Source organism: Marinifilum sp. D714, assembly GCF_030851345.1.
GTDB lineage: Bacteria > Bacteroidota > Bacteroidia > Bacteroidales > Marinifilaceae > Marinifilum.
In genome coordinates, this window is sequence record NZ_JALPNU010000020.1 from 1 (window position 1) to 57,671 (window position 57,671).

At 35.3% G+C, this 57,671-nt stretch carries 41 protein-coding genes; 24 read left to right on the plus strand and 17 right to left on the minus strand.

Annotated features, from left to right (window positions below; genetic code table 11):
* Both M0051_RS15305 and M0051_RS15310 read left to right on the plus strand, forming a co-directional pair.
* The coding region (locus M0051_RS15305) for a gliding motility-associated C-terminal domain-containing protein (RefSeq protein ID WP_306742375.1) at window positions 1–2,100 on the plus strand (2,100 nt) is incomplete at its 5' end.
* Window positions 2,100–3,137 carry a type IX secretion system membrane protein PorP/SprF gene (locus tag M0051_RS15310; protein ID WP_306742376.1) on the plus strand — a complete coding sequence of 346 codons (1,038 nt, stop codon included), beginning with the start codon at window positions 2,100–2,102 and terminating at the stop codon, window positions 3,135–3,137. The genes M0051_RS15305 and M0051_RS15310, both read left to right, overlap by 1 nt.
* Here the strand turns inward: M0051_RS15310 and M0051_RS15315 are convergent.
* Window positions 3,134–5,509, minus strand: coding sequence for a cache domain-containing protein (locus M0051_RS15315; RefSeq protein ID WP_306742377.1), 2,376 nt, complete (start codon window positions 5,507–5,509; stop codon window positions 3,134–3,136). The genes M0051_RS15310 and M0051_RS15315 overlap by 4 nt on opposite strands.
* Window positions 5,510–5,584: 75 nt before the next feature.
* Complete coding sequence (locus M0051_RS15320) at window positions 5,585–6,145, minus strand: hypothetical protein (protein WP_306742378.1); 561 nt, start codon at window positions 6,143–6,145, stop codon at window positions 5,585–5,587.
* Between the two features lie 241 nt (window positions 6,146–6,386).
* On the opposite strand from M0051_RS15320, the gene M0051_RS15325 reads away from it, so the two are divergent.
* A complete protein-coding gene (locus tag M0051_RS15325; protein WP_306742379.1) occupies window positions 6,387–9,386 on the plus strand; it encodes a histidine kinase in 3,000 nt (999 codons plus the stop codon).
* 7 nt (window positions 9,387–9,393) lie between these two features.
* Here M0051_RS15325 and M0051_RS15330 read toward each other — a convergent pair whose 3' ends face one another.
* Window positions 9,394–10,209: an aminotransferase class IV gene (locus M0051_RS15330; RefSeq protein ID WP_306742381.1), complete on the minus strand. Its 816-nt coding sequence runs from the start codon at window positions 10,207–10,209 to the stop codon at window positions 9,394–9,396.
* 156 nt (window positions 10,210–10,365) lie between these two features.
* Between M0051_RS15330 and M0051_RS15335 the strand changes: the two genes are divergently transcribed.
* Complete coding sequence (locus M0051_RS15335; RefSeq protein WP_306742382.1) at window positions 10,366–10,659, plus strand: hypothetical protein; 294 nt, start codon at window positions 10,366–10,368, stop codon at window positions 10,657–10,659.
* A gap of 56 nt (window positions 10,660–10,715) precedes the next feature.
* On the opposite strand, the gene M0051_RS15340 is transcribed toward M0051_RS15335, so the two are convergent.
* From M0051_RS15340 to M0051_RS15350, 3 genes are all read right to left on the minus strand, one after another.
* Complete coding sequence (locus M0051_RS15340) at window positions 10,716–11,057, minus strand: avidin/streptavidin family protein (protein WP_306742383.1); 342 nt, start codon at window positions 11,055–11,057, stop codon at window positions 10,716–10,718.
* An 81-nt stretch (window positions 11,058–11,138) separates the two neighbouring features.
* On the minus strand, window positions 11,139–12,131 hold the full coding sequence (locus tag M0051_RS15345) for an isoaspartyl peptidase/L-asparaginase family protein (RefSeq protein WP_306742384.1): 993 nt from the start codon (window positions 12,129–12,131) through the stop codon (window positions 11,139–11,141).
* Between the two features lie 94 nt (window positions 12,132–12,225).
* Entirely contained in the window at window positions 12,226–15,213 is a 2,988-nt protein-coding gene (locus tag M0051_RS15350) for a tetratricopeptide repeat protein (protein WP_306742385.1), read from the minus strand.
* A 303-nt stretch (window positions 15,214–15,516) separates the two neighbouring features.
* Between M0051_RS15350 and argS the strand changes: the two genes are divergently transcribed.
* The 5 genes from argS to M0051_RS15375 all read left to right on the plus strand — a co-directional run bounded on the left by argS (window position 15,517) and on the right by M0051_RS15375 (window position 22,338).
* Entirely contained in the window at window positions 15,517–17,373 is a 1,857-nt protein-coding gene (gene argS / locus M0051_RS15355) for an arginine--tRNA ligase (protein ID WP_306742386.1), read from the plus strand.
* A 456-nt stretch (window positions 17,374–17,829) separates the two neighbouring features.
* Window positions 17,830–19,161, plus strand: coding sequence for a signal recognition particle protein (ffh, locus tag M0051_RS15360; protein WP_306742387.1), 1,332 nt, complete (start codon window positions 17,830–17,832; stop codon window positions 19,159–19,161).
* Between the two features lie 66 nt (window positions 19,162–19,227).
* On the plus strand, window positions 19,228–20,109 hold the full coding sequence (gene folD, locus M0051_RS15365) for a bifunctional methylenetetrahydrofolate dehydrogenase/methenyltetrahydrofolate cyclohydrolase FolD (protein ID WP_306742388.1): 882 nt from the start codon (window positions 19,228–19,230) through the stop codon (window positions 20,107–20,109).
* A 985-nt stretch (window positions 20,110–21,094) separates the two neighbouring features.
* Entirely contained in the window at window positions 21,095–21,457 is a 363-nt protein-coding gene (locus tag M0051_RS15370) for a hypothetical protein (protein ID WP_306742389.1), read from the plus strand.
* 260 nt (window positions 21,458–21,717) lie between these two features.
* Entirely contained in the window at window positions 21,718–22,338 is a 621-nt protein-coding gene (locus M0051_RS15375) for a CPBP family intramembrane glutamic endopeptidase (protein WP_306742390.1), read from the plus strand.
* Window positions 22,339–22,361: 23 nt separating this feature from the next.
* Here the strand turns inward: M0051_RS15375 and M0051_RS15380 are convergent, their stop codons facing one another.
* A complete protein-coding gene (locus M0051_RS15380) occupies window positions 22,362–23,246 on the minus strand; it encodes a DMT family transporter (RefSeq protein ID WP_306742392.1) in 885 nt (294 codons plus the stop codon).
* Between the two features lie 75 nt (window positions 23,247–23,321).
* Window positions 23,322–23,687, minus strand: a complete 366-nt coding sequence (locus M0051_RS15385) for a cupin domain-containing protein (protein ID WP_306742393.1) — start codon at window positions 23,685–23,687, stop codon at window positions 23,322–23,324.
* Window positions 23,688–23,753: 66 nt separating this feature from the next.
* Between M0051_RS15385 and M0051_RS15390 the strand changes: the two genes are divergently transcribed.
* Window positions 23,754–24,179 carry a BLUF domain-containing protein gene (locus M0051_RS15390; protein ID WP_306742394.1) on the plus strand — a complete coding sequence of 142 codons (426 nt, stop codon included), beginning with the start codon at window positions 23,754–23,756 and terminating at the stop codon, window positions 24,177–24,179.
* Between the two features lie 3 nt (window positions 24,180–24,182).
* On the opposite strand, the gene M0051_RS15395 is transcribed toward M0051_RS15390, so the two are convergent.
* On the minus strand, window positions 24,183–24,713 hold the full coding sequence (locus M0051_RS15395) for a CIA30 family protein (RefSeq protein WP_306742395.1): 531 nt from the start codon (window positions 24,711–24,713) through the stop codon (window positions 24,183–24,185).
* Between the two features lie 59 nt (window positions 24,714–24,772).
* Entirely contained in the window at window positions 24,773–25,462 is a 690-nt protein-coding gene (locus M0051_RS15400; protein WP_306742396.1) for a hypothetical protein, read from the minus strand.
* Window positions 25,463–25,963: 501 nt separating this feature from the next.
* On the opposite strand from M0051_RS15400, the gene hypD reads away from it, so the two are divergent.
* The 4 genes from hypD to M0051_RS15420 all read left to right on the plus strand — a co-directional run bounded on the left by hypD (window position 25,964) and on the right by M0051_RS15420 (window position 32,367).
* On the plus strand, window positions 25,964–28,405 hold the full coding sequence (hypD, locus tag M0051_RS15405; protein WP_306742397.1) for a trans-4-hydroxy-L-proline dehydratase: 2,442 nt from the start codon (window positions 25,964–25,966) through the stop codon (window positions 28,403–28,405).
* A complete protein-coding gene (locus M0051_RS15410) occupies window positions 28,405–29,313 on the plus strand; it encodes a glycyl-radical enzyme activating protein (RefSeq protein ID WP_306742398.1) in 909 nt (302 codons plus the stop codon). Before hypD ends, M0051_RS15410 begins: the two co-directional genes overlap by 1 nt.
* 198 nt (window positions 29,314–29,511) lie before the next feature.
* A complete protein-coding gene (locus M0051_RS15415; RefSeq protein ID WP_306742399.1) occupies window positions 29,512–31,542 on the plus strand; it encodes a thioredoxin domain-containing protein in 2,031 nt (676 codons plus the stop codon).
* Window positions 31,543–31,560: 18 nt separating this feature from the next.
* Complete coding sequence (locus M0051_RS15420) at window positions 31,561–32,367, plus strand: M48 family metallopeptidase (protein WP_306742401.1); 807 nt, start codon at window positions 31,561–31,563, stop codon at window positions 32,365–32,367.
* A 131-nt stretch (window positions 32,368–32,498) separates the two neighbouring features.
* Here the strand turns inward: M0051_RS15420 and M0051_RS15425 are convergent, their stop codons facing one another.
* Both M0051_RS15425 and M0051_RS15430 read right to left on the minus strand, forming a co-directional pair.
* Window positions 32,499–33,179, minus strand: a complete 681-nt coding sequence (locus M0051_RS15425) for a rhomboid family intramembrane serine protease (RefSeq protein ID WP_306742402.1) — start codon at window positions 33,177–33,179, stop codon at window positions 32,499–32,501.
* 5 nt (window positions 33,180–33,184) lie between these two features.
* Window positions 33,185–33,910 (minus strand): cell division ATP-binding protein FtsE, encoded by a 726-nt coding sequence (locus tag M0051_RS15430; RefSeq protein WP_306742404.1) that lies wholly within the window; start codon window positions 33,908–33,910, stop codon window positions 33,185–33,187.
* Between the two features lie 370 nt (window positions 33,911–34,280).
* On the opposite strand from M0051_RS15430, the gene M0051_RS15435 reads away from it, so the two are divergent.
* From M0051_RS15435 to M0051_RS15455, 5 genes are all read left to right on the plus strand, one after another.
* Window positions 34,281–37,469 carry a tetratricopeptide repeat protein gene (locus tag M0051_RS15435; protein ID WP_306742406.1) on the plus strand — a complete coding sequence of 1,063 codons (3,189 nt, stop codon included), beginning with the start codon at window positions 34,281–34,283 and terminating at the stop codon, window positions 37,467–37,469.
* A gap of 19 nt (window positions 37,470–37,488) precedes the next feature.
* On the plus strand, window positions 37,489–39,213 hold the full coding sequence (locus M0051_RS15440) for a hypothetical protein (protein ID WP_306742407.1): 1,725 nt from the start codon (window positions 37,489–37,491) through the stop codon (window positions 39,211–39,213).
* A 125-nt stretch (window positions 39,214–39,338) separates the two neighbouring features.
* Window positions 39,339–39,839 (plus strand): hypothetical protein, encoded by a 501-nt coding sequence (locus M0051_RS15445; protein WP_306742408.1) that lies wholly within the window; start codon window positions 39,339–39,341, stop codon window positions 39,837–39,839.
* 363 nt (window positions 39,840–40,202) lie between these two features.
* Window positions 40,203–42,164 (plus strand): DNA topoisomerase (ATP-hydrolyzing) subunit B, encoded by a 1,962-nt coding sequence (gene gyrB / locus M0051_RS15450; RefSeq protein WP_306742409.1) that lies wholly within the window; start codon window positions 40,203–40,205, stop codon window positions 42,162–42,164.
* Between the two features lie 88 nt (window positions 42,165–42,252).
* Complete coding sequence (locus M0051_RS15455) at window positions 42,253–42,819, plus strand: TIGR00730 family Rossman fold protein (RefSeq protein WP_306742410.1); 567 nt, start codon at window positions 42,253–42,255, stop codon at window positions 42,817–42,819.
* Here the strand turns inward: M0051_RS15455 and M0051_RS15460 are convergent.
* Together M0051_RS15460 and dapF are read right to left on the minus strand one after the other, a co-directional pair.
* Entirely contained in the window at window positions 42,816–45,623 is a 2,808-nt protein-coding gene (locus tag M0051_RS15460; protein ID WP_306742412.1) for a cache domain-containing protein, read from the minus strand. The genes M0051_RS15455 and M0051_RS15460 overlap by 4 nt on opposite strands.
* 18 nt (window positions 45,624–45,641) lie before the next feature.
* Window positions 45,642–46,427 carry a diaminopimelate epimerase gene (gene dapF, locus M0051_RS15465; protein ID WP_306742413.1) on the minus strand — a complete coding sequence of 262 codons (786 nt, stop codon included), beginning with the start codon at window positions 46,425–46,427 and terminating at the stop codon, window positions 45,642–45,644.
* A 275-nt stretch (window positions 46,428–46,702) separates the two neighbouring features.
* Between dapF and M0051_RS15470 the strand changes: the two genes are divergently transcribed.
* Together M0051_RS15470 and M0051_RS15475 are read left to right on the plus strand one after the other, a co-directional pair.
* Complete coding sequence (locus tag M0051_RS15470) at window positions 46,703–48,151, plus strand: S1C family serine protease (RefSeq protein WP_306742414.1); 1,449 nt, start codon at window positions 46,703–46,705, stop codon at window positions 48,149–48,151.
* A gap of 105 nt (window positions 48,152–48,256) precedes the next feature.
* Window positions 48,257–49,117 carry an RNA polymerase sigma factor RpoD/SigA gene (locus tag M0051_RS15475; protein ID WP_054719691.1) on the plus strand — a complete coding sequence of 287 codons (861 nt, stop codon included), beginning with the start codon at window positions 48,257–48,259 and terminating at the stop codon, window positions 49,115–49,117.
* A gap of 56 nt (window positions 49,118–49,173) precedes the next feature.
* Here the strand turns inward: M0051_RS15475 and uvrB are convergent, their stop codons facing one another.
* The 3 genes from uvrB to M0051_RS15490 form a co-directional block, all read right to left on the minus strand.
* Window positions 49,174–51,189, minus strand: coding sequence for an excinuclease ABC subunit UvrB (gene uvrB, locus M0051_RS15480; RefSeq protein WP_306742415.1), 2,016 nt, complete (start codon window positions 51,187–51,189; stop codon window positions 49,174–49,176).
* 367 nt (window positions 51,190–51,556) lie between these two features.
* Complete coding sequence (locus M0051_RS15485) at window positions 51,557–52,570, minus strand: hypothetical protein (RefSeq protein ID WP_306742416.1); 1,014 nt, start codon at window positions 52,568–52,570, stop codon at window positions 51,557–51,559.
* 17 nt (window positions 52,571–52,587) lie between these two features.
* Window positions 52,588–53,172, minus strand: a complete 585-nt coding sequence (locus M0051_RS15490) for an HAD family phosphatase (protein WP_306742417.1) — start codon at window positions 53,170–53,172, stop codon at window positions 52,588–52,590.
* 321 nt (window positions 53,173–53,493) lie between these two features.
* Between M0051_RS15490 and M0051_RS15495 the strand changes: the two genes are divergently transcribed.
* From M0051_RS15495 to M0051_RS15505, 3 genes are all read left to right on the plus strand, one after another.
* Window positions 53,494–53,856 carry a hypothetical protein gene (locus M0051_RS15495; RefSeq protein WP_306742418.1) on the plus strand — a complete coding sequence of 121 codons (363 nt, stop codon included), beginning with the start codon at window positions 53,494–53,496 and terminating at the stop codon, window positions 53,854–53,856.
* Window positions 53,857–54,114: 258 nt separating this feature from the next.
* The gene (hcp, locus tag M0051_RS15500; RefSeq protein WP_306742419.1) at window positions 54,115–55,761 is read left to right on the plus strand and encodes a hydroxylamine reductase; all 1,647 of its coding nucleotides are present in this window, start codon (window positions 54,115–54,117) and stop codon (window positions 55,759–55,761) included.
* 171 nt (window positions 55,762–55,932) lie between these two features.
* A complete protein-coding gene (locus M0051_RS15505) occupies window positions 55,933–57,444 on the plus strand; it encodes a PepSY-associated TM helix domain-containing protein (protein ID WP_306742420.1) in 1,512 nt (503 codons plus the stop codon).
* The last annotated feature ends 227 nt before the right edge of the window (window positions 57,445–57,671 follow it).

Below are 57,671 nucleotides of genomic sequence, written 5' to 3' on the forward strand. Positions count from 1 at the left end.
AATGGGGCAACGACTCAAACCATAACTGTAAATACAAGTGGAAACTATTCAGTAGTTGTTACCGACGCCAATGGTTGTTCAGCAACGGATGATGTGAATGTTACTGTTCATCCAAATCCGGTTGTAAACCTTGGTTTAGATCAAGAAAGCTGTGCTGGTGGAACAATTACCTTGGATGCCAGGAATCCTGGGGCAACTTACCTGTGGTCAAACGGTGAAACCACACAAGACATTACAGTATCAACTTCAGGAAACTATTCAGTAGTTGTAACAGATGCAAATGGTTGTTCTGCAACAGATGATGTAAATGTAACGATTCATCCAAATCCGGTTGTAAACCTTGGTTTAGATCAAGAAACCTGTGCTGGTGGAACAATTACCTTGGATGCCGGGAATCCTGGGGCAACTTACCTGTGGTCAAATGGAGCAACCACTCAAACCATAACTGTAAATACAAGTGGAAATTATTCAGTAGTAGTAACCGACGCCAATGGTTGTTCAGCAACGGATGATGTGAATGTAAATATTTTGCCATCTTTTGAATTTGATTTGACTTACACGACCAATTTAGTTTGTCATGGTGATTCAACTTATATAGAAGGTCCTGATGTTGCTGGCTATAAATATCAATGGAGTAAAGATGGAATTGATATTGCAGGAGCAAACGAATATTCAATTACCATTGGAGAATCTGGCAGATACAACTTGCAAATAGTAAACTTAGAAGGGTGTATTGCTGAAGATGGGATAGATGTAGAGATTATTCAATTGCCAAACTCACCATTGCCAAATCGAGTAGATATGTGTTATGGGGAATCTGTAAAATTAGATATTGGTGAAGGAGTTGACTTTTTATGGAGTGATGGTGTTACGACACAGACTAGACAAGTGTCTGAAGCAGGAATTTACCATGTGAAAGTTCAGGATATAAATGGTTGTATTGGAAACGATTCTGTTGAAGTTGTAGTGCATGATTTACCAATTGTTGATCTAGGACCTGATTTGTATATCTGTGAAGGAGAGGAATTAATTTTGGAAGCTCCAGAGGGATATTATACGGAATGGATTCCTGGAGGAGAAACAAGGGCAATTTATGTGTATGAGGAAGGTAACTTTATTCTTCGAACAGCTGATGAGTTTGGTTGCACCGGAGAAGATGATATCAATATTTTCGTGCATAAAAATCCGGATGTTTACTTGGGTAGAGATACTGTGATTGCTGAGGGAACATCTATTATTCTTGATGCAGGAAGCGGATATGTAGAATATGAGTGGAGCAACCAGGAAGATTCACAATATTTAAAAGTAGAAAAGGATGGAGAATATGCAGTAAACGTTGTAGATATTAATGGCTGTAGGGGTAATGGAAAAGTTAAAGTAGCTGTTAATCCAAGACCATCGATTAATTTAGGCGGAAGTGCTGGTATTTGTGAAGGAACTGCATTGATGTTGGATGCAGGAAATTGGGAAAGGTACTTATGGAGTACTGGAGATACAACAAGAACTATTACTGTAAACAAAACTGGTGATTATACCGTACAAGTTTGGGATATGTATGGAATAATGGGAACTGATATAATTAGTGTTGAAGTATATCCAGTACCAGAGGTTAGTATTGCTTCTGATACTTTAAGCATGTATAAAGGTCAGACTTTGACCTTAGATGTAGGATCTGGTTATTCTGCTTATTATTGGAATACCGGATCTGATTGGAGAAGTATAGAAGTTGATGATGCAGGAGATTATAGCGTACAGGTTGAGAATGAATTTGGTTGTATTGCTCAAGCTTCAATTGCAGTTAAATTATTGGAGCCTAAAATGGTTGTACCAAATGTATTTACACCCAATGGTAAAGGTCCAAATGAAATATTTTATCCGGTTTTCAAAGGAATCGTAACTGATTTTGAAATGTATATTTATACACGTTGGGGGGAGCAAGTGTTTAAACTTGAAAAGGATATGGTTGCCAATAATGAGTTGAAACATGAAGGGTGGAATGGAACTTATAAAGGTAAGGATTCCGAGATTGGAGTTTACGTTTGGATCATCTTTTATGAAGGGAAAGAAAGAGGACACGGAACAGTAACACTGTTTAGATAATGATCGGAAAAGAACTGAAAATATTAACACTATTAATTAGCATGATGAGTGCTCTCAATATTTATTCACAGGATGTTGAGTTCTCGCAGTTCTATGCAAATAAGGTTTATTTAAATCCAGCATTTGCAGGTTCTGATTTTGATGCTCGTGTTGCTATGAATTATAGGAATCAATGGCCTGAAATCAGTTCTGCATATGTGACTTATAGTGTTTCTTACGATCAGTATGTAAATCCACTAGGTGGTGGTGTAGGATTACAGGTGATGCAAGATGAACAGGGAGATGGAACGATTAGTACAACCACAATAAGTGGAATGTATGCTTATACTCTAAGAATATCAAGGAGTTTGGCTATTAAAGCAGGCTTTCAAACCTCTTTTATTCAAAGAAAATTGAATGATTCGAACTTTACCTTTCCTGATCAAACGGATGAATTTTATATTAATGGTTTAATTAGTCCGTTTACAGGGGAAAGTGCAATTGATCATCTTAGCCGCAATTATATTGATTTTTCATCAGGTTTAATAGCATCTTATAAAAATTGGTTTATTGGTTTTGCTGCTCACCATTTAACTGAGCCTGATGAAGCTTATAAGGAGGAGAGTGATTATTCTAAATTGCCAAGAAAATATACTTTTCATTGTGGAGTTAATGTACCTGTTTTTAGAAGAGGTTTGCATCAGACTGATATTGGGTTAGCACCTAATTTTCTTTATCAGCAGCAGGGAACAAATAAGCAATTAAATTATGGACTATATTTGTCGAAAGGATCTTTTATTGTAGGCATGTGGTATCGCGATAACCTTGAATTAGAATATGATGCGGTTATTCTGCAATTGGGCGTAATGAGAGATTGGTGGCAAGTGGCTTATAGTTACGATAAAACTATTTCAAAATTGATTCATACAAATACAGGTGCTCACGAGATCTCATTTTTAATGAGATTTAAAAATAGTAGAAGAAATAAAACCAGTTGTAGGGAAATTGCATTAAGAAGAAGAAGACAAGTTGGAAGAATTAAATGTCCTCATTTCTAAATCATTTCGTTTATCAAGCTTAGTAAATTTTTCTTGATAATTGGTTTTGCAATATAACCATCAAATCCAGAGTCCATTATTTGTTCTTTCTCGTTTGCCAGTGCATAAGCAGTTTGAGCGACAATTTTAATTTCAGGATTATCCTTTTTAATCAATTTTAAAGTATCATATCCATTTAATTCTGGCATTTGAAGATCTAATAAGACCAAATCAAAATGTGAAGAACCACATTTTTTGATAGCAGTAAGTCCATTATCTGCCGATGACATGCTTACTCCAGTAGATTGAAGCATTTGCTTTATCAATGTGATGTTTACATTGTAATCATCAACAATGAGTATTTTTTTACCTGTTAAATCTTTATTAACACCATTTCTACTCATTTTCTTAATAGGTGAAGAGCTCGATTTATCATCAACTATGTACGGGATGCTAACAAAGAAACTACTCCCTACATCCTCAGTTGATTCTACCCACATGTCACCATTTAGCAATTCTGATAACTTTTTAGAAATGGATAGTCCTAAACCAGTTCCTCCGTATCTTCTGGCATGAGAATCATCTGCTTGACGAAATCTGCTGAATATTATTTTTTGTTTCTCTGAAGAGATTCCAATTCCTGTATCTTCAACTGTAAAAATAAGTTTGCTTTCATTTAATTGATATGAGACATGAATACTTCCCTTTTCGGTAAATTTTAAGGCATTTTCCACCAAGTTTGTGATGATTTGCTTCAGTCTTAAAGGATCTGTGTAGATAACAGATTCTGAATCCTCCAGGCCTTTAGTAAATTTTAGTTCAATATGATCTCTACTCTTACTGGTTTTTATCTTTTCAAAAGTGTGATAAAGTTCGTCGAACAGTTGATTAAGACAGTAATAAGTTTTGGAAATTTTAAGTTTACCAGACTCAATTTTTGAGAAGTCAATAATATCATTAATAAGATTTAATAGTGAATTTCCACTGTTTCTAATATGGATAAAAAACTGTTGTCGGGTTTCAAAAGGCAAATCATCTTCTTGCAATAATTCAGAAAAACCAATGATTGCGTTCATTGGAGTACGAATTTCGTGTGACATATTCGCCAAAAAGGATGATTTTAGTCGATCAGATTCTTCTGCTTTTTCTCTTGCAATTTGAAGTTCATTTTCTTTTTGGGTTCTGATATCAATCATACGATTGATGGTTGTTCCCATATCTTGAAATTCAGAAAAATGAAGTTCGTCAATATCTACCTTATACAGTTGGGTGGATGCCTTTCTAAAGAAATTGTTGATTGAGGTGAAATTCTGTTTCATTTTAACAGAAATGGTCTTCGATGTAATATAGATAATCACAATTGCAATTACAATTAACAATACAATCTGTAGAATGTACTTTCGGACATTACCTCTTAACTCGTTTCTGGCAATTTCAATATTTTTATCCAGTTCACTTGTGTTTACACCTGCACCAATGATCCAATCCCATTCTTTAATGAACTTTACGTATGAAATTTTTTCAGAATCTTCTGTGTTAGGTAGTTTGTAATTTACAAAAACCGATTTATCCAGCTTGGCCGCATTGATTAATCGTTTTACATTTTCGCGACGTATCTTGTTGCTGTAGTCCTTGAAATTTTTTCCAATACTGGCTGAATCGGCATGTAGTAAACATGTACCATCTTTTTTATAAACAAAGAAGTAGTTGTCTTGATTCATGTTTATCTGACTTATGCGAATAAGTGTTTCCTTCTGAATTTCAGGTTGAAGATCATCTAAGTAAGCAAAGCTTCCAAAATACCAATTGTATGGAGCAAACTTCTTAATATAAGAGATTTTAGTATACGCATTGTACTTATTTTTCACCTCTTTACTGTTCACATATTTTGTAAAACCACTATCCTTGTATTTTATCAATTCTACTTCATTCTTAACGATGTAATTACCATTGATATCTTTGAAATTGATTAAGCTTTTGTTTTCATTTTCTTTCGATAGTGGATATAGAATACCTTTGCCACTTAAATTATTGATAAAAATATAACCTCTGTCATTGGTAAATCGCAATGGAGAAATGGCTTCTTTAATGCGTTTTTTTATTTCAACATCACTTAGTTTTCCTTTGTTTTGATTGTAAATGTAAATGGCGATGGAATGTGCTTGATCCACAAAATTCTGAAGTCTATTTTTTAATCTTGATTCAGATCTTGTGTTTTGGTAATTAATGAAATCGATACATTCATTAGACTTGCTTACTAAAATATCTTTCTGTTCTTCAATGTAATCCTTTTTAAGATTCTCTGATTCAGTATTGAATTCATTAAACTTGGTATATATCCAAATTCCACCAAATCCGACCAGAAATGTAATAGTCAGAACTAAGAACAGCATAAAATAGGCTCTACTTATACTTGTTTTATTTTTGATAGTTTTGCTAGGGGTTGAATTCATATTGCTATTACGAAATCAAATTTGGAATTGGCTAAGTATCTGATTAAAAATAGGATTAAAAAATTGAAATCCAAGATCAATTTCATTCTTTATATTGTCATCTACAGGTAATCCGTCAAAATCATTATTGTCTTTTATTTTGTTGAGAATTCCAGTATTGTACCTCTTTACTTTTTGATTGATTACAAAATGGGGAATTGTATGATATTCTGCTTTTAACCTGAATTGATTTTCCTTAATTAGTCCATTTATCATTAAGAAATTGTATAAGTCGAGGAAATGAATCGATGATTTTGCAAGGAATACACGCAATTCAAAATTAATTGAAAGAGGAATTTCATAGTAGAATGAAAAATTGTCACTTTTATTTTGACGATATTCAATGATAACTCTGTTTTTATTGACGTTTACATGGTCAAACTCAAAATTCCATTCCAATTCAGGAATGTGTTTAAACTCTTTTTTTATGGCGTAAAGAGTTATTAATCTTGGATATGCTGTGTATGTAAAGTTTTGATTATGTGCAAACAATTCAAAGGCTTTCTTGATATTTACTTTTTCTAAGTTCAAAAGCATATTTAATCTTGTTTAAGTTATCAGATTGGCAAAGTTAGTTTATTGTTTAAATCTATTATTCTAGTTTATCCTGTTTTGTAATAGAATTAAGAATTCTTTTTACGATGTTTTTGTTGATATGTTTGTTTAAATATTGATATATAATGATTTTGGTTGGAAATTTTAAGGGATCGCGATGTGCCAATGTAACTTGACACATTTGACACCTTAATTTTCCTTGTATAATTATTATAATTGTATTATGAACCTAGTTATCAAAACACAACTAACTATTTTATTTCTTTTTTTAGCTGCTTTTAAAGGAATTGCCGCTTATAGTTCAACAGGTGATTTTACTCAACTGGATGGATTACCATGTAATAGTGTAAATCATATTTTTGAGGATTCCAGAGGGATGATTTGGCTAGCAACAGATGCTGGACTATGTGAGTTTAATGGCTTTGAGGTAAAATATAGAAAAGAATTAAATCGCTTGCAAGGTGAAAAGGTAACCAGTATTACGGAGAATAAAAATGGAAACTTAATAATAGCCGCGACAGGGGTTGGAGTATGTGAATTTGATGGAGAACATTTGGAGGTCATTTCTACGCAGGAAAATAACGAATTATATGATATTCGTTCGGTTAATGTGTTGGATAATAAACTAATTGTAGGAACTTCAGATGGCATTTACTTATCTAATGTTCTAGATACACTTGGTGAATTTTCTTTAGTAAAAGGGACGAAAGAATTAAATGTTTTAGAGGCTGTATCAAATAATAATGCAGTGGTCATTTTTCCTAAATTAGAGCAAAAGGCTTATAAATTTGAATCAGGTAGTTTTTCAAAAATAGTTAATGGAAAACTTCAGATTCTGGAATTTGGAAAACGGTTTTATGGAGAACTTGAAGTAGGGCAACAAGTATCACTAATTGTGGATAGTCAAAGAATTCGATGTGATGTATTAAATGTTTTGTCTAATCAGAACGAAAGAGTTGTTTTGCTGCGTTACTTTAAAAATGGATTGCAGTTTAGAAAGTTAATTTCTATAAGAAATAATATTTGTGTAGATCTTCTTGCGGAGAACGATTTGGATGATATTTTTGTTCAATGTGTGTTTAAGCATAGTTTAATGGGGGATATTTGGTTAGGGACTAAAAATCATGGCCTAATCAGTTTGAAGCAATCAATATTTAAGTTATATGATGTATCATCTTTAATACCATCTTGTAATGAAATTATAGATTTGCTTTCGTATTCAGATGGTTCAGTAGTTGTAGCAGGAAGAAATGGTATTGCAAAAATTAAGAATGAAAAAGTAATAATATCCATAAACCAGAAAGAGTTTCTCAAATTACTTCCAAATTCGAAGAAGAAAAAAGAGCTTATTATTAATGATATTGAACTAAAAGGCAATATGATTTGGGTTGCCACTAATTGTGGTTTTTATACTTGGAATTGTAAGTCTTTTTTGCTGACCTATAAAAATATATCTGTTGCTAGGAACTTCATAATTACATCAAATGGAAATTTGTTTTGTTATAACGGATCTCAGTTTTTCACTTGTGGGATAAATGATGATTCTGTAGATACAAAGTGGAATTTATCAAAAGGAGAGGAAGTTGAAATAACCAAAATAATTGAGTTTAATTCCTACATCTGGGTAGCAACAGAAACTCATGGAATTTATCGATTTGGAGAGAATAAAGTCAAAAAATTTGGTCGAAATAATATTGGAATTCATAATGTTGTTAATGATATGCTTGTTTTACCAGATTCATGTGTAATTGCAGGTGGTAATAACGGCATTGTCTACAAGTTGAAAATTGAAGGAGATGAATTAGTCATTATAGATTCTCTTGACCAGGGTGATGGGTTGGAAGGTATTTCTGTTCATGGATTTCAATATCATAAAGATGGTTCTATTTGGTGTGGAACCAATTTAGGAGTACATAGGTTTGAATACAAAACGTGGCACCCAGATTCTGTTGTGAAATATAGATTTTGGAATGCAAATAAAAAAGTAGAGTTTAGGGGAAAAGAATCAGTTGTTGATGAATATGATAACATATGGGTGAAGTCGAATTATGCTGTAATGAAAATAGAAGCCAATGATTTCATTAGTGATAATGCAGCTTATAAACCAACTTTATTGGAAGTAAAGGTGAAAGATAGCAATTGGAGATTTAAAAAATCAGAATTTGATAAATGGACAAAAACACCTAATAATCCTATTCATCTAAGTTACGATGAGAATTATTTTAGACTGCATTATGGTATGTTGTATTGTGATGCATTGGAAAATATCAGGTATCGATATAGATTGGTAGGTTTGGATAACCATTGGTCGGATTGGGTAAAGTCGAATGAAGTGGTTTATTCAAATTTGAGAGGAGGAGAATATATCTTTGAGATTGAAGCCAGGAAGTTGAGTTCTGGAAAGATTGGAAAATATTCAATTGATATAATCCTTGAAATTGCATGGTGGAAAACCGTTTGGTTTTGGTTACTAATTATTAGTATTCTAGGTGCACTAACTTACTTTGCCCTTAATCTTTTTAAATCAAGAGTTAAACTTGAAGAAAAGCAAAGAACTAAGCAGTTTAATAGAGTTATTGGTTTAAAAATCCGAGCATTGCAGCATCAGCTTGATCCTCACTTTATTTTTAATTCACTCAATTCTATTCAAAGTTATATTCTTGAGGATGATGAAGATAAAGCTTTGGAGTACTTATCAGATTTTTCGATGGTTCTAAGAAATAACATAAAGAACGCCAGTAAAAACCTGATATTATTAAGTGAGGAGGTGGCTTATTTAAAATTATATCTGAAGCTGGAGCAAATGCGATTTGAAGAGAAATTTACATTTCAGATCAACTTGGATGACAAAATAAACTCATTGGGTATTAAGATTCCACCTATGTTGATTCAACCATTTTTAGAGCATGCCATAAGAAATGGAATTAGTAAACTTGACCGAATGGGGAAGATCGTAATCCGTTTTATTTTGGAAGATGATGGCTATCTAAAATGTGAAATTACAGACAATGGATTAGGCAATCGAAAAATCGATCTAACAAATGCTGAATCGGAAATAGTAAAAGGTAATTCACTGCAGATAACCTGCGATAGAATGAAATTACTCAATAAGGTTTTAACTAATGGTAGAACTTACTCTTATCAGATAAATGAATGTGTTGATTCTAAAACAAATTTTTCTGGTGTGAAAACAGTTTTGGGATTCCCTAAATTGGAATTGTAATAATGCCTTAGTTATATAGGTTTTCTTGAACCATTTTGTCATAAGCCTCAAAAATATCGAAAAGCAATGGGTGCTCTATCGAAAAACTTATTGAATTGATTCTATTTATTGGTAATACCATAGGCGATGTACCAGTTAAAAAAGCTGCTTCGTATTGTGGAATTTCCTCATATGCAATGGATCTGTAATGGATTGGAATATCAAGCTGATCTGCAATTTTTAAGACTTTACTTCGAACTATGCCATTAAGCACTTCATTGTCTGGTGAAGTATATAGGGCATTATCTTTAATAAAAAATAAATTGGAACGACTTCCTTCCGTAATATTACCAAGTTTGTTCAGAAGAATGACTTCAAAAATATCCGCTTCAGCAATAAGATTATTGGTTTTTGAACGCAATTTGTGATTGTAGACTTTAGCTGTTGGAGTTGGTCTTTCTGCCTGGTGAATTAGAGTTCTAACTCCATTTTTGTATTGAGATGCAGTTGGATAGGAATGTTTAACGAAATAGGCATAGAAATTTTTTACTTTACCCTCAAAATTAAATACCAACTTAATATTTCCTTCTTCGCAGTCGTTTTTTTCTACTAAAGTTTTTATACATCTCTGGAGTTGGTCAAAGTTGTACATTATTTCCAAACCTACTTTTTTCGATGATTTTGTAAGTCGGGAATAATGTTCGCAAAGAAAAACTGCTTTACCAGATATAATTCTTACCACTTCATACAAGGAAGTTCCTTTCAAAAGATAAGAATCTTTAAAATTCTCAGATGCTTTAAGTTTATCGTTGTGTAGGTATAAATATTGGAAACATTCACTCATACTCGTATCGCCTCTAATCAGATCAGTAATATTGCAAAATAAGTGTTATTTGCCAGTATATCCAATTCCAAACAAATAATTTAAACAAGACCATAGGGTAGTAGTTTGTTCAGTTTAATTTGTATTTTAGCATGTATCAAATAAAAAACATCATATATGGCAAGTAAAAAAGAGTTCAAAAAAGATGTGAATTTTCTTACTAATGAAATAGTAATGAGAGGAATGATTCATCTTGAATTTTTCGGAGATAAAAATTCTGATCAGATTTTTGAAATAATGAATAGCGCAGTTAGTTCGAGAAATGATTATATCGCAAGAATTAATGATAGGTTGACAGGAAAAAATGCTAAGGAAATTAAAGCGCATTTCAAATCGATTTACGACGATTTATTAAAATCAACCCATGATTTGCTGGAAAAAATTGATGGACTTGATATACAGGTAAAATAAAAACAAAAAGGAGTTTGAATATTCAAACTCCTTTTTGTTTTATTCCATATTTGAGCTTAGGGTTTTCTGAAAGTTCCTACACCAGTAAGGATGGCTTTGGCTATTTGTTCTTCTTCGCCTCCTTCACTTTGCGATAAATGCCACATGGTATGAATTACAGGTCCCATTTCATCAAGCTCAAAGCGTCCGGTCCAGCAAGCTAATGATCCATACTTTCCGAAGTCTACCATAAAAGCAATTACATTGTTATTGATTTTTCCACTAATTTCAAACTTTTCTTCAAAACTAGGTTGGCCAATGGCAGTTTGAAAGGTTCCACTTACACGGTTATCAATTACAGCTAAATCCATTTCGGAATTGTATTGATTTCTCCATTTTCCATTCAAATTAATTGTCATGTTGTTAAGGTTTAAAGGTGACTTAATTTCTTTTGTATACTGAAGTTAGTTCGAAATAATTAATCATCAAAATTAAATGAACTACTTGTACATATATTTTTCCTTAAGACCAGCCGAATTTACATAGCCTCTGTACATTCCTGAAGTATTCATTTTCATGGCTGGATTGCCATATTTATCTAATGCAACAAAACCACCTAAACCATTAATTTGATTTAATTTCTCTAACACGATATTTGTAGCATTATCCAAGCTTAAGTTTTGATATTCCATTAAAGAAGAAATGTCCCTGGCAATTCCTAATCTAATAAAGTATTCCCCATGACCAGTACAGGATACTGCGCAAGTTTTATTATTTGCATATGTGCCAGCTCCTATTATTGGAGAATCACCAATTCGTCCGAAGCGCTTATTGGTCATTCCCCCTGTTGATGTTCCTGCAGCCAAATTTCCCTCCTTGTCTAAAGCTACACAGCCAACAGTACCATGCCTGTCTGTTCTTTTCATTTCACGTTCTTTATTCAATATTTGCTGCAAATAATTCCACCTGCGTTCTGTGAAAAAATATGAACTATCCACTATTGTAAGCCCTTCTTGCTTGGCAAATATTGAAGCTCCTATACCACTTAACATTACATGTTCAGAGTTTTCCATCACTTTTCGGGCAGCACTAATTGGATTTTTAATATTACCAACACCAGCAACCGCTCCTGCATTCAGGTCTTTTCCCCACATAATTGAAGCATCGAGTTCGTTTTTCCCAGAATGGGTAAATACAGAACCTTTACCAGCATTAAAAAGTGGAGAATTTTCAAGTACATGTATGGTAAGCTCAACGGCATCAAGTGCTGATCCTCCGTTTTTCAGAACAGAATCTCCTACACTTAAGGCTTCATCCAATTTGTTGAAGTATTCTTTTTCTCGCTCGGGACTCATGTTTTTCTTAAGAATAGTACCAGCACCACCATGAATACACAACGCATATTCCAATTTCCCAGGTTCTTTGGGTGAGTTATTACATGAAATGATTAGAAATAAAAGTAGTGTTGATAAGAGTAGGGTTAAGTTTTTCATGATTGGTTTCTTTTGGGTAAAAAAATAGTGTCAAAAAAGCTTTGACACTAAATTAGTTTTTTGAGTGGGATTATCATTTTATATCTGAAGAAACTTAATTCTTCTTAGGCATATTTTTTTTAATAATGGCCAACAATTCTTCCTCAGTATATGGTTTGGAAATAAAGGCATCACAACCGGCTTCGGACATTTTATTACTTTCGTCTCGAAAAGCATAAGCAGACTGGGCTACAATAGGAACTGAAGGGTTCTTCTTTTTGATTTCTCTTGTAGCTTGATATCCATTGATTTTAGGTAACTGGATATCCATAAGAACCAAATCAAAATGGTTGTCCTGAAATTTTTCAACGGCTTCTAAACCATCTTGCGACCATGTAACATTTGCATTTACTTTTTTAAGAACCTCATTGATGTATAAGAAATTTGATTCAATATCTTCGGCAACAAGGATATTTTTACCTGAAAAATCAAGAGGATTATTTTCGTAACTTATGATTTTGTTTTGTATAATGGTTTCGTCATCAATTACAAATTCAACAAAGAATTTACTTCCTTTATCAGGATCAGAAGTAAACCATATTTTACCTCCAAGTAATTCAGTTAAACTTTTCGAGATGGTTAACCCCAGACCTGTTCCACCATGTTCAGCTCCGTTATTGCTTGCTTGTCTGAATCGATCATATATTAAAGCTTGATCTTTATATGGAATTCCAATCCCTGTATCTTTTACAAAAAATCTTAAATGATTTTCAATAATCTCAATACCGAAATCGATTCTTCCTTTGTTAGTGAATTTTAAGGCATTTCGCAGCAGATTAATCAAGATTTGTTTTAGTCTAATTTGATCAGAATGAATAGAGATATTCTCAATTCTTTCAGGAATGTGCAGATTGATTTTAACATCGGTTTTGCCATTTTTTATTTTTTGTTCTTCGAATACTTGTCGAAGTTCTTCAAGAACAGGATATACATAGAAGGTAGACTTATTAATCTTAAGCTGTTTCGATTCAATCATTGAAATATCAATGATGTCGTTGACCAAAGTTAGAAGGATGTGTCCATTATCATTGATAATATTTGTATAATACTGATGTTTCTCTTTAGAATTGGTAAATGCCATTAATTTCGAGAAGCCAATAATAGCATTCATAGGAGTTCGAATTTCGTGAGACATATTAGCCAGAAATGAAGTTTTTAATCTATCGGCTTGCTCTGCTTTTTCTTTTGCTTTTAGCAATTCCAGAGTTCGGATTTTTACCAAACTTTCAAGGTTTTTTTGATGATCAGCTAGAAGAGATTCCGCATTTTTTCTTTCCTCGATTTCAAGATTTAAATTTTTGTTCGACTTTTTGGCAATGATATAAAATCGGTAAACGACTCCCGAAAAAAGAATGATTAAGCCAACAATAACAATAAGAAAAGTGTTAGTTAGCCTCTCTTTTTTTAGTTTTTCTTCTTTTAAGAATTGCTCTTTGGCGTGTAACTGTACAAGATTTTCTCGCTTTTCTTTTTCATTTTGCATTTGAATCCAACCAATTCTGTTTTCTGCCTGAGCATTGTACAGTTGATTGTAAACATTTACATATTCTTTATAATATTTGAGTGATTGATTGTAATCGTTCTTTTCCTCGAAAATGTCAGAAAGATTGCGATAGTTCTCAGCAATTAAGGTCTTACGATTTATCTTTTTGGCTAAATTCAAGCTTTTTTTCAAATAATGAATGGCTTGATTGACATCTTTTTTTTCTCTGGATAGTGCAGCTAGGTTATTGTAAACAGAACCTAAGCCTCCTAAGTTACCTGTGCTTTTATTAATTTCAATCGATAAATTTAAATAAGCTTCAGCCTTGTTAAAATTTTGTTTCTTGATATAAATGAGTCCAATATTGGTATAACAAGAAGCTATGCCTTTTAGGTTATCAATTGATTTTTGAATTTGAAGTGATCTTTCGTAATTGGAAAGGGCTAGATCAAAATCTTTTAATTGTAGATGCGCATTTCCAATTAGTCGAAACACATTTGCAGTTCCTTTGGCATATCCTATTTGATTATTTAAGGCTATTGCCTTGTTGTAGTTTTCTATGGCAAGTTTGTAATCACGCATAGCATAGGAAATCAAACCTAAATTTTCATAGCATTTTGCGATGTTCTTCTTTGACTCTAATTCTTTAAAAAGCTTTAATGCTTTGTGTTGATATTCAATTGCCTTATCGTTTTGATTCATTGACTGGAATACTTCTCCCATTCCCATGTACGAACTGGCCATTCCATTTTTTGACTCAAGTTCGAAACTCAAATTCAACGACTTGGTGAATAATTCAATAGCTGTATTTCTGTTGCCCAAAGTATTCTGTAATGCAGCGAGTTGATTTAAGCTGTATGCAATATTTTTAATTAAATTGTTTTCTTCGCCAAGTTGTAAAGCCTTGTTAAAATATTCTATGGCATAATCTGTTTTGTTGATTTCCTTATAGGTTGTTCCAAGTGCGTTTAGAGAGTAGCAAATTCCCGAGGTGTTTTTGTATTTTTTATTTAAATTAAGTGCTTTCAAGTAGAATGTTAAAGCCTCGGTATAATGGCAGGTTTCTAATTGAAGATTTCCCAGAGCATTATAACTGTAGGCATATGACAGTGTGTCGCGATGTTTCTTTTTTAGTTCTAAACTTTTATTGTAAAAACTATCAGCTTTAGCGTAATTACATTTTCTAAGATTTAACTCTCCGTAATAGCTGTATAGGAAACTGATTCTAGTTGTATCACTTACACTTTCCCAGTAATCAAATGATGTATCAAAGCAATTTTGTGCTTTTTCCATATCTCCTCGGTAAAGATAAATACGCCCCATTAACTCATTTGCAAATGCAAATTTGTCCATTTGTTCTGCTTCCAGAGATTTATCTGCTAATAGTTTTGCTGTTGCTAATGCTTTGGGATTACTTTTGTAATAGTAGGATTCGGCCTCAAAATATAATTTATTTAAATCCGATATTACTGCTTTTTTGCGAAAAGGTTCAGAATCGGGGGTAGAATAGCTGTGTGTTGCAATAACAACGCATACAAGCAATAATAGTATGTTCTTCATTCGTCGGGGCATAAGAATGTTCAGATACTTTAAGATTAATTATCAGATATGGTGATTCAGAGAGTTAGGCTCAAAGTTGTCATGCAAATTAAACGTAATAATTAATTAATTATTGCAACATGTCAAAGGTAAAGAATGCCTGGCAGATTGATGTTAAATAAAGTGTTGTTTTTGAGAGAAAGAATAATGTTAGGTGTGAATGACTTTTTTTACATTACGGATAGCAATTCATTTTATTCCTATTATCTTTGCGGATTCAGATTGAGGGACTTAATATGAATTGATTTTGTTTAAAAAGAGCAAATGAATGGCAAGTCCGGTTTTAAGGATGAAATTGAAGTAGAATTCGAAATACAGAATTTCCAAATGAGTATTGAAAGTATTATTAAAAGCAAAGTAGTTGAGGCCGTAAATTCATGTTACGGACAAGGTATTGAGGAGAAAACCGTTCAGATTCAGAAAACCCGAAGAGAGTTCGAAGGTGATTTAACTGTTGTTGTTTTTCCATTCCTGCGCTTTTCTAAAAAGTCACCAGAGGAAACAGCAAATGAACTTGGGCAGTTTTTAACTGAAAATATCGAGGCGGTATCAGCATTTAATGTTGTGAAAGGGTTCTTGAATTTGGTAATTGATAATTCACACTGGATTTCTGTACTGAACGAAGCTGTAAAAACAGAAAACTACGGATTTACGCCATTAGCAGAAGGTGCTAAAAAGGTGATGATTGAGTATTCATCTCCAAATACAAATAAACCACTTCACTTGGGACACATTCGTAACAACCTGTTAGGATATTCGGTTGCCCAGATTTTAAAGGCCAACGGTTACGAAGTAATCAAGGTAAACCTGGTAAACGACCGTGGTATCCACATCTGTAAGTCGATGTTGGCTTGGTTGCGTTTTGGCGAAGGAGAAACTCCTGAGTCAACAGGAATTAAAGGTGACCACTTGGTAGGTAAATACTATGTGAAATTCGATCAGGAATACAAGAAAGAAATTGAAGCTCTTGTGGCGGAAGGAATGGAAGCTGATGAAGCCAAAAAGCAAGCTCCACTTTTGTTAGAAGCTCAGGAAATGTTGCGTAAGTGGGAGGCAGGCGATGAAGAAACTGTTGCTCTTTGGCGCAAGATGAACGACTGGGTTTTAGAAGGTTTCGATATCACTTACAAAAAAATGGGTGTTGATTTCGATAAGGTTTATTTCGAATCAGATACTTATAAGAAAGGGAAAGCAATTGTTGAAAAAGGATTGGCTGATGGCGAGTTGTATCAAAAAGATACAGGTTCAGTTTGGGCTAACCTTGAAGCAGATGGCTTAGATCATAAATTATTGCTTCGTGATGACGGAACTTCAGTATACATGACTCAGGATATTGGAACAGCTTTTGAGCGTTTCGACGAGTTCAATATCGACGAGCATGTTTACGTTGTAGGTAACGAGCAAAATTATCATTTCCAGGTATTGTCCTTAATTCTTGGCAAGCTTGGATATGAGTGGCACGATAAAATTCAGCACTTATCATACGGTATGGTTGAATTGCCTGAAGGTAAAATGAAATCGCGTGAAGGTACTGTTGTTGATGCCGACGATTTGATGGAAGAGATGGTAAATACTGCACGCGAAACTTCTAAAGAGCTTGGTAAATTGGAAGGTTACTCTGAAGAAGAAGCTGAAGATGTATACGAAAAAGTAGCAATGGGTGCATTAAAATACTTTATCCTTAAAGTTGATCCTAAGAAAAACATGATGTTTAATCCTAAGGAATCTATAGACTTTAATGGGAATACAGGTCCATTCATTCAATACACTTATGCTCGTATTCAATCGGTGGTAAAAAAAGCAATTGACACAGGATTTGAAATTCCTGAAGCAGCTTCGTCTAATTTGAACATCTCTGAAAAAGAATCATTCCTAATTCAGATGGTTGCAAATTACCCAACAGTTATTAAGGAAGCTGGAAAAGAAACCAGCCCTGCTCAAATCTCGAACTATGTATACGACTTAGTGAAGGAATACAACCAATTCTATCACGATCATCCAATCGCGAAAGAGGAAAATACCGATCTAAGAGCTTTCCGTTTAGTACTTTCTAAGCAAATCGGAGAGATCATAAAATCAGGTATGAGCCTGTTGGGAATTGGTGTTCCGGAAAGAATGTAATTTTAATAATACATGATATTTAAAAGCAGATCTTCAATTTGAGGATCTGCTTTTTTATTATCCATTTTTCACCTCACCCTAACCCTCTCCTTTGAGGAGAGGGAATTGAAACTGCCAAGTTTTAAGCATAGTGAATTACTTGCAGAATACTCCCCTTCTTCCCAAGGAGAAGGGGTAGGGGATGAGGTGATTTATAAGAGAATAGTTGAAAGGATAAATATATAGCATTGGATTTACCATAGTTGCATGTAGTTGTAGAGACGGCATTAATGCCGTCTTTACTTGATTATATACCAAATGTTGTATGGGTATAAAAAGCGGTATTGTATTTGGTGCAATGTAACCTTCAACCTCGCATTTCAATTTGTTTACATTTTTCGTGACTTTTCTTCCTGATTCACTTTAGCTATACGCATATTTTTTTATTTTTGCAGGGAAATATAAATACGTAGAATAATGTTTGAAAATCTTAACGAAAGACTTGAGCGATCGTTCCAGATATTAAAGGGACAGGGGAAAATTACTGAAATCAATGTGGCCGAAACATTGAAGGATGTAAGACGCGCTTTATTGGATGCCGATGTTAACTTTAAAATTGCCAAGTCGTTTACCAATACCGTAAAAGAAAAAGCATTAGGACAAAACGTACTTACTGCCTTGAAACCTAACCAGGTGATGGTGAAAATTGTTCACGATGAACTGGCTGAGTTAATGGGTGGAACTCATGTTGATATCAACACTCAGGGAAAACCTGCCGTAATATTAATTGCCGGATTGCAAGGTTCTGGTAAAACCACATTCTCAGGAAAATTAGCGAATTTGTTAAAAACAAAACGCTCTATGAATCCTTTGTTGGTTGCCTGTGATGTTTATCGTCCTGCTGCGATTGATCAGTTGCATGTATTGGGAGAGCAAATTGGTGTTCCAGTATACTCTGATAAAGAAAATAAAAACCCGGTAAAAATTGCCAAAGCTGCTATTAAAGAAGCTAAAGCAAATGGCAACGATCTTGTAATTGTCGATACTGCTGGTCGTTTGGCTATCGATGAGGAGATGATGAACGAGATTGAAGCCGTTAAAAAGTCTATCGATCCAACCGAAACTCTTTTCGTAGTCGATTCTATGACTGGTCAGGATGCCGTGAACACAGCAAAAGAGTTTAACGACAGATTGGATTTCGATGGTGTTGTTCTTACCAAGTTAGATGGTGATACCCGAGGTGGTGCTGCATTATCAATTCGTTCGGTAGTTAACAAGCCAATTAAGTTTGTTGGTACAGGTGAAAAAATGGAAGCACTTGATGTTTTCCACCCTGAACGTATGGCCGATCGTATTTTGGGTATGGGTGATATCGTATCACTTGTAGAGCGTGCTCAGGAACAATTCGATGCTGAGGAAGCTAAGAAACTTCAGAAGAAGATCGCCAAGAACCAATTCAACTTTAACGATTTCTTGTCTCAGATTTCTCAGATCAAGAAAATGGGTAACCTTAAAGATTTGGCTTCTATGATTCCTGGTGTAGGTAAAGCATTGAAGAATATCGATATCGATGATGATGCCTTCAAAGGTGTTGAAGCGATTATCTTCTCAATGACTCCTGCAGAACGTGAAGATCCAAAACTAATTAATGGTTCGAGAAGAAAAAGGATTGCCGATGGTTCTGGTTCTACCATTCAGGATGTGAACAGGCTGATTAAGCAATTCGACGAGACCAGGAAATTAATGAAAATGATGTCGAAAGGCGGAAACATGTCCAGAATGATGGGTAACATGGGACGCAGAAAATAATAAAACCATATACGAAATGCTTGACTCTGCGGTCAGGCATTTTTTTAATAACAAAGCTAACAAACCATGGAATTAATCGACGGGAAAAAGATTTCTAACGAGGTGAAGCAGGAAATTGCTGCCGAAGTTGAACAAATTAAAAAAGCAGGTGGAAAAACTCCACATCTTGCTGCTATGATTGTTGGACACGATGGTGCCAGCGAAACTTATGTTGCTGCTAAAGTAAAAGCTTGTCATGCTGTAGGTTTTGAGTCTTCAGAATTTCGTTTCGAAGATGATATTACAGAAGAGCAACTTTTGGCAGAAATCCGTAAGGTAAACGAGAATGATGACATCGACGGATTGATTGTTCAGTTGCCACTTCCTAAGCACATTTCTGAGACCAAGGTAATCGAAACCATTCGTCCGGAAAAAGATGTTGATGGATTCCACCCTATGAACGTAGGAAAAATGGTAGCTAGCCTTCCAACTTACCTTCCTGCAACTCCGGCTGGTATTGTTGAGTTGTTAAAGCGTTACAATATCGAAACATCAGGTAAAAACTGTGTAGTAATTGGTCGTTCAAACATCGTTGGTACTCCAATGAGTGTTTTAATGTCGCGTAAAGCTGCTTATGGCGATTGTACCGTTACTTTGTGTCACAGTAGAACCAAAAACATTGCAGAAATTACCCGTCAAGCGGATATCGTAATCGTAGCATTGGGAATGAAAGAATTCCTTACAGGCGATATGGTGAAAGAAGGAGCTGTAATTATTGATGTGGGTATTCATCGTGTGAAATCTGACAAAACCAAGTCGGGATGGAAATTACTTGGAGATGTGAAATTCGATGAGGTTGCACCAAAAGCATCATTCATTACTCCGGTTCCTGGTGGTGTTGGACCAATGACTATCGTTTCATTGCTTCAAAATACACTATTGGCAAGTAAGAAAGAGATTTACAAATAGGTCTCAGAATCAAAATATTCAAGCAGGCTTCTAATTTTAGGAGCCTGTTTTTTTATGCTCCTCAGATTTATAATCTGAGGTTATCCGAGTAAGAGATTTATAATCTCACTGATTACTATTGAGATAAATATCTCATACTCCTAACCTGTGAATTTCAAATTCACAGGAGCGATGGTTTCTCTAATACTTATTTGAGTAAAGACAGCATGAATGCTGTCTCTAGCAAGGTCAATTAATCCTTTGTAGTAAATACAAGGCATTGCCTTGTATTTAGTAACTCATAAAGTATAAGCTGACACAGTTTATTGAATAGACCCTCGTTCTACCTGCGACCTGCATCGTTCCGATCACCATCTGCACTGTTCGACCTTCCGTTGGAGTCGTTCGTTCTGCTGTCGGGACTGTTCGATCTACCAATGGAGTCGTTCGACCTGCTATCTGCATCGTTCCGATCACCATCTGAGCCGTACGACCTGCCGATGTTTCCCTCTTTGTTAATAAATGCACCGTGCGACCTGCCAACTGCACGCTCATACCTGCCATCTGCATCGAGAGACCTACCAACTGCACGCTCATACCTGTCATCTGCATCGAGAGACCTACCAACTGCACACTCATACCTGTCATCTGCACGCTCAATGTTGATATCTGCACGCTCATTGTTAATAAGTACAATGCATTTGGTAGGTGTAAGGCTGTATTTATCAGATAGTAAGGCACAGATGACAGAAAAAAGGCTCACAATGGCAGGTAAGAGCATGCAAATGCTCACTCGGAGTGTGTTAATGACAGAATTGACTTTGCCATTGGGTATTAGGAGCTGACTACTGATAGCTAAGAGTTCTGCATTGCTAATGCCTAAGGGAATGCTTTCAATATTACATTCTGTAGAGACGTAGCACTGCTACGTCTTTGCAAATCATATAGTGTAGATTTTGAAAATCATTTCGCTCTGATTAGATTTGCATCATTCAAAACAACAATTATGACACAAGATTTTAAGGATTTAGTCAATTATTACCACGCAAAGAAGATTGAGGGGATGGATTTCTCTCAAATCAGAAAAGAAATGAAAGACAAAGGTGTTGATGAGAATACCATTAAAAGTGTTGTTCGAGAGATTGACAATAAAATTCTTGCAGGAGATGTAAAGAAGTCTGGAAAGCTTGATGCAAGACAATTAAGATTGATAGGTTGGGCACTGATGATAGTTGGAGGTGTTGCTACTTTGGGCTTGTATCTAAAATGGTTCGATCTTAAAGGTTATCACTTCTTAGCCTACGGACCCGTTATAGCTGGATATTTAATGATTGTTGCAGCAAGAAGAGCACAGAAGAAGATCTCATAATTCACATCAGATAATTATGAGAATTAGTCTTGATTTGGTGATTTTTGATCATGATTTAAGGCTATTTAATCTACAAAAAAGCAGGTAATTTTAGGGCAAATTTACGTTTGTCAATAAAATCATAACATTCCTAAATTTCAGAGGCATTTTTAGAACAAATTTGCCTCTTTTTTTGTAACTTATATAGAACGAGTCTTAATAAGAAGAATCTTTCTTATTGTCGTTACTATTCTTGTTGTTTCTTTTAAAATTGGGGTGTTATGAGGAGATTGTATTTGTGGACGGAAATGTTATTCTTGTTTATTGGGCTACCATTATTGTATTATTTTGAAATGATCCCTGTCCATAAAGCAATACCCCTTGTGCTTGTGTTTTTTTATTGTCTATTTATTATTATAAAAGACAAAAAATTTGATCGTGAGATATTTAGAATTAAACGAGACTATCCTTGGCAGGACTTTCTTTTAAAAGGATCGATTCTTTTAATCATTACCTCCATTTGGGTATATATATTTCGAACCGATGTCTTTTTCCACTTGCCACGTAATAATTTTTGGATTTGGGTTGCTGTAATTGTGAGTTATCCCATATGGTCGGCTTACACACAAGAATTTATTTTCCGAGCTTTCTATTATCACCGATACAAGTTATTATTTACCAATCCTGTTGTGATGCTTCTGGTAAATGCGGTTTGTTTTGCCATGGCTCACATCATATTTCGCAATTGGATGGCATTAATTTTCACTTTTATTGGTAGTATCATATTTTCTTATACCTACTTGCGCAATAAATCGCTAAATGCAGTATTTCTTGAGCATTCGCTTTATGGGAATATATTATTTACCAATGGTTTGGGCATTTACTTTTATTTGCCAATGTAATATTACGGCATGAGTGAGTAATATTAAGCATGTTTTACTTGGGTTTGCATACGGCTATTTAATCGTAAAATTCCCAGACAAGCCATTACTACCAACGAAGATCCAATGATTTCCTGTGTGGTAAATATCTCATTGAAAACCAACACTCCTATTATCACATTTACAATTGGAATGAGCATGTGAAATGGCGATCCGGTGGCTATGGAAACATGTCGATAGCCTTCGGTGTTCAACAACTGCGCACATGCCGATGCCAGACCTATAAATATTAATATATAGCTACTGGTAACCGGACCGGTTAGTTCGGGAAGGTTGGCCGGAACGAGAAATATCCAGAACCCAACAATGGATTGTGCAAAAAAGATGGCATAAGAGTTATCGGTACCATGCAATTTCTTCACAATTAATATGGATACTGCATTGGTTATTGCACTGAGCATGGCCAGAAAATCAAACCATCCAAAACTCCACGACTTGCCAGCTTCGGTATACTGAAATGAAACCATAACAATGCCAATTAGTGCCAATAGCATCATCAACCATTTTGCAGTATGAATTTTTTCTTTCAAGACTATGGCACTCAATAAGGAAGCAAACAAAGGGTAGGAGTAAGAGTAAACCGAGGCTTTTCCCATTCCTATTTTTACAATGGCCAAATAGAACAAGGCAACCGATGCTGTGCCGGTAATTCCTCTTAAAAGAAGCAATGGGCTGCGAACAAATTTAAGATCTATTTTTCGCATCATGGCCAATATGCCAATAACGCCTACACCTATGGCGAATCGAACAAAAACTGTAATGTATGTGCTTACATGAGACATGCTTCGTACTAGAGTAGTCATAATGCCAAATGCAATTACTGACAATATCATAAGAAATATGCCATAAGAACTTCCTTCTCGTTTCATTTCAATATGCTCGTGTTAAATTCGCGACAAAGGTAGAGGCTTTTATGGCGGATACCAGCAAAATGCTTAAAAATCTTATTTTAATTGATCCTTGATGTCTTTTGTGATGTTAGATTTAACATCACCTGTGTGAGCTGTAGATTTGTTTTCAATTAACATGATTTTGCATTCGGATTGAGCAGATACGCGATGTTGAAGTCCTTTTTTAACGATGAATAATTCACCTTCATTCATAACAAAAGGTTCTGCACCTTCTACTTCCATTAGCAGACTCCCTTCGATAATTAAAAACATTTCATCTTCGTTTTTGTGATCGTGCCATGGCAGTTCATCACCTTTGATTTTGGCAATTTTCACATATACATCGTTTACTTCGCCAAGCACTTTGGGTGAAAAGTAATCTTTAATATTATCAAAGTTCTCTTTTAAGTTGATCTTCATGCTCCTGGATTTTAATATAGGAAACTAATATAAGTAAAGATTCGTGATCTTTTGTAACTTTAATCTATGCCAAATCTTATTCATATCGTATATGTAAGCTTTTCGAGGAACCAACTTTCGGAGTTGGAACTCGATCAGTTATTGTCTGAAATCAGACCAAAGAACTTGGCAAACGGAGTAACAGGTTTGCTTCTGTATAATGATGAGATTTTTATTCAGGTAATAGAAGGAGAAACAGACACAATTCGCACGCTATACGATATATTGCAGAAAGATAGGCGCCATACCAATATTGTAAAGATATTAGAGGAGAAAATAGATCAAAGATCTTTCCCGGATTGGAGCATGGGATATCAGAAACTAAGCAAGGAAGATTCGAAAGATTTACCAGGTTTTACTGATGTAATGTCTTCCAATGACATTAGAAATTCTCTAAAGCAAAGTTCACAAGCCATTGTTGATTTAATTGTGAAGTTTATGAAATATACCTGAGGCTTACTTCAAAGCCATCCATTTAATTTTCAACTGAAACTCTTCAGCTTTTTTGTTGCCGATTAAAAAAGCTACCTCCGACAATTGATCGGCATTAAAATTAGGATAACTCAATCGCCTGCCACGAAAACTGGCATAAAAATCTTTGAATGGGATCTCAATAACCTGCCAATCACCTGTTGTGGTGAAGTAATTGATGTGTGAGTGAGACTGGGAAGTTTGTGATTTTAATCGGACTTGATATCGCTTGCCATCACCTTTAATCTTCATCACTATTTTGGAATGAGAAGCAATTTCAATGGGATCAAAAATATGTTTTACCATGGCAAAACCTCCATTGTTTTCCAACGAAACATAGCCCTTAAATACGGCACAGTTTTCACCGTTCAGGAAAATTCCTGAATCCGATCTTCCACCCATCACCACATCGTTTACAATGTACCAATCCGATAGATTTGTATCACTGGTGAAATCGGCCAATACTTTTGTGTCCGCATTCGTTAACATCTGTAATAGAATTAATAGTGTTCCCATGCATTAAAAACAAGTATGGTGCCGAATTGTTTTGGATGTAAAGGCGTTGAGGGAAAAAATTAATCTTCGAGCAGTTCTAGCTCTTCCTCACCTTCATCTATTAACCTAAGAACTTCAAGAAGCTCCTTTGATAATATTGGAGCTGGAGGTTTCGGCCTATATCCATTAGGGAAAAACCAAATTCCAATAGGATGATATTCTATTAGTGCTATCTTTTCTTTAAAAGAAGCTTCAATGTAATTTTTGTCAAAGTAGAATTGAGCACTTTCGTTCCTTAATTCTATCATAGATGAGTTAGTGATGTTAATTACTTTTTTAATTAATCTCCAGTCTGTTCTTTTTAATGTTGAATCTGGAATTAATTGTGTTTTCACATATAAAGCTCCTTTACTTACTAGTACAGTATCTAGAAGTGGGATAATCATGATTCTTTTTTCAGGAAGTTCATCACTTTCATGTTTGTTTAGGATGAAATGTTTAAAGAGTGGTTTTATAGAATCTAAATGTAATTTGTCTCCTACCCTTGAACTTAATTGATTGTTGCGATCAATGTTCACATAGAACACGTTTCTGTGTTTAATGCTCATATCATAAACATCATTAGAACATAGATAATAATTGAGTTCAGTTTTTTGTATTAATGTATCTACTCTTTCAATTGCTGATATAGTACCATAAGGATACTTCACAATTGAGTCATTCAAAAAATGAATAAGCTTTTGTTCTTCAAGACTATCAGTAGAGTTCATGAAACAATTGAACAGTTCAGCTAATTTCAATTCTTCATATCGGACTTGTTCTTTTTGTTCAGTGCACTTTAAGAATAAAAAAGAGGTAATAATTGCAATGAGTATAAGATGGTTTGATTTCATGTTTTATTTTGAGTAGATGAAAAGTAGTTGTAAGTTAATGAAAAAGCATAGATTATGTGTGGTTGTGACATAAGTTTGTTAAGATCATTTATAGATAACAAGAATTTAATTGAGATTTGTATCTCAGATGATAATATTTCGTAAATTTGGTTCAGTCAAAAGATGTTGATATGTACGTGAATCATACTTTAACATACAGTTACCGCAGACTTTTTAGTTGTTTAATAATCTATTCTTAAACAATTGTCCTTCCAATGGCAATGTGTTGGTGCACTTTGCTGTCACAAGCTACATTTTATTTTTAAGTACTGATATTCCTATCTGGAATGCATATGCAGTACCCAAAAACATCGTTTCGAATAGATTAATAGAAAAACAATGACAATAGATAAAACCATTCCGCAAAGAGCGGCAAAGTCGGGAAGTAACTTCGATAAAATCAAGGGACAAGGCCCGGGCATGAATGATAGAATAAAGCAACTAAGAAAAGTAAGTGTTGATACTGAACCATCACTTTCTATTGAGCGTGCTTTAATTGAAACTGAGTTTTACAAGGAAAATTACGGCAAATACTCAATTCCAGTATTGCGTGCCAAAACTTTCTACGAAATATGTAAGCACAAAACCATTTACATTGGCGATGGAGAATTGATTGTAGGCGAGCGTGGGCCTTCTCCAAAATCGGTTCCAACTTTTCCTGAGTTAACCTGCCACAGTGTTGATGACTTGAATGTTTTAAATACTAGAGAATTACAGCGTTACACCATTTCACAGGAAGAAATTGATACTTATGCCAGGGAAGTAATTCCTTATTGGGAAGGTCGTACCCAACGAGAAAGAATTTTTAATCATGTACCAGAGGAGTGGAAGGCAGCTTACGAGGCAGGTTTGTTCACGGAGTTTATGGAACAGCGTGCACCAGGCCACACTACTTTAGACGGTAAGATTTATAAAAAGGGATTACTGGAATTTAAGAAAGACATTCAGGAGCATATTGACCGTTTGGATTACATGAATGATGATGAAGCTACCGATAAATTAGAGGAGCTTCAGGCAATGGCCATCTCTTGTGATGCGGCAATTCTGTTATCGGAGCGTCATGCAGATATGGCTGAAGAATTGGCAGCGAAAGAAGAAGACGAAACCAGAAAAGAAGAATTATTGAAAATTGCAGAGGTTTGTCGTTGGGTCCCTGCCAATGCACCAAGAACATTCTGGGAAGCCATTCAGATGTACTGGTGGATGCACTTGGGAACCATTACAGAATTGAATGGTTGGGATGCCATGAATCCAGGTCATTTCGATCAGCACCTTGAACCTTTTTACAATAAAGAATCGGCAGAAGGAAAACTAAGCAGAGATGAGGCAAAAGAATTGCTTTCTTGTTTCTGGATTAAGGTGAACAATCAGCCAGCACCTCCAAAGGTTGGAATCACAGCTCGCGAAAGTGGAACTTACAACGACTTTACCAACATTAACATTGGTGGTGTAAGAAAAGATGGATCTGACGGGGTAAGCGAGGTTTCCTATATCATGCTTGACATTATTGAAGACCTGCACATTTTACAGCCTGGTAGTTCCATTCACATTAGTTCTCGTACTCCTGAAAGATTCTTAAAGGCAGGATGTAACGTAATCCGCCAGGGACATGGCTATCCTTCGGTATTTAATCCGGATGTTTACATCATGGAAATGTTGGGACATGGAAAGACAATTGAAGATGCTCGCGAAGGAGGATGTAGCGGATGTATTGAAGTTGGAGCCTTTGGTAAGGAAGCTTACGTTTTGACTGGGTACTTGAATGTTCCAAAAATACTCGAGGTAACCTTAAACAATGGAATCGATCCGGTAACTGGAAAGAAAGCAGGTATCGAAACTGGAGATCCAAGAGCTTTTACTTCCTACAATGAGTTGTACGAGGCGTTTTTGAAGCAGGTGAATTTTGTTGTCGATCAGAAAATCAGGGTGAGCAATTACATTGACAGAATGTTTGCCAAATATGCACCAGCTCCTTTGTTGTCTGTATTAACTGATGATTGTATTGCTCGAGGCAGAGATTATTACAATGCTGGTCCGCGTTACAATACCAACTACATTCAGTGTACCGGATTGGGAACGGTAACCGATAGTTTATCCACTTTAAAGAAACATGTTTTCGAGGATAAGAATTTCAGTATTGATACCATATTGGATGCGGTTGCAATCAATTTTGAGGGAGAGGAAGTATTGCGTCAAACCATTTTGAACAATACGCCATTCTTTGGAAATGATGATGATTATGCTGATGATATCGCCTTGAAGGTTTATAATGATTTGTTTGCAGCAATTGATGGAAAACCAAATACAAAAGGAGAGACTTTCCATTTGAATATGCTTTCGACTACTTGCCACGTTTACTTTGGTAAAGTTATGGGAGCTACTCCCAATGGACGATTGGCGGGAAAATCCATTTCTGATGGAACTTCGCCTTCGCATGGTTGCGATACTCACGGACCTTCAGCCGTAATCCGATCGCTTACCAAATTGGATCACACGAAATCAGGCGGAACTTTGTTGAATCAACGTTTCTTGCCAAGTTTGTTGAAGCGTGATGAAGATATTGCCAAATTATCGAAATTGATCAGATCCTACTTCTCATTGGGAGGGCATCACATTCAGTTTAATATTGTGGATACAGCAACCTTATTGGCTGCACAAAAAACACCTGAAGATTATAAGGATTTACTGGTGAGGATGGCAGGATACAGCGATTACTTCAATGATATGAATGCAGATTTGCAGCAGGAAGTAATCGACAGAACAGAAAATGAATCGTTTTAATGGGTAAAGCATTAATTTTTGATATCAAAAGATATGCAATCAATGACGGACCGGGAATTAGAGTGACAATCTTTTATAAAGGTTGTCCTTTGTCCTGTGTTTGGTGTCATAATCCTGAAAGCATATCGCCATATGCACAAAAAATGTATACCGAATCGAAATGCATTGGTTCGGTAAAGTGCGTTGAAATTTGTCCGGAATCGGCATTGGAATTAACGAGGCAAGGCATTGTAACCGACGTTGAAAAGTGTACTTTGTGTGGCAAGTGTGCCATGGTTTGTCCTACCAAGGCCATCGAGATGTCTGGGAAAGTATACTCGAGCGATGAGTTGATGAAGATTATCGAAAGGGAAACCATATTCTTTGATCATTCGGAAGGTGGAGTTACTTTTTCGGGAGGTGAGCCATTGATGCATCACAAAGGTTTGATTGAAATTTTGGACAAATGTGCAGAAAAAGACATTCACAGAGTTGTGGATACCACTTTGTTTGCCAAATCGGAAGTTGTATTGGAAGTGGCCAAGCGAACCAATTTATTCCTGGTTGACTTTAAAGCTTTCGAGTCGGAAGTACACAGGAAATATACAGGGGTAAATAATGAATTGATATTAAAGAATATACAGTTGTTGGCGGAAAATAATGCTGACTTCATTATCAGGGTTCCCTTTATAAAAGGTGTGAATGCTGATGAGGAAACAGTTGAGAGAATGGCGGACTTCTTGTCTACAATTCCCTGGAAGCGCAAGGAAGTTAACTTGTTGCCTTATCACGATGTGGGAAAACACAAACATACAAAATTGGGATCGGAGTATTTGGTGGAAAATATGGAGGTTCCAAGTGAAGATGAATTGGCAAGAGCACAAGAAATATTTGCCGAGTATGGAATTTCAGCAAGTGTTGGTGGCTAGGAAGTAATAAAATAATATTGGTTTGGAGAGCAGTGGTATCATTATGGTATTGCTGCTTTTTTATTTAGAATCATTTAAAATAAATTCTATCTTTAATGAATGTTACACCTTAATGAGAGATATAGGTTTATGGTAGCATTGATCGTACTGATTGGCATGTTTCCAATCGAATCTTACTCTCGGAATAATAAGAAAGCAATGAAAGTTCAACATACAAACCGATTGGCTCAGGAGAATAGTCCATACTTGTTGCAGCATGCACATAATCCAGTTGATTGGTATCCATGGGGAGAAGAAGCCTTGCAAAAGGCAAAGAATGAGAATAAAGTAATACAGGTTAGTATTGGTTATGCTGCCTGTCATTGGTGTCATGTAATGGAACGCGAGAGTTTCGAGAATGAAGAGATTGCTAAAATTATGAACGAATTTTTCGTTTGTATTAAAGTAGATAGAGAGGAGCGACCAGACATTGATAGAATCTACATGGATGCTGTGCAATTAATGACGGGTAGTGGTGGTTGGCCACTCAACTGTTTCGCCATGCCTGATGGAAAACCATTTTTTGGAGGAACCTATTTTCGACCAAATGATTGGGTAAGAGTACTACAAGGTATTCAAAATGCATGGTTAAGTGAGAAAGATAAAGTTGAAAAAGTAGCTGATCAAATTTCAGAAGGAGTAAGGAGTAATGAACTGATTGAAGTAAAATCGGAATCCAAAGCATTTGATATAAATGATGTGACATTGGGTTATGAAAATTGGCAAAAGGATTTCGATAAAGTTGAAGGTGGCAATAATCGCGCCCCTAAATTTCCATTGCCAGGCTCTCTTCAGTTTTTGCTTCGTTATTATCATGCCAGCAAAGATCAATCGGCTTTGGATCATGTAGTGCTTACATTGGATAAAATGGCGGCAGGAGGAATTTATGATCAAATTGGAGGCGGATTTGCCAGATATTCAGTGGATGCCATTTGGAAAGTCCCTCATTTTGAAAAGATGCTATACGATAATGCTCAATTGGTAAGTTTATATGCTGAAGCCTATAGTCTGACGAAAATTAAAGAGTACAAAAGGGTAGTTGAGGAGACATTGGATTTTATTGATCGCGAACTGAGTTTGCCAAATGGAGGATTTTATTCTTCTTTGGATGCCGATAGCGAAGGTGTTGAAGGCAAATTCTATGTTTGGGAAAAATCAGAAATAGAAAGTGTTTTAAAAGAAGATGCCGAATGGTTTTGCGAGTATTTTGGTGTTAGCGAAAAAGCGAATTGGGAAGAAGGAAACATTTTAATGATTTCGGCCGATAAAAAGGATCTTGCTACGAAATTAGGAATTACGATAGAGCAATTTGATGAGAAAATAAAGAACGCTTCGAATAAATTGCTCTTAAAGCGTGAAGAAAGAATACGCCCAGGTTTGGATGATAAGGCTTTAACGAGTTGGAATGCATTGATGATTAAAGGATTTGTAGATGCTTACAAGGCTTTGGGAAAACAAGAATATCTGGAAAGAGCTGAGAAAGCAATACATTTTATTGAAACAAACTTGATGAAAGGAGAAGGCCATTTGCACCGAAATTACAAGGATGGAGTTTCGAAAATCAATGCTTTTCTGGACGATTATTCTTTTACCATAGAAGCCTATGTTTCCTTGTATCAGGCCAGTTTTAAAGAAGATTATTTAATTAAAGCTGATCGATTGAAGAAGGTGGTAATGACACATTTTTCAGACGAAAAATCAGGAATGTTTTTTTATACATCTAATGAGGATCCTGATTTAATAGCGAGAAAAATGGAACTGCTGGACAATGTAATTCCATCATCAAATTCTTCCATGGCAAAATCTCTTTTCCTGTTGGGAACCTACCTGGAGAAGGAAGCTTACAAGGAAAGGTCGAAGCAAATGCTTGCCAATGTTTACGAACGAATGTTAAAAGTACCATCCTATCATTTTAATTGGGGACAATTGTTTTTTTACTTGGCTAATTCAACTTACGAATTGGTGATAATGGGTGATTTAGCAATGGATGAGAAACAAAAAATAGAATCTTTGTTTTTGCCTAATGTGCTTATTTCAGGAAGTTTAACCGAGAGTGAGTTGCCTTTGTTGAAAAATCGTTATGTTTCTAAACAAACAACTTTTTATCTTTGCAAAAATAGAACTTGTAAAATTCCCGTTACTAATGTAAGGGAATTATTGGATCAGTTACAAGAAGAAATATCAGAATAAACTAAAAACCAAATAATAATGACAAGGAAAACAACCTGTAACGTACTATTAGCAGGATTGGTATTTGTATTGGCTGCCTGCGCTACTGTACCAATCACCGGACGTAAACAAATGAATCTTTTCCCTGAGAGTGAAATGATTTCAACAAGTCTTACGCAATATGATGCTTTTTTGAAGGAAAATAAACTTTCGAAAGACAAAGCAAAAGTAGCCATGGTTAAATCATGTGGCGATCGTATAGCTAAGGCGGTAGAAGAATTTATGAATGCCAATGGAATGGGAGATAGAGTTGCCAATTTTAAATGGGAATTTAATTTGGTAGAAGATGATACGCCAAATGCATGGTGTATGCCTGGAGGAAAAGTGGTTTTCTATACTGGTATTTTACCATACACTCAAACTGAAACCGGATTGGCAGTTGTTATGGGACACGAAATTGCTCATGCCGTAGCGCGTCATGGTAATGAACGCATGAGTCAACAAATGGGAATTCAAGCTTTGGGACAAGGTTTGGCAATAGCTTTAAATGAAAAACCTGCAGAAACACAAAAGATCTGGATGACTGCCTTTGGTGTTGGTGCCAATGTTGGTGTAATGCTGCCATTCTCTCGTTCACATGAAAATGAAGCAGATAAAATGGGGCTGATTTTTATGGCAATGGCAGGTTACAATCCTGCTGAAGCGGTTGAATTCTGGAAAAGAATGGGCGAAAGTGGTGGACAAAAACCACCGGAGTTCCTTTCAACTCACCCCGCAGATGATACTCGAGTGGCAAACCTAAAAGCTTTTCTTCCGGAAGCAATGAAGTATTATAAAAAGAAATAAGAGTCTTGTAAGGACACAAAAATACATTTAGAATAAACGCAGAGGATTACATTCCTTTGCGTTTTTTATTTATAAAGTTGACTTTACCTATTCTTAGAGTCGTAGTTCAGTTGGAAATAAATAATTTCGAATTACTTACGCAATTCTTCCTTGTTTTCCAGATGTTCAGAATTCCAAATTTCTTCAGGAATGCTATCGTCATCTTCCGGCATAATAACTCGTGGTTTTTGAGGACCTTCGTTTCGATAAGCCAAAGCATAAGTTAAGCCAGAAATTGCTCCAAACAGGTGTCCTTCCCAGGAAACATCCTTTAAGATTGGAAAGATTCCCCAAAAAAATCCTCCATAAAGGAAAACCACAACAAAGGAAATGGCTATTAATCGATAGTAATTTCGGAAAATACCACTAAAAAACAGAAAGGAAGCGAATGAGTACACCAATCCGCTGGCACCAATATGATAGGCTTCACGAGCACCTATCCAAACCAAAATATTGGTAGTTAGGTAACAAAGAATAAAAATTCGGTATGACAGAGGTCGATAGAAATAAAATATTCCCCAACTCAGCACAAAAAAAGGTACCGAATTGGCCATTAAATGCTGAAAATCTCCATGTATTAAAGGACTTGTGATAATTCCCACTAAACCTTTAACATGTAATGGGAAAACACCCAGTTTTGTAAAATTCAAACCCAATCCCCATTCAAAAATCTTAATTGCCCAAATTAGAATCAAAAAAGCGAGCGGAAAAATTAAACTGTGTTTCAGTTTTAATTGTTCAAATTCTTTGTTGTATGGTTCAGGTTTTCTCAAATAATCTACTGGTTGATTTCACTTTCATTGTTAGCAGATTCCGGAATAAATTCAGGAGCTGATTTGTCCACCAATTTGCCATCGATACACTCAACGGTTCTGGCTGGGAATTTTTTTAGCAAATCGTGTTGGTGTGTGGCCATGATTACAGTTCGTCCGTTCCTGCTAATGTCCATCATTAATTGAGCCAGTTCATCCGAAGTTTCAGGATCTAAATTACCAGTAGGTTCATCAGCCAGAATAATATCAGGAGAATTAAGTAGGGCGCGAGCAATTACAACACGCTGTTGTTCACCACCCGATAGCTCATGTGGCATTTTGTAACCTTTGTTGCCCATGTGAACCTTTTCCAGAACCTCTACAATTCTGTTTTCGATTTCTTTTTTGTTTTTCCAACCCGTTGCTTTTAAAACAAACTCCAGATTCTCTTTCACCGATCGGTCGGTTAACAATTGAAAATCCTGAAATACAATTCCAATTTTTCTGCGTAAGAATGGAACCTGCTTGCGCTTGATAATTGGCAGATAGTATCCGGCAACCGATCCACCACCTTCTGTTAAAGGCAAATCTGCATATAAAGTTTTTAGTAGACTCGATTTTCCACTTCCAACTTTACCAATCAAATAGACAAATTCGTTTTTTTCGATTTTCAGATTTACATCGGTAAGAATAATGTTATCCGCTTGACGGATAGTCGCATTTTTTAATTCTATTATTGCAGATTCTGACATGTGTGTTCGTTTTACGAGTTGTAATACAGATCGTATTTAATCCCGATAATTATCGGGAGATCGATAACTTCATTTTGTTTGTTATTGATTTTTAAATATCTACCGGCATTATACTTCAATCATTTTGATATGTAAATGGTATAATAAATACGTCGATTTACAAATCTAAAAAATTATTTCTCGTATCACTTTTTTCTTCATCATTAATTCTTAACAAAAGAGACAATTTTTCTGAAGAAGCTTCGTTTGAAAGTACTGTAAAGAAGTATATTATTTTTACCTTTAAGGCTGGTTTTAAAAATTACGAAATACTGTAAGTATAGTACTTTCGGAATCATTAATTCACTCAATAATACCTACACACAAAAGCATGAGAAGCAGATATTTATTATGGATATTTTTGTCGCTACTTTTGATAAGTATCGGCAATTCATCGCAAGCTCAAAAATCTTTAAATCATTATTCCGATGCTCAAATTTGGCAATCGGCCAATGAAAAGTTTCAAAACAAGAATTTTGGAGCTGCTCGCAAAGAGTTTCAAGAGTTTATAAATAGAAGTAGTACTGAATTTTCCGATAAAAGATCTCAAGCAGAGTTCTTCAAGGCACTTTGCTCTATAGAATTGTTTCGACCAGGTGCAGAAGAGGAGATGAAAGCTTTTATTAGAAATTACCCGGAGAGCAATAAAATTCAATTGGCCTATTTTCAATTAGGGCGCCAGCAATATCGCAACAAAAAATACAAGGCAGCTCTGTTGTGGTTCAAGCAGGTGGATCCGTATTTGTTGAAAAATGATGATTTAACTGAATACCGATTCAAGATTGCTTATTCGTATTTCCGAAAAGCGGATTATGAGAATGCCAGAAAGAATTTTTACGAGATTATTGAGGTATCGGGTGATTACAATGCTCCGGCAAATTACTACTATTCGCATATTGCTTATTTAAATAAGAATTACCAAACCGCTTTAAGCGGATTTGAAAAGTTGGAGTCCAATAGAACTTTTGCTCCAATTGTACCTTATTACATTTGCCAGATTTACTTTTTGCAAGAACGATATCAGGATCTTTTAAATTATGCACCTAAATACTTGGATGATGCAAGTGTGAAGCGACAAGATGAAATTGCCAAAATGATTGGTTTGGCTTATTATCAGGAAAAGGAATATGCCAAAGCCATACCATATCTTGAAAAAGGAAAGAAGAGCTTGGTTCGCGAGGAAAAATTTGCTTACGGATATTGTCTTTACAAGCAAAAAAGATATGAAGATGCCATTCCACAGTTCGAAAAAGTGGGAGGTGAAGATGATGAAATGCTTCAGGTGGCGACTTTCTGTTTGGCAGATTCTTACTTAAAATCGGGAAATAAAAATGGAGCTAAAGCGGCATTTGCCAGTGCAGCAAGAATGGATTTCGATAAGAATATGCAGCAAGATGCTTTATTTAACTATGCCAAGCTAACTTACGAACTATCCTATTCTCCTTTTAACGAAACCATTAAGGCCTTCGATGAATATTTGCAAAAATATCCTGATTCGGATCGAAATGATGAGGCTTACGATTATTTGGTGAAGGTGTATATGACCACCAGAAATTATTCGGATGCCATTGCTTCCATGGATAAAATCAGGAACAAAACGCCTGAAATTGAGAAGGCGTATCAGCGTGTTTCTTTCCTTCGTGGATTAGAGTTAATGAAACAACTGAAGTACGAAGAAGCCATTCAGGCTTTCGATTTGTCTTGGAAATACCGCATGTACAACTCGAATATTTCAGCCGAGAGATTATATTGGAAAGCGGAAGCGAATTATCGTTTGGGCAATTTGAAAGAGGCAATTACGCAGTTTAAAACTTTCTTGGTTTCGCCAGGATCGGGAACTTCTGAATATTTTGGACAAGCTTATTACAATATTGCTTATGCCAATTTCGATTTGGATAAATATGATGAGGCATCGGATTGGTTCAGAAAGTTTGTAAATCAGGCCAACGAAAAGGACGAGTTTGTTTCGGATGCCTACAATCGTATTGGTGATTGTTTCTTTTTGAATAGAGAATACAATAAAGCAGCTGAATTTTATGCAAAAGCAGCTGCTACATCAGGTTGGGATGCAGATTATGCCTTGTATCAACAAGCTTTTTGTATGGGATTGTTAAATCAACCGAACGAAAAAGCCAGATTGCTTGAACAAGTGAAAACGAAATACCCAACATCACAATATTCTGATGATGCATTGTATGAGTTGGCAAGAGCTAAAGTGAAGATGAATGAGCAACGTGAAGCTGCCGGTTTATATCAAGAATTGGTTAAAAATCACTCCAATAGTAGTTTTGCTGCAAAATCATTGGTGCAATTGGGTTTAATGAATTACAATCTCAAAGAATATGAAAAAGCCATTTTAAATTATAAAGCAGTAATTACTGAATATCCGCAAAGTCAAGAAAAGAAAAGTGCATTAATTGGTCTTAAGAACGTATATGTCGATTTAAATAAAGTAAATGAATATTTTGCATTTGTTGAATCGGTAGGCAATGGTTCAATGGTAAGGAGCTCAGAGAAGGATTCATTAACCTATATTTCTGCAGAAAGACTATATATGTCAGGTGAGACAGAGCAAGGAATTAGAGCTTTTGAGAATTACCTTTCTACTTTCCCATCAGGAATGTTCAGGTTGAATGCTCAATATTACAAGGCTGATGCTGCTTTGAATAGTCAGGATTATGAAAGTGCTCTAGTTGGATTTGAAGAGGTTATTAACCAGCCAGATAATTTATTTACGGAAAAAGCTTTATTGGCGGCTTCTCAATTAAATTTTAAAAATAGAAGTTTTGATAGATCTAAAAATCAATATCAGCGATTAATAAAAACTGCAGAGATTCCGGAAAATATTAATGTTGCTAAGGTTGGCTATTTGCGATCGGTATATGGTTTGAGTGAATTTGATCAAGTGATTTTGGCTGCTAAAGATGTTCTTGAAATGCCAAAAGTACAAGAGGAAATGATTCGTGAGGCTACATTTAAAAGAGCAAAAGCATATTTGAGTTTAGATAAGAAAACAGATGCTTTAAAGGATCTGAAGATATTATCAAAGGAAGTTCAAAGTGTGGAAGGTGCAGAGGCTAAATTCAGAATTGCTGAAGTATATTATGCGCAAAACAAATGGGATGAAGCCGAGAAAGAGATTAACAACTTTATTGAAATGAACTCGCCGCATCATTATTGGTTGGCGGAAAGTTTCTTGTTGCTTTCGGATGTGTTTCTAAAAAAGAATGATGAGTTCCAGGCCAAATATACACTGCAAAGTATCGTTGACAATTATGGCTCGAAAGAAGATGGTATTTTTGAGCGAGCTCAGAAGAAACTGAATGTTTTATTGGAAGCTGAGAAGCAGAAAGAGAAGGAAGTTGCCAGCAAATCGGTGGAACTTCAATTTGAAGGAACAGATAGCATTCAGAATAAAAAACTATTTGAAGAAAACTCTGCCAAAAGAGATTCTTTAGGATTGGATGAGGAACGGTTGATGTTGCAGGAAATGTTAGAAGAAGAAAAAGAAGTTGAGTAGCATGATAATTAGAGAAACAATGTTGAAAAAGATTTTATTAGCAATTGTAGTTTTCGGTTTTTCCTACTCAATTGCCTGGTCACAAGAACAAAGAGAGTTAGATAAAGAAGTTAAGGTAAGAACAACTTATCAGCCTAAAATAAATAAGGCTTTAAGATTAGGGAAACTTCCGGTAATTCAAGATACAAGCACATTTACACCAAGCTTTGATTATTTTATTCAGGCAAAACCATTAAATGTAGGTTTTTCGCCAGCAGAGATTCCAGCTGCTAGAATTGTGGGAGAACCATTGAAAAAATTGAATTCCCATACTTTAACTATTGCTGGAGGAAATTATTCTACTCTTTTTGGAGATTATCGATTTAATAATCAACGGTCAAAAACTGCAGATATAGGAGTTCATTTAAGACATTATTCGAGCAATGGAAAATTGAAACTGGAGGATGATGATAAAGTGAAACCTGATTTTTCTGAGCAATTGGCAGAAGTATATGGAACTGCATACCTTGATGAAGGAAAGGTATCAGGAAAATTGTTTTACAAGCATACAGGATTCAATTATTTTGGCTTTCCACAATCGGATGACTTAGAGGGAACCACAACTAATTTATTCCCATACGCTGAGCAAAAACTAAACAATTTTGGTTTAAATGCTTTGTATCAGTCTAACTTTAAAGATGAGGAGCAATTGAATTTTGGTTTGGGATTAAAGTATGAACACTTTTCTGATGATATCGATGCAAATGAAAATGATATTTTAATCTCAGGAAATGCCAGAATTAGAAGAGGAGATGCATTTTGGAGCCTTAGATCGGAGTTTGATTATTTTGCCATTGATGGGTTAAACCATTGGGAAGATTCAAACTGGGTTTCTGAAAGAAAGACCCTAAAATGGAGTTTAAATCCTCAATATTTGTTGCAAACCGGGAACTTTAATCTTCAGTTGGGAGTGAATGCTGTTTTGGCAACTGGTGATGATTCTGAAACCAAACTGTATCCAGATGTAAAAGTGGATTTCGAGGCAATTGACGGAATTATGAGTTTGTTTGCAGGCTTGAATGGCGATTTAAAGATGAATTGTTACAAAGATATTGTAGAAGAAAATCGATTCATTTATTCAGGTTTGAACGTTTCGCCAAGCAATATAAAGTATAAATTATTCGGTGGAATTAGAGGAAGTATGTCTTCCAACTCATCGTTTACTTTACAGGCAGAGTATTCAGCTATCGATAATCAATATTTCTTTATTCAGGAAAATGTTAAAATTCCTCAGGGAATGACCATTTCAGGTGTTCCATATTCCAATAAATTTGGAGTTGTTTACGATGATGTTAATGTACTTCGATTGGGTGCTGAATTAACCATTGGGTGGACCGAGAAGTTGGAATTAAATTCATCAGTTTGGTACAACAACTATTCAATGGATGAATTGGGAGAAGCTTGGCACATGCCGGAATTTGAAATGCAAGTCAACGCAATATATTCTTTTGCAAATGATTTAACTTTTAACGCTGGCGTTAATATGATTGGAGAGCGTTCTACTTTTCTTGTAAGATATGATTTAACTAAAGTAGAAAAGTTAGAAGCGGTCTATGATTTAAATGTAGGAGCCAATTATAGCGTAAACGAATATTTTTCAGCTTTTGCGCAAGTAAATAACTTATTTGCGGATAAGTATTACCAATGGGATGGATATCCTTCGCAAGGACTTAATTTTTTACTTGGAATAAAAGTTAACTTGTAAGAATTTAAAACAACAAAATATTAAGGGATGTCACTACTGGCATCCCTTTTGTTATTACTGACGATAATATATTGTAGATTGAATAGTTTTTACTAGCTTTATTTTAATTAAATTTTCTCAACCACATGAATTTGAACTTTACTTCGCGATATGCGAGCGTTATTATCTCATTATTTACTTTGTTACTGATATCGGGTTCGGTATTCGCTCAACAGGCGGAACGCTGGAAATTATCCGTTAATAATGACAGAAAGCCCTTAGAGATTTTAATGGATATTGGTGAAGAGGATCTCGGAGTTACCTACTTGTTTGATATCACAAGAGATACTTTAAATATGTCTTTTGTAGCAGAAGAGGCGCTTAACTGGAAAAAACACGGTGTTAGTGTATATGCTATGCCCAAAGGCAAAGAAGTTCTAAAATTAAAATTAGATGATGCAGACCTGGAAAATGTGCAGGTTGTATTTTATAGAATGTGGAAGGCCATGCCCAAAGGATTTAAAAACGTAACAACCCTGTTTGAATTGCGTGAATATGGTGTTACAGAAACAGGAAAGAAAGTAGATAATTTCATCATTAAGTTTAAAATGAAACGACCACGAAGAGGACAATCAATTTCCTTTTAAGATGGTGATTTTCAAATAAACATAAACTAAATTTGGGTTTTGCTATTTTTTGTGTTTAAATTGCCTTCGTCAAAAAACAGTATTGTGCATTATTTTTAATGACTTTCCTGCCCTTAGATTCATCATTTTTATTATCTTTGTTTAACTTTTGTTTTTTGGCTTTAGTTGTCTGGTAAGGTGTTGATATTTAAGAGTTTTGATCTTGTGTATGAATGGTTCATTTTCCAGTTTTTGAGAATTAAAAATCAAGCCATTAAACTTTCTGAAAATTGCACAAAAAATATTAGAATTTGGAATTGATAATCAGAGGCTGTTTTTTGATTATCTTCTAATTTCTTTTTCGAAAAACTAAAGATCTGTTAGATGAGTGATTTAGAAAATAAACCAAATGGAAATGCCGAATATTCCGCGGATAGTATTCAGGTATTAGAAGGTTTGGAAGCGGTTCGTAAACGCCCTTCCATGTACATTGGAGATGTTAATGTTAAAGGTTTACATCATTTGGTGTATGAGGTAGTAGATAACTCGATTGATGAGGCTCTTGCAGGTTACTGTAAGAATATTGAAGTTTTTATCAACGAGGACAATTCTATTACAGTTAAGGATGATGGACGTGGTATTCCAACTGAAATTCATCAGAAAGAGAAAAAATCAGCACTTGAGGTAGTAATGACAGTACTACACGCCGGGGGTAAGTTTAATAAAGATTCATACAAAGTTTCTGGTGGTCTGCATGGAGTTGGTGTTTCTTGTGTAAATGCTTTGTCAACTCATTTGCGTGCTGAAATTCATCGTGAAGGTAAGGTGTATTTGCAAGAGTATTCGCAAGGAAAGCCTTACGATGATATCAAAGTTATTGGTGAAACCGATGTTACAGGAACTATAGTGTCGTTTAAGCCGGATGAATCAATTTTCTTAACTACGGAATACAAGTACGATATTCTTGCAGCAAGAATGAGAGAATTGGCTTTCTTGAATAAGAATATTCGTTTGAGCATTACCGATAAACGTGAGAAGAACGAAGAGGGTGAATATCGTAATGATTCTTTCTATTCTGAAGAAGGCTTGAAAGAGTTTGTTGAGTATCTTGATGCAACCCGTGAGCGTTTAATTGAAGATACGATTCACGTATCAACAGAAAAGAATGATGTTCCTGTTGAGATTGCACTTCAATACAATACTTCTTTCTCTGAAAATATCCACTCCTACGTTAATAATATTAATACCATTGAAGGTGGTACTCACCTTACAGGTTTCCGTAGAGGTTTAACGCGTACGTTAAAGAATTTCGCTGAAAAGTCTGGAATGTTGGCTAAGCTGAAGTTCGACATTAGTGGTGATGACTTCCGTGAAGGTTTAACTGCGGTTGTTTCTGTAAAAGTTGCAGAGCCACAATTCGAAGGACAGACAAAGACCAAGTTAGGTAACTCTGAAGTTTCTGCAGCTGTTGATCAAGCTGTTAGTGCTTCTCTATCGAACTACTTGGAAGAACATCCAAAGGATGCTAAAACGATTGTTCAAAAGGTGATTATGGCAGCTACGGCTCGTCATGCAGCTCGTAAAGCAAGAGAATTAGTACAAAGAAAAACGGTTCTTGGTGGTTCAGGTCTTCCTGGTAAATTATCTGACTGTTCTGATAAGGATCCTGCAAACTGCGAGATTTTCCTTGTCGAGGGAGATTCGGCAGGTGGTACTGCTAAGCAAGGTCGTGATCGTAAATTTCAGGCAATTCTTCCTTTGAAAGGTAAGATTTTGAATGTTGAAAAAGCGATGCAGCATAAGGTGTTCGAAAGTGATGAGATTAAAAATATCTTTACAGCTCTAGGAATTACCTTTGGTACCGAAGATGACAGCAAGGCTGTTAACATGGAAAAGCTACGTTATCACAAGATTGTAATCATGTGTGATGCGGATGTCGACGGTAGCCACATTGCAACTTTAATTATGACATTCTTCTTCCGTTATATGAAACCACTTATCGAAAATGGATACTTGTATATTGCAACTCCTCCATTGTATTTGGTGAAAAAAGGAAAGAATTCAGAATATTGCTGGAACGAGGATCAAAGACTTCGCTTGATTGAAGAATGGGGTGGAGGAAAAGAAAGTTCTATGCACATCCAGCGTTACAAAGGTCTTGGTGAGATGAGTGCGGAACAATTGTGGGAAACTACGATGAACCCAGAATTCCGTACTTTACGTCAGGTAACCATTGAAAATGCAGCTGAAGCTGATCATGTATTCTCAATGTTGATGGGAGATGAGGTTCCACCACGTAGAGAATTTATCGAGAAAAATGCAACTTACGCAAATATTGATGCATAAGTTCTAAATACAAAACAGAAGCCCTTGAGAATTTCTCAGGGGCTTTTTTGAATAATTAATCGTCTTCGTCTTATTTAAATTAAGAGTCATGAATATCTGCGTATTTTGTTCTTCAAGCAATTCTTTGGATGAAAAGTATTTTAAGGAAGCTACTGAACTTGGAAAATTAATTGGTTTAAATCATCACGGATTGGTTTATGGAGGAACCAATGTTGGCTTAATGAATGAGGTGGCTGAAGCTGTGAAAACATCGGGAGGAAAAGTGTTAGGGGTTATTCCTAAGTTGATCAATGATTATGGAATTTCTGCTGACTTTTTAGATGAATTAATTATTACACCTGATATGGCTGAAAGAAAAAAGCTATTACGCGATAAATCGGATGCTTTTGTTGCACTTCCTGGTGGTTTTGGAACATTAGAGGAAATATTGGAGGTAATCACGTTAAAGCAATTGGGCTATCACAATAAACCTGTTGTGTTTATTAATACAAATGGCTTTTATGAGAATTTAAAAGCTCAATTTGAACTATCTTATCAAGAAAAGTTTGCTAAACCTGAATACAGCAAATTGTTCTACTTTGCCACAGACTACAAAGATGCAATTTCCTATATAGAGAACTACAAACAAGAAGTTAGGGGAACAAAATGGGATTAGTTTATTGAGAATTGCTTATTGATTGAATCCAATAAAGTTTTGGTTTTAACTGGTTTTACGATGTAATCATCACAACCTGCAGCAAAGGCTTTGGTTTTGTTTTCTTCTTCAACAAAAGCAGTTTGTCCAATAATTGGAATTGCTGAATTTCGATGCTTTATTCTCTTGGTAGCTTCGTATCCATTCATAACTGGCATCTGAATATCCATTAAAACAATATCAACCTTAACCGATTCACACAATGAAATAGCTTCAATGCCATTTTTAGCCCAAAATATTTGAGCCTGAGTGTGTTCTAGCGCAGTTTTAAAATAAGTAAAGTTATTTCTTTGATCATCAACAATCAGAATTTTCTTGCCACCCCAATTGTAATGGTTTTCTTTGCGAAATTCATCTTCTTTCTCAATGCTAAATGGAAACTGTATATAAAAACAGGTTCCTTCATTTTCTATTGATTCTACTCTTATTTTGCCACCAAGAACCTCTGTTAATCTATGGGTAATTGTTAGACCTAATCCTGTTCCACCATATTGCCTGGTGTCTGATCCGTCAATTTGTCTGAAAGACATGAAGATATCCTTTAAAGCACTTTCAGGAATACCAATGCCAGTGTCTTTTACATATATTTCAATGGCAGATTCATTTTCTATGGTTTGATATCCAAATTCTACTGAACCTTCATTTGTAAATTTGATTGCATTATCTAAAACATTGGATAAAAGTTGTTCTAATCTTTTTGCATCGGTAAACAAAAGAGCATCTTTATCGCTTAGTGCTTTTTGTACTTGTAGTGTAATGTGAGATTTATTGATACTATTTTTTAGCCCATAAAATTTCTCAAATAGAACAGTAAGAATGCCATTTAGATTATAATTTGCCCAATTCAAATTGATTTGTCTCGATTCAATTTTTGACAAATCAATAATATTATTTATGAGCTGTAGAAGGTTGTTACTACTTTGTTTTATTAGTTCTCCATATTCAAGTCTTTCATTTTCATTGATATTTTGAGAGGTCATAATATCGGTAAATCCGATAATATGATTCATTGGAGTTCGAATTTCATGAGACATATTTGCCAAAAATGCTGATTTTAAAAGGTCTGATTCTTCGGCTTTGTTTTTGGCTTCGGTTAAGTGTTGCTCATATAGTTTTCGTTGTGTGATATCACGGTAAATTCCGAAAATTGCGATAGGTTTATCGTCAATTATTATTGGATTCCCTACGATGGATACATCAATCAATTCTCCAGTTTTGCATTTTCGTTTGGTTTCTATTTCAACAAGCTGCCCATTGGTAGTTAAGGTATTTAATTTATTTGCTTCTTCTTGTCTTTCTTCATCGGCAAGTAAATTGTCAATACCTACACCTTTTATATCTTCCAAAGTGTAGCCAAAAAGTTCAGTGAATTTTTTATTGATTTTAATTCCTTTGCTTTCATTGTCAGTAATGGCAATCGCTTCTGGTGAATTTTCGAATAATTGTTCAAAATATGCAGTTTCGATATTTAACTGTTGCTCAATTTTGTCACGTTTTGAAATCATTTGATTTGCTAGCTCACCTAATTCCTTGTATTCCTTAAATTGTAAAGATGAGATATTTATTCTTAGCGATTCGGATGCTGCTTTTTCAAAAAAACGAGTAAATACGTATAGACCAGTTTTTGTAATTCGAACCATATATCGCGAGAAAATGATAATGCAAATCACAACCAGAGCTACAAGAATTACCCCATTAAGAATATAGTTATTTACATTTGCTTGCAATTCATCATTTCTATTTTTAATGGTTTGGTTCAGTTCGTCAAGATGAATACCAGAACCTATAATCCATTGCCAGTCTTTATAGGATTTTGCATAAGTTAATTTTGGTAAGGGGCGTTCAATTGAGTTTGCAAAAGGATCAAGATATTCTATAAATCCACCTTCAGAATCAGTTCCCCTCGAAATGAATTCTCTTACAATCCTGTTTCCATTTCTATCAGATATGTTCCATAAGTTTCTCCCAACCAATACTTTATTCGTGTGGGCAAGGCATGTTCCATCAAAGCTTATAACTGTGATAGTGAAATCATCATCAAATCGTAAATCGGTAATTTTTTCTAATATTTTCTCTTGAATTTCAAGTTTATAATTGTTTACATATTGAGTGCAGCCAATATACCAATCGAACTCTTTAAATATTTTAACAAAAGAAATCTTGGGATGAATTTTCTGACTATTTTCTGCTTGCCAGGAATAGTCCGTGTAACCTTCTCCTACTGATTTGACAGTTTCAATTTCATTTTGGATAATCGGAACACCATAAACATCTTTTACCTGAAGTTTGTTTCGCCCAATCCTCTCAGGATTTTCAGGATCCATAATTACGGTTCCATTTAATTTGTTAATGTAGAAGTAGCCATCTCCATTATTAAAGCGAACCGATTTTAATGCATTGATTATTAATTTTTGAAGCTCTTTTTTTGTTAGTTTGTCCTTATAGCTTTTGTATAAATTAGTTGCAATGCTGTGTGCTTCGTAAACTCTACTACTAATATCTTTCTTTAATAGGTTTCTGGTTTGCAACCTTTCATTTTCAATATAATTGATAAGAGTTTGAGTTTCCTGTTGTAAGGTTTTCTTCTGGTTTTTTAAGAAATCTTGCCTTATTTGAAGCGACTCTCGTTGAAACTTTTGTTTTTCTTGTTGGATGACAAACAAACCAAATACAAGAATTAATCCCAATGATATGGAAAGCAATGAAAAAAGAAAAACTTTCGAAATGCTTTTGTTGTTAAAGAGTTTAGTGAGAATGAACTTCATACAATCGAAACAGCGATTTTAAATATTTACAGTTCCTGAAAATACTTTTCTTGCAGGCCCAATAAGCCAAACATTATTAATATTTTGTGTGTCTAATCTTTCAAAACGAACTTCTAGGTTTCCACCTTTGGTTGTTATTTTGAAATGTTCTTTGTTTTTTTCATATCCGGAACCAATTGCAGATGCAACTACACCAGTACCACAAGAATAGGTTTCATCTTCTACTCCTCGTTCGTAGGTACTTACCTGTATTCCTTCATCATTGAAAGAAACAAAATTTACATTTGTACCTTCTTTTGCAAATCTTTCATTGTACCGAATTGCCTTTCCATTTTTGTATGTATCAAAGTTTGCATGGGAATCAATGAATTCAACGTAATGCGGCGACCCAGTATTCATGTAGTAATGATTTTCGCCCTTTTCGATACCAGATACATTGATCATTTTCAGACTAACCTGCACGAAATCATTTTCATCTTTCACCAAGGCCTCATGTTCTCCATCTACTGCAATAAATAGTGTCTTATCCTTGATAATCCCTAAATGATATGCAAACGCAACAATACATCTTCCACCATTTCCGCACATGCTGGCTTCACCACCATCCGAATTGAAGTACCTCATGCGAAAATCGTAACCTTCAGCATTCTCCAATAACATTAAACCATCTGCACCAATACCAAATCTTCTATGGCACAAGTGTCCAATTAACTTTTTGTTATCTGGGGTTATAATATTATTACGGTTATCAATCAAAACAAAATCATTTCCAGTTCCCTGATATTTCCAAAATTTAATCTGCATTCTTGTGTAATCCTGTTAATAAGTGTTAAATACGTTAAAATTCAAAACACTTCTAAACTTATATCGTTAAAATTGTAGCATAAAAGTAAGAATCTTATTGGTTTTACCCTTATTTCAAAAAGTGAAAAGTGCAAGAATTTGATGAATGTTAATTCAATGATAATTAACTATTGATTATATGAATCTGTTTTCGTAACTTTTTATGTTCGAAACAGGATGTGTAAATTGCCGATAAGATGGATCCTAAGTTTCACTCTTAAAATTTTTATTGCATTATGAAAGCTAAAATGTTTTTTGGAAGAGTTTTAACTGCAGTATTTGGTGGGGGTATTGCCATTATTTTATTTGTATTATTTGTTGATAAAGAAGAAAAGATTATCACGGTAAAGGAGCCAAATGCGATACAATTAGCAAGTCTTCCGCAAAATGTGACAGGTCAGGTTGATTTAACGCTGGCCGCAGAATCATCAGTAAAATCGGTAGTACACGTAAAAACTTTATATACGAACGAAGAGTATCAATCCAATCCATTTTACGACTTTCTATTTGGAAATAGTAAAAGAGACTATCAACCACAGCCAAGTTTAGGTTCAGGTTCAGGAGTAATTATTTCTGATGATGGTTATATCGTGACAAATAATCATGTTGTGAAAGGTTCGAATTTAATTAATGTAGTTTTACAAGATAAGAGATCCTATGAGGCAAAGTTGGTTGGACAGGATCCATATACCGATTTGGCATTGATTAAAATTGAGGAAGAAGATTTGCCTGCCATGAGTTTTGGAAATTCTGATGAATTAAAATTAGGAGAGTGGGTTTTGGCGGTAGGAAATCCGTTTAATTTGACTTCCACAGTTACCGCTGGTATTATAAGTGCTAAAGCCAGAAATCTTGGTATCATGAGCAATAGGATGAGTATTGAATCGTTCTTACAGACAGATGCAGCAGTAAACCCTGGAAATAGTGGTGGAGCCCTTGTTGACACCAAGGGAAGGTTGGTAGGTATTAATACAGCAATTGAGTCAAGAACGGGCTCGTACTCAGGATATTCATTTGCAATACCAGTTACAATTGTAAAGAAGGTAATTGACGATTTAAAAGAATTTGGTAAGGTACAACGTGCTATGCTAGGGGTTTCAATTCAAAGTGTAGATGCTAATTTGGCTGAGGAATATGGACTGGAAAAGATAGAAGGGGTTTATATTGCGGAACTTACAGATGGTGGTGCTGCAGGAGGAGTTGGAATGAAAAGAGGAGATGTTATTCTAGAAATTAATAGTAAAGAAGTAAACTCTGGTGCCGAACTGCAAGAACAAGTGAGCAAGTATCGCCCTGGAGATGAAATAGAGGTTTTAATAAAAAGAGATGGCAAAAAGAAACAATTTGATGTCGTTTTACGTAATAGGTTAGGAAATACGGAAGTGATAAAATCAAGTGATTTGGCTTTCCTGGGTGCTGAATTCGAGCCAATTTCTACTAAAGAGAAATATCGACTTCAAATAAATAGGGGAGTTAAAGTAAAGAATCTGCGTGGTGGAAAGTTGAAAGAGGAGAATATTAGAGAAGGTTTTATTATTTACAAAATTAACAATACACCAATTTATAAAGTAAAAGATATCGAAGAGGCATTGCAGAGCGTTAAGGATGGCGGAGTATTTATTTCCGGTATATATCCTAACGGCAGCGTGAAGTACTATGCCTTTTCTCTTAAGGATAATGAATAGAAATCAAACGAGAAAAATATAAATATTCGAATAAAATGGCAATTAATTTTGACTTTTTTTATTAAAAAGTCTAATTTTGCGAAATATTTTCGATGAAAAGGGACTATGAGACAATTAAAGATAACTAAATCAATTACCAATCGTGAGAGTGCGTCGTTAGACAAGTACTTGCAAGAGATTGGTAAAGAAGATCTTATTACAGTTGAGGAAGAGGTTGAATTGGCGCAGCGAATCAAAAAAGGCGACCAAAGAGCTTTGGAAAAGTTAACCAGAGCAAATTTGCGTTTCGTTGTTTCTGTAGCTAAGCAGTACCAAAATCAGGGATTGAGTCTACCAGACTTGATCAATGAAGGAAACTTGGGATTGATTAAAGCAGCAGAAAAGTTTGATGAAACTCGTGGATTTAAATTCATTTCTTATGCTGTATGGTGGATTCGTCAGTCTATCCTTCAGGCTTTGGCAGAGCAGTCTCGAATCGTTCGATTACCATTGAACCAGGTTGGTTCGTTGAACAAGATCAACAAAGCATTTTCGAAATTCGAGCAAGAACATGAAAGAAAGCCATCTCCTGAAGAATTAGCAGAGTCCTTGGAGTTACCTGCAGATAAAGTTGCAGATACCCTACGTGTTTCAGGTCGTCACATTTCTGTCGATGCTCCGTTTGTTGACGGAGAAGACAACAGTTTGTTGGATGTATTGGTGAATGATGATTCTCCAATCGCAGACAGAAGTCTCTTGAATGAGTCCTTAACCAGAGAAATTGATAGAGCTTTAGCTACTCTAACTGAGAGAGAAAGCGATATTATTAAACTTTTCTTCGGTATTGGTATTCAAGAAATGACCTTAGAAGAAATTGGCGAAAAATTTGGATTGACACGTGAGCGTGTTCGTCAGATTAAAGAAAAAGCGATTCGTCGTTTGCGTCATACTTCACGAAGCAAATTATTGAAATCATATTTGGGATAACAGTTCCCGCGAGATAACTAAAGCAGTTTCGAAAGAAACTGCTTTTTTATTTTCCTTTATTTTGAGTTTTTCACTTTCAATTGTTCCTGTAGTTTGTACATCTCATCTCGATATTGAGCAGCTTGTAAGAAATCCATATCTTTTGCAGCTTTTTGCATTAATTTCTTCGTTTTCTCAATACTCTTTTCCAAACTTTCTTTACTCATGTATTGTACCACAGGATCAGCTGCAATTTCAACACTTTCAGGACCTGCATAAGCATCTGGTTCTGCTTTCTGAGTTTGTTCGATAATGCTTTTCTTTGATTTTACAATTTGCTGTGGTGTAATGCCATGTTTCTCATTGTAAGCTAATTGTTTCTCGCGACGACGATTGGTAGAATCAATTGTTTCTTTCATAGATTTGGTAATCTTATCAGCATACATGATGACCTTACCATTCACATTACGAGCAGCTCTACCTGAAGTCTGAATTAGCGATCGGGTAGAGCGAAGGAAACCTTCTTTGTCAGCATCAAGAATTGCTACCAATGAAACTTCCGGTAAATCCAAACCTTCACGAAGTAAGTTCACACCAATCAAAACATCGAACTCTCCATTTCTAAGGTCTTCCATAATTTTAATTCGATCTAATGTGTCAACATCAGAGTGGATGTAACGACAGCGAATGCTTAAATTGGCAAAGTACTCCGATAATTCTTCTGCCATTCGTTTTGTAAGAGTAGTAACCAATGTACGCTCATCTTTTTCTGTTCTTTCATTGATTTCTGCTATTAAATCGTCAATCTGATTTAAGCTTGGGCGAACATCAATTTGAGGATCAAGTAATCCGGTAGGTCGAATTACCTGTTCAACCACAACACCTTCGCATTTTTCCAGTTCGTAATCAGCAGGAGTTGCACTAACATATATGGTTTGATTGGTTACTTCTTCGAATTCTTCAAATTTTAATGGTCTGTTATCAAGTGCAGCAGGCAAACGGAATCCATATTCTACCAAATTGATTTTTCTGGAATGATCGCCACCATACATGGCACGAATTTGAGGAATGGTAACATGACTTTCGTCGATTACCATTAGGAAATCATCTGGGAAGTAGTCTATTAAGCAGAAAGGGCGAGTTCCAGCAGGTCTTCCATCAAAATATCTTGAATAATTCTCGATACCAGAACAGTGCCCCAATTCCCGAATCATTTCCAGGTCGAAACTTACTTTTTCTTCCAATCGTTTTGCTTCCAAATGTTTCCCGATTTCTTTGAGGAAAGCAACATGTGCAACCATATCATCTTGTATTTGATGAATGGCCGATTGAACTCGATCTTTACTGGTAACAAATATATTGGCTGGGTAAATGGTAATTCGGTCGTAATCTTCAATTTTTAATCCATTGATCGGATCGAAAGAATAGATTTCATCAATTTCATCATCCCAGAAAATAATTCTGTAGGCAAAATCAGCGTAAGCAGGATAGATATCAACAGTGTCACCTTTTACACGAAAATGTCCCCGTTCAAATTCCACTTCATTTCTGGAATATAGAGCATCAACAAATGCAAACAGAAGCTTATTGCGCGAAATAACCTGACCTTTTTCCAAAACCGTAACATTGTTGTGGAAATCTTCCGGGTTACCAATACCGTACAAGCAGGAAACCGATGAAACTACAATTACATCTTTTCTTCCTGAAAGTAGAGATGAAGTTGCACTAAGCCTTAACTTTTCAATCTCATCATTAATGGAAAGATCTTTCTCTATATATGTGTCGGTTACAGGAAGGTAAGCTTCTGGTTGATAATAATCGTAGTACGAAACAAAATACTCGACGGCATTATTGGGGAAGAAATTTTTAAACTCACCATAAAGCTGTGCCGCAAGGGTTTTATTATGACTTAAAACCAAAGTAGGCCTTTGAACTTCCTGAATTACATTTGCCACGGTAAATGTTTTACCCGAACCTGTAACCCCAAGAAGAGTTTGAAATGGAGAACCATCGTTCAGTCCATTACTAAGTTCTTCAATCGCCTCAGGCTGATCGCCTGTTGGTTTAAATTTCGATACAATTTTAAAATCCATACCCCTCTTTTTTAATCTTATACCATTTATTAGTAATCGAGAGCTATTTATGACTCTCGTTGTATTTTGGTATAATGCCGATTTATAATTTACAAGTCATTGTACGTGAAGTGTACAAATGGCTTAAATAAATTAATAATCGGTGCTACAAAGCAACGCTAAAATAGAGAAACAATGTGAAACGAGCATGATTTAAATAATTATTAAATACAAATTGTTATAATTATTTAAATCTTGGGGCTTCCTCCCGATAATTATCGGGATGGCAAAGCCATGTAAAATATAAACAGATGAACTTGAAAATGTTTTCGGTACAAAAAATGCCGACTATTTTAAATAGCCGGCAGTACTTTATATTGAGATAAGTCTACTGTGAAATTTTAAAGTAAACCGGAAAGTGGTCGCTGTATCCTCCGTAGTAATTCGGACCGCCATAGGTTCTACTAGGAACAAGTATACCTTTCTTGTTTTTGTAACAAATCCACACTTCTTTAAATATCTTTCCAGCATCGAAAGAGGTATGAAGTCCGTTTTTCTCATTCAACAATGAGTTTGAAACAATTAAATTATCAAGCATGTTCCAATTGCCTCTATAATTGTAGGTTCCTTCTCCTTTGGCATCCATATTATAAACAAGGTTGTACAAATATGAAGGATTTGATGAGTTTTGATTGTTACCTGCACTTAATGTTTGGCTAACCGATTTGTTGTTGGGTTCATCGTTAAAGTCACCCATAATGATGATGTTTGCCAAAGGGTTTTTGGATTGAATATCATTAACAGCATTTTTCAATTGTTCGGCAACAAATACTCTGTTCTTTTCCGATTTTTCTAAACCGCCTCGCCTCGAAGGCCAATGATTTACAAAGACATGAACCGTATCTGTTCCAATGATACCCTCTACATATAAAATGTCGCGAGTTTTGTAATTTGGTTCCCAAGGAAATTGAATGCCAATTGCTTCATGCTTTAGATATTTAAAATCCTCTTTCTTGTAGATCAGGGCACAATCAATACCTCTTTTATCAGGACTTTCGCTATGTGCAATTCCATAATTTCCTTCAATTAAAGTCTCTTGTTTACAAAGATCTTCGATTACTTTTTTGTTTTCAATTTCGCATAAACCGATAATGCTTGGTAAACCTAATGTGTCAATTGAAGAAAGAACCTGAGCTAATTTTTCCAATTTATCCTGATATCGTTCACCATTGAACTTTAATTTTCCTTCGGGAGTAAAATCATCATCCCATTTTTCCGGGTGGTTAATCGTGTCGAATAAATTTTCGACATTATAGAATGCAATAGTATATTCCCTTGTTTGCTTACTACAAGATGCTATTACGAGTGCAACGGAAATTAGTAAAAGTAATTTTTTTAACATGATATGTGCTTATTGATTTAGTAATATGGAGTAACATCAGTAACCATCATACCTGCTTTTTCGGCTGCTTGTATTCCTAATAGTCCATCCTCAAATACCTGGCAAAATTTAGGATCTACTCCCATTAACTCGGCACATTTCAAAAAGGTTTCTGGCTCTGGCTTATGATTGTTTACATCATCAGCACTAACCAAAATAGGAATGTACTTATCCAAGCCAAGAATCTCCATCGTTTCTTGAGCTATATTCCTCTTTCCTCCTGTGCCTACTGCCATTGGAATTTGGTTGTGGTATTTATAAACCAAGTCAGTTACAGGTTTAATTTCAGTTATCTTATGCATCTCCTTTGCAAAAAATTCTTCTTTAATAACGGAAAACTCTTGCGGATCAATAGAATGGTTGTATTCCTTATTCAGTTTTTCGATAATTTTAGAGGATGGCATTCCTGCACAAGCAGATAACCATTCAAATGAGTATGTTACGCCCATTATTTCTGCTGCTTTTTTCCATGCTTCAAAATGTAATGGCATGGTGTCAGCAAGTGTTCCATCTAAATCAAAAATTAAGGCTTTTGTATCGGCATGTATATTTATCGATTTCATATTCATTCTCTTAGTAGGTTCAACTTCACAATTTATTCGATTTATTATATCTTCTGATTTTAATAATTAACAATATTAATTCAGATCCGATATAAAAGAAAGCGCAAATTATTAATTATTTCTTAATTAATGCCATGCTTAACTTTATAATTTATAAATGCTTTATTGAATTTCATGCGAATAGTTTAAGATGTGAATTATATTGATTATCTGTTTGTTGAATTCTTTAATTTTTTTTATTTTTCTATCGATTTGTAAAACATTTTCGAAAGGCATACGTTTGAAGTAATGTCTACATTATTAGAATTAAAAGTGAGGTTTATGAAGTTTGTACAGAGAAGTTTGATTCTATTATTTGTTCTATTTAGTGTTTCAGTAAGTGCCAAAAAAATGTCGGAAGCGGAAAAACGAGCTGACGTTATTACCAAGTGGATGACAAAAAAACTGGAACTAAGTTCCGATCAGGTATTAAAAATTCAGGTTTTAAATTTGGAATGTGAGAAAGAAATAGATCGTCTTACTAATGAAAAGGCGGGTTTTTCCTGCATGCAAGCTGTTCGCGATAGTTTGCTTCAAAAAGAGGTTTGCTTCAAAGAAATTTTAACAGATACTCAATTGGCCAGTTACAAAAAGTCGAAGTGTGAGTTAAAAGAGAAACTCAAAAAAATGTTTAAAAGACTCTAACGTTTAAATAATATATCCTCATTCCCAACCGAAATTCGGTTGGGTTTTTTTAGCTAAAAATTCTTGTAAGAGAAAAAAAGATAAAAAAATCTGAAATATTTTAGTGTTTGTAACATCCGTTACACTTTTTCGAAATTCAATGTAAGATATTTGTAGTGTCAAAAGGAGATAAGGCATGGCGAAAATAAATTCTTTTACTTCTTTTTGATTTTGTAAATTGAATAAACCGAAAATAAATAACACTAAAAAAATACTATTATGAGCATGTTTTGTTATCAATGTCAGGAAGCAGCTAAAGGGACTGGTTGTACAATTAAAGGAGTTTGTGGTAAGACCGATGAGGTTGCAAACATTCAGGATCTACTAATGTATGTAATGAAAGGAATTTCATTGTACAGCGTAAAAGCTCGCGAAGCTGGTGTTGAAAATGAGAAAGTAAACAATTTCATTATGACTGGATTGTTTATGACGATCACTAACGCAAACTTCGATAAAGTAAAATTCGTTGAAGCAATTCGCGAAGGATTAAAATTAAGAGAAGAAATTAAAAAGCAAGCTGAAGAAGCTGGTGTTTCTTTCGGCGATCTTCATCACTCTGCAACTTGGTTTGCTGATTCAGAAAATGATTTTGACGCTAAAGCTCGTGTAGTTGGTATTTTGGCTACAGAAAACGAGGATGTACGTTCATTGCGTGAGTTGTTAACTTACGGTTTGAAAGGTTTGGCAGCTTACACAGAACACGCTTACAACTTAGGTTTCGAAAAAGCTGAATTGTACGCTTTCATGCAAGAAGCTTTGGTAGCAACTACTGATGATACTCTTTCTGCTGATGATTTGGTTGCTATGGTAATGAAGTGTGGTGCTAATGGTGTAACTGCAATGGCTACTTTGGATGAAGCAAATACATCTGCTTACGGTAATCCAGAAGTAACAGAAGTTAATATTGGGGTTAGCAACAAGCCAGGTATCTTGATTTCAGGTCACGATTTGAAAGATATGGAAGAGCTGTTGAAGCAAACTGAAGGAACTGGTGTTGATGTTTACACTCACTCAGAAATGTTGCCAGCAAACTACTATCCTGCATTTAAAAAGTATGAGCACTTTGTAGGTAACTACGGAAATGCATGGTGGAAGCAGAACGAAGAGTTCGAAACTTTCAACGGACCAATCTTGTTCACTACCAACTGTATTGTTCCTCCTAAAGCGACTTCAACGTATAAGGATAAAGTATACACTACTGGTGCATCAGGTTTCCCAGGATTCAAGCACATTGCTGCTGACGAAAATGGAAAGAAAGACTTCTCAGAAATTATTGAATTAGCGAAGACTTGTGCTGCTCCAACTGAAATTGAAAAAGGTAAAATTGTTGGTGGATTTGCTCACAACCAGGTAATGCAAGTTGCTGATAAAGTTGTTGATGCTGTAAAATCAGGTGCTATCCGTAAGTTCTTTGTAATGGCGGGTTGCGACGGTAGAATGAAAGATCGTAATTACTATACTGAATTTGCTTCTAAATTACCACAAGATACAGTAATCTTAACTGCAGGTTGTGCCAAGTATCGTTACAACAAATTGGAGTTAGGTGATATCGGAGGTATTCCACGTGTATTGGATGCTGGTCAGTGTAACGACTCTTACTCATTGGCAGTAATTGCATTAAAATTGAAAGAAGTATTTGAATTGAACGATATCAACGACCTTCCAATTGCTTACAACATTGCTTGGTATGAACAAAAAGCGGTTATCGTATTGCTAGCACTTCTTCACTTGGGAGTTAAGAACATCCATTTAGGACCTACATTGCCAGCATTCCTATCTCCAAACGTAGCAAAAGTATTGGTAGAAACATTCGGAATTGGCGGAATTGGTGCTGTAGACGAAGACATGAAAATGTTCTTGAACTAGTATAACTGATAAATTTGCGCCCTGAGTGAAGTATGATAAGAAGGAGTTTGTACAGGGCGCAATTTCACTTACCGATAATGGTTTAGTAAAATTTTTAGGGTTAAAGTAAAAAATGTCTGATTGAATGATTATGGTTCTTTCGGACTTTTTTTTTGTTATTATCTTCATCGTATGGCTAAAAGCAAAACAATACAGTTTCTAAAAAAATATCACAAGTGGCCATCATTGGTACTTACTCTGTTTATTATCCTGTTTTCCATTTCGGGGATTATCATGAACCACCGTGCTTTGTTTTCTTCTTGCGATGTAAATCGTAAGTATTTGGGATCGGAATATCAGTATAATAATTGGAACAAAGCTGCTGTGAAATCAGCAATTCATTTAAGTGATGAGGTATCCTTGATATATGGAAATATTGGGGTTTGGAAAAGTTCTGACAATTTAAAATCCTTCTCTGATTTGAATTCCGGATTTCCTGAGGGAATTGATAATAGAAAGATTGAGAAAATCATTCAAACAAAATCAGGAGAACTGTTTGCAGGAACACTTTTGGGCCTTTATCAACACAGGGATAATGAATGGAATAAACTTGAACTTTCGGTGAAGGAGGAGAGAGTTGTGGATTTTATGGAGATTGGTGAGGATCTTTATATCTTAACCAGAAGTAACCTGCTAAAGAAAGTTGATGATACCTTCGAAATTGTAAATATTCCAGCCAGTAAGGATTACGATGGTAAAACAAGCCTGTTCAAAACCCTTTGGGAAATTCATAGTGGCGAGGCTTTTGGCATATTCGGGAAGTTGTTTGTGGATTTTATTGGATTTATATTTCTATTCTTAAGCTTTAGTGGTTTGGTTTACTTCTTTTTTCCCGATTGGATCAAAAGAATCAAGAAAAGAGGAGGGGGGGGCAAAAGAAAAATCAGCTTTCTAAAATTCAACTTAAAGTGGCACAATCACTTTGGGAATTGGCTGATTATCTTTCTCATTTTAACCACCATTACAGGAATGTTTCTTCGCCCGCCATTGTTAATTGCCATTGCCAATAGTCGTGTAGATAAGATTCCATTTACTCATCTCGATAATCCCAATCCCTGGTACGATCAATTGCGAAGAGTTCTTTACGATGAAGAGTTGAACAGAGTGATGCTGGCAACCAACGAAGGCATTTATTATAGCGATAACCTGTTTGAAACAGCTCCCGAAAGATTCGAGCATCAACCTCCGGTTTCGGTAATGGGAGTTAATGTACTCGAAAAGGCAGGTGAAGACCAGTATTTGGTTGGTTCGTTTAGTGGTATTTTTTATTGGATGCCCGAAAGAAATTTGATCTTCGATTACATTACCAAACGACCACATGTCCCAGTTCGCAGAATGGGACCCCCCATTGCAGCACATCCTATCGCAGGTTATTTAAAAGATAAAGAAGGAAGAGAGATTCTTTTCGATTACAATTTGGGAGCAGGAAATATAAGTGACGATACGGGATTTACCAGTATGCCAGCAGAAATTCAGGAGAGCCCCATGTCCTTATGGAACCTTTGCTTGGAAGTACATACCGGCCGCATCTACCAATATATTTTTGGAAAAATGTACATCTTGTTTATCCCGATTGCAGGACTTACAATTTTGTGGATTCTAATTGTTGGATACTTGTTGTATAGAAAACAAAGAAAAGTTTAAACTTCAAAAAAGAAATAGAAGTGAAATGTCTTATGCACTAATTATGAAGTGAAAGTGATCTGCTGATCACGTGCTCAATGCAATTCCATATTCTGCTGATTTATCTATCAATGCATTTTTTATGCACAATATTTAAAGTGTAAAAACTCAATTTCATCGCAATAAAAAGGTCTTTGTCGAATTTTTATGAATCATTAGGCAGAAGAAGAATGTTCTCGCTTAACATT

Excerpts from the sequence above, each read along its gene's own strand:
- M0051_RS15310 (WP_306742376.1), top strand. The coding sequence starts at position 2,100 with ATGATCGGAAAAGAACTGAAAATATTAACACTATTAATTAGCATGATG.
- M0051_RS15315 (WP_306742377.1), bottom strand. The coding sequence starts at position 5,509 with ATGCTGTTCTTAGTTCTGACTATTACATTTCTGGTCGGATTTGGTGGA.
- M0051_RS15320 (WP_306742378.1), bottom strand. The coding sequence starts at position 6,145 with ATGCTTTTGAACTTAGAAAAAGTAAATATCAAGAAAGCCTTTGAATTG.
- M0051_RS15325 (WP_306742379.1), top strand. The coding sequence starts at position 6,387 with ATGAACCTAGTTATCAAAACACAACTAACTATTTTATTTCTTTTTTTA.
- M0051_RS15330 (WP_306742381.1), bottom strand. The coding sequence starts at position 10,209 with ATGAGTGAATGTTTCCAATATTTATACCTACACAACGATAAACTTAAA.
- M0051_RS15335 (WP_306742382.1), top strand. The coding sequence starts at position 10,366 with ATGGCAAGTAAAAAAGAGTTCAAAAAAGATGTGAATTTTCTTACTAAT.
- M0051_RS15340 (WP_306742383.1), bottom strand. The coding sequence starts at position 11,057 with ATGACAATTAATTTGAATGGAAAATGGAGAAATCAATACAATTCCGAA.
- M0051_RS15345 (WP_306742384.1), bottom strand. The coding sequence starts at position 12,131 with ATGAAAAACTTAACCCTACTCTTATCAACACTACTTTTATTTCTAATC.
- M0051_RS15350 (WP_306742385.1), bottom strand. The coding sequence starts at position 15,213 with ATGAAGAACATACTATTATTGCTTGTATGCGTTGTTATTGCAACACAC.
- argS (WP_306742386.1), top strand. The coding sequence starts at position 15,517 with ATGAATGGCAAGTCCGGTTTTAAGGATGAAATTGAAGTAGAATTCGAA.
- ffh (WP_306742387.1), top strand. The coding sequence starts at position 17,830 with ATGTTTGAAAATCTTAACGAAAGACTTGAGCGATCGTTCCAGATATTA.
- folD (WP_306742388.1), top strand. The coding sequence starts at position 19,228 with ATGGAATTAATCGACGGGAAAAAGATTTCTAACGAGGTGAAGCAGGAA.
- M0051_RS15370 (WP_306742389.1), top strand. The coding sequence starts at position 21,095 with ATGACACAAGATTTTAAGGATTTAGTCAATTATTACCACGCAAAGAAG.
- M0051_RS15375 (WP_306742390.1), top strand. The coding sequence starts at position 21,718 with ATGAGGAGATTGTATTTGTGGACGGAAATGTTATTCTTGTTTATTGGG.
- M0051_RS15380 (WP_306742392.1), bottom strand. The coding sequence starts at position 23,246 with ATGAAACGAGAAGGAAGTTCTTATGGCATATTTCTTATGATATTGTCA.
- M0051_RS15385 (WP_306742393.1), bottom strand. The coding sequence starts at position 23,687 with ATGAAGATCAACTTAAAAGAGAACTTTGATAATATTAAAGATTACTTT.
- M0051_RS15390 (WP_306742394.1), top strand. The coding sequence starts at position 23,754 with ATGCCAAATCTTATTCATATCGTATATGTAAGCTTTTCGAGGAACCAA.
- M0051_RS15395 (WP_306742395.1), bottom strand. The coding sequence starts at position 24,713 with ATGGGAACACTATTAATTCTATTACAGATGTTAACGAATGCGGACACA.
- M0051_RS15400 (WP_306742396.1), bottom strand. The coding sequence starts at position 25,462 with ATGAACTCTACTGATAGTCTTGAAGAACAAAAGCTTATTCATTTTTTG.
- hypD (WP_306742397.1), top strand. The coding sequence starts at position 25,964 with ATGACAATAGATAAAACCATTCCGCAAAGAGCGGCAAAGTCGGGAAGT.
- M0051_RS15410 (WP_306742398.1), top strand. The coding sequence starts at position 28,405 with ATGGGTAAAGCATTAATTTTTGATATCAAAAGATATGCAATCAATGAC.
- M0051_RS15415 (WP_306742399.1), top strand. The coding sequence starts at position 29,512 with ATGAAAGTTCAACATACAAACCGATTGGCTCAGGAGAATAGTCCATAC.
- M0051_RS15420 (WP_306742401.1), top strand. The coding sequence starts at position 31,561 with ATGACAAGGAAAACAACCTGTAACGTACTATTAGCAGGATTGGTATTT.
- M0051_RS15430 (WP_306742404.1), bottom strand. The coding sequence starts at position 33,910 with ATGTCAGAATCTGCAATAATAGAATTAAAAAATGCGACTATCCGTCAA.
- M0051_RS15435 (WP_306742406.1), top strand. The coding sequence starts at position 34,281 with ATGAGAAGCAGATATTTATTATGGATATTTTTGTCGCTACTTTTGATA.
- M0051_RS15440 (WP_306742407.1), top strand. The coding sequence starts at position 37,489 with ATGTTGAAAAAGATTTTATTAGCAATTGTAGTTTTCGGTTTTTCCTAC.
- M0051_RS15445 (WP_306742408.1), top strand. The coding sequence starts at position 39,339 with ATGAATTTGAACTTTACTTCGCGATATGCGAGCGTTATTATCTCATTA.
- gyrB (WP_306742409.1), top strand. The coding sequence starts at position 40,203 with ATGAGTGATTTAGAAAATAAACCAAATGGAAATGCCGAATATTCCGCG.
- M0051_RS15455 (WP_306742410.1), top strand. The coding sequence starts at position 42,253 with ATGAATATCTGCGTATTTTGTTCTTCAAGCAATTCTTTGGATGAAAAG.
- M0051_RS15460 (WP_306742412.1), bottom strand. The coding sequence starts at position 45,623 with ATGAAGTTCATTCTCACTAAACTCTTTAACAACAAAAGCATTTCGAAA.
- dapF (WP_306742413.1), bottom strand. The coding sequence starts at position 46,427 with ATGCAGATTAAATTTTGGAAATATCAGGGAACTGGAAATGATTTTGTT.
- M0051_RS15470 (WP_306742414.1), top strand. The coding sequence starts at position 46,703 with ATGAAAGCTAAAATGTTTTTTGGAAGAGTTTTAACTGCAGTATTTGGT.
- M0051_RS15475 (WP_054719691.1), top strand. The coding sequence starts at position 48,257 with ATGAGACAATTAAAGATAACTAAATCAATTACCAATCGTGAGAGTGCG.
- uvrB (WP_306742415.1), bottom strand. The coding sequence starts at position 51,189 with ATGGATTTTAAAATTGTATCGAAATTTAAACCAACAGGCGATCAGCCT.
- M0051_RS15485 (WP_306742416.1), bottom strand. The coding sequence starts at position 52,570 with ATGTTAAAAAAATTACTTTTACTAATTTCCGTTGCACTCGTAATAGCA.
- M0051_RS15490 (WP_306742417.1), bottom strand. The coding sequence starts at position 53,172 with ATGAAATCGATAAATATACATGCCGATACAAAAGCCTTAATTTTTGAT.
- M0051_RS15495 (WP_306742418.1), top strand. The coding sequence starts at position 53,494 with ATGAAGTTTGTACAGAGAAGTTTGATTCTATTATTTGTTCTATTTAGT.
- hcp (WP_306742419.1), top strand. The coding sequence starts at position 54,115 with ATGAGCATGTTTTGTTATCAATGTCAGGAAGCAGCTAAAGGGACTGGT.
- M0051_RS15505 (WP_306742420.1), top strand. The coding sequence starts at position 55,933 with ATGGCTAAAAGCAAAACAATACAGTTTCTAAAAAAATATCACAAGTGG.